Below are 57,671 nucleotides of genomic sequence, written 5' to 3' on the forward strand. Positions count from 1 at the left end.
GTACACACGGTTCTGGTTTATTCACACGTGGACAAACACAAGCATTAAGTATTTGTACATTAGGTGCATTAGGCGATGTGCAAATTTTAGATGGTCTTGGTGTAGAAGAATCAAAACGCTTTATGCACCATTACAATTTCCCATCATTTAGTGTTGGTGAAACAAGACCAATGCGTGGGCCAGGTCGTCGTGAAATCGGTCACGGTGCACTAGGAGAACGTGCTCTTGAGCCTGTAATTCCATCTGAAAAAGATTTCCCATATACAGTACGTCTTGTATCTGAAGTTTTAGAATCAAATGGTTCGACTTCACAAGCAAGTATTTGTGGTAGTACTTTAGCAATGATGGATGCTGGTGTTCCACTTAAAGCTCCAGTTGCAGGTATTGCAATGGGTCTAGTTAAATCAGGTGAGCATTACACAATTTTATCTGATATTCAAGGTATGGAAGATCATTTAGGTGATATGGACTTTAAAGTAGCAGGTACAGCACAAGGTGTAACTGCACTACAAATGGACATTAAAATCGATGGTCTATCTCGTGAAATTTTAGAAGAGGCATTACAACAAGCGAAAGTTGGTCGTGTGCACATTCTAAATCATATGTTATCTGTTATTGCAGAGCCACGTACTGAATTATCAGCATACGCTCCAAAGATTATTACAATGACAATTAACCCAGATAAAATCCGTGACGTTATCGGACCAAGCGGTAAACAAATCAATAAAATTATTGAAGAAACTGGCGTTAAAATTGATATCGAGCAAGATGGTACAGTATTCATTTCTTCAATAAATCAAGAAATGAACGACAAAGCTAAGAAAATTATCGAAGATATCGTTCGTGAAGTACAAGTAGGTGAAATCTACGAAGGAAAAGTGAAACGTGTTGAGAAATTCGGTGCTTTCGTTGAATTATTCAGCGGAAAAGATGGATTAGTTCACATTTCTGAACTTGCACTTGAGCGTGTAGGTAAAGTAGAAGACGTTGTGAAAATCGGTGATGTAATTACAGTTAAAGTTATCGAGATTGACAAGCAAGGTCGTGTGAATCTATCTAGAAAAGTATTGCTAAAAGAAGAGCAAGAAAAAGAAGCTGCTAAAGAAGAAAACAAACAAGAGCAGCAATAAGTAAAAGCCAGTTTAACTGGCTTTTTTTGTTATGTAAAAATATGATTTATATATATTTTTATGTCAGCATAGGTATAGTTTTCATTATAACGCTCAAATTAACAAAGATAAGAAGAAAAATGTTTTTTATATAGTTAATGGGAGGGTTTATATGAAAGCTCGTATATTGGCATACATGTGTATATTCTTTTTATATGTCAGTGTAGGCTCTTATTCCGTTTTTGCACAGGATAACTTATATGAAGAAATTCAAAAGCATGCAAAACAATATGAGATTGCACCTCAAAATGCGATGATTGATAAGATCTGGAAAGCAACACCAGGATATAATGGAAGACAAGTTGATCTAGAAGCATCCTATAACAATATGAAGAAGCTAAAGAAATTTGATCAAAAACATCTTGAATTCAAAGAAGTATCACCGAGTGTCCACTTAGAAGATTTATCACCAGCTCCAATTTATAGGGGGCATCCGAATAAAAAGATGGTGGGATTAACAATAAATGTGGCATGGGGAAATGAGTATTTGCCTCGTATATTAGAAATATTGAAAAAACACGATGTGAAGGCGACTTTCTTTTTAGAAGGACGTTGGGTGAAAGAAAATTTACGATTTGCAAAAATGATTGTCGATGCAAATCAAGAAGTTGGAAATCATTCATACACTCATCCTAATATGAAAACGCTATCGTCTGATGAAATACGAGAGCAGTTACAAAAAACAAATCGAATGATTGAAGCAGCTACGAATCAAAAGGTGAGATGGTTTGCACCGCCGAGCGGAAGTTTTCGGGATGAAGTCGTGAAAATTGCAGATGATTTCCAAATGGGAACGATCATGTGGACTGTCGATACAATTGATTGGAAGCGACCTGAGCCAGATGTGCTATTGCAGAGAGTAATGAGAAAAATACACCCTGGTGCTATCGTATTAATGCATCCTACGTCATCTACATCAGAAGCATTAGATACAATGATTACAAAATTGAAGGAACAAGGATATAAAGTAGGGAATATAACAGAATTACTGGATGAAAAACGCGTGGATTAAATACATTTGCATGACATTCATCCTTAAACTTGTTATCATTAAATAATAGCACTTATTTAGAGAAACTGGCAGTAGGAGGAAAGTTTTTGATTAAAAAATATACTTGTAAAAATGGTGTAAGAATAGTTATGGAGAATATACCAACTGTAAGATCAGTTGCGATTGGTATTTGGATTCATGCAGGATCAAGAAATGAAAATGAAAAAAATAACGGGATTTCTCACTTTTTAGAGCATATGTTCTTTAAAGGGACGGAAACACGTAGTGCACGCGAAATCGCAGAATCATTTGATAGCATTGGTGGGCAAGTGAATGCTTTTACTTCAAAAGAATACACTTGTTACTATGCAAAAGTGCTAGATGAGCATGCTAAATACGCTTTAGATGTATTAGCAGACATGTTCTTTAATTCAACATTTGATGAAGAAGAATTGAAAAAAGAGAAGAATGTCGTATGTGAAGAAATTAAAATGTACGAAGATGCTCCAGATGATATTGTGCATGATATGTTAACGAAAGCAACATATGAAACGCATCCGCTTGGATATCCTATTTTAGGAACAGAAGAAACGCTTAATACGTTTACAGGTGATACGCTACGCCAATATATTAAGGATCATTACACACCTGAAAATGTAGTTGTTTCAGTTGCAGGAAATATTGATGAAGCCTTCTTACAAACGGTAGAGCAATATTTCGGTAGTTATGAAGGAACGACAAACCGTGAACAAGTACATAGCCCAATCTTCCATTTTAATAAGGTAGCACGTAAAAAGGAAACAGAACAAGCTCATTTATGTCTAGGATATAAAGGCTTACAAATGGGGCACGAAGATATTTATAACTTAATCGTATTAAATAACGTTTTAGGCGGTAGTATGAGTAGCCGTTTATTCCAAGAAGTACGTGAGCAACGTGGGTTAGCATACTCAGTATTTTCTTACCATTCTTCTTATGAAGATACAGGTATGTTAACACTGTATGGTGGAACAGGTAGTCAACAATTAGATACACTGTATGAAACAATGCAAGAAACATTAGAAACATTGAAAAATACAGGTATTACAGAAAAAGAGCTTATTAATAGTAAAGAGCAATTAAAAGGAAACTTAATGTTAAGTTTAGAAAGTACGAATAGCCGTATGAGCCGTAATGGTAAAAATGAATTGCTACTTCGTAAGCACCGTTCACTTGATGAAATTATTGAAAGTGTAAACACTGTAACAAAAGAAAATGTAGATGGGTTAATTCGTAACATGTTTACAGATGAATTCTCTGCAGCATTAATTAGTCCAGATGGAAAACTTCCAAAAGGAATAAAACTATAATTGCTTTATCCCGCTATTCGCCGGGCAGTAAGACTCCCACCTCAAAATTCGGCTGGAGCAAAGAAGTTAGGTGAGAGCTGATAATCAGTGGGGGGATGAACATCCCCCCACTGATTAAAGTTTCACTTTATATGAAGTATGTAAAAATAACCGTATCTCTTTTAAATGAGATACGGTTATTTTTTTTGGATATACAGAATAGGTACTAATTATGGATAACTTACATTCATAATTTCGATAGGGGGAGAGCATATGCGATTAAGTGAATTAAGCGGTAAAGAGATCGTAAATTTAGAAAGAGCCGAAAAAATGGGTGTTTTAGGATATGTGGATTTAGAGATTGATGAGAAGGATGGCCAAATACAGGCTCTTATCATACCAGCTGGGAAATGGGGAGGTTTTAAAAAGGAACCACAAGAAGTAAGAGTTACGTGGAGCCAAATTAAAAAAGTAGGGCATGATATGATCCTTTGTGATATTACAGATCGTCCAAATTCGAAGTGAAAGATGGCCATTTTGGTCATCTTTTTTTATGCATTACCCGCAGAGTATTAGCTCACATGAATCGAGCTTCTACGGGCAATCAATTTCCTACATAATGTCCTCTCATATGCGGAAATTTGAGGGGGGGTTTTTTTGCATACAAAGAGCGAGATCAATCATGTGTGCTTTTTGTTTTTCAATCACCTAAAACTCGTACATTACATATGATGTGGAGGAAAAAGAAAAAGTAGGCACTTTTCTTATAAATGACAGAAAAAGAAGGTGAATTAGGGAATGTTGACTGAGATGCATATTGCTGTCATAGGAGGAGATGCAAGACAGCTAGAAGTAATTCGCAAGCTAGTTGAATTGGATGCGAAACTTTCATTGATAGGGTTTGATCAGTTAGATCATGGCTTCACAGGGGCAGCAAAAGAAAGTATACAAAATTTAGATTTCACTTCTGTAGATGCAATTATTTTGCCAGTTGCAGGTACAAATGCCAAGGGAGAAGTAGATACTATTTTTTCAAACGAAAAAGTTTCTATAACGAAAGAACAAATTGAAAATACACCAGAACATTTTACTATATATTCAGGTATTGGTACGCCTTACTTGGAAAATCTCGTATCTACTACAAACCGTAAACTAATTAAATTATTTGATCGTGATGATGTGGCAATCTACAATTCTATACCAACTGTAGAAGGTACATTAATGATGGTAATTCAACATACCGACTATACGATTCATGGTTCTAATGTAATGGTTTTAGGATTTGGTAGAACAGGGATGAGCGTTGCCAGAGCATTTCAATCATTAGGAGCCCATGTCAAAGTTGGAGCAAGACGATCGGAACATATTGCACGTATTACAGAGATGATGTTTTCTCCTTTTCATATGCAGAACATTGAGAAAGAAGTAGGGAATATCGATATTGTCATTAATACAATTCCACATCTCGTTGTGACAGCGAATGTCATTTCAAAAATGCCGGCCCATACGTTAGTAATTGATTTAGCTTCTAAACCAGGCGGTACCGACTTTAGATATGCGGAAAAAAGAGGAGTTAAAGCGCTGTTAGCACCTGGATTACCAGGTATTGTTGCTCCAAAAACAGCAGGACAAATTTTAGCGAACGTTCTTTCTCAGTTATTAGCAGAAGATGTAATCGCAAGAAAGGAGAATGGAGAATGAATTTAAAAGGGAAGAGGATAGGGTTTGGTTTTACTGGTTCACATTGTACGTACGAAGAAGTAATGCCTCATTTAGAAAAATTGATTGCTGAGGGAGCAGAAGTACGTCCCGTTGTTTCTTATACTGTTCAATCAACAAATACGAGATTTGGAGAAGGGGCAGAGTGGATTAAAAAGATTGAAGAAGTAACAGGCTTTAAAGCAATTAATTCCATCGTTGGCGCAGAACCACTAGGACCTAAAATTCCACTAGATTGTATGGTAATTGCACCACTAACAGGAAATTCTATGAGTAAATTTGCAAATGCAATGACAGACTCTCCAGTATTAATGGCAGCGAAAGCGACGCTAAGAAATGGTAAGCCTGTCGTATTGGCTGTTTCGACGAATGATGCTCTAGGGCTTAATGGGGTAAATCTCATGCGCCTAATGGCCACAAAAAACATCTACTTCGTCCCATTCGGCCAAGATGCACCAGAGAAAAAACCGAATTCAATGGTAGCTCGTATGGAGTTATTGGAGGATACAGTACTAGAAGCGTTGCAAGGAAAGCAATTGCAGCCGGTTGTCGTGGAAAAATTCAGATATATGAATTAAAAAACGAATAATTTTGATGAAACCGTCATTATTACAGTAGATTATGATAAAATTCACGCTATTAAGATTAGAAGGGGTATTGTATACTCCTTCTGATTCTAAGTTATAGAAGGATTGGTATCTAGAAAGGGGCATAGTGATGGAAAAGCAAAAAACTTTTCATGTCTTCAATAATTTGTTGCTCCTCTAACTTCCGTACTTGCTCAGTTACTGACGGGAAGATAAGTGAACAGCTTCTGCTAAATTTCCCGTTGGAATTTTTGCATTTGACGGCAATAATCCCACGATTTTTTGTCGATTTAATCCATAAATCATCCAACCTTTTTTTGAAAAATAAAATAAACAAAATTCTTTATATAATAAAGTCAAACAACTAAATATCCTTATTGAACTTATTTATCAATATTCTATATTTGTATAAAATAAGGACATCAGGAAGCGATTTACGATGAAAAAGATTTTATTATTATTAGCTGATGAATTTGAAGCAGTAGAAGCTAGTGTGTTTATAGATATAAATAGAAGAAAAAAGACATATTTATATTGTCATCACCCTGATGGCGTCAACCTGATGCGCCTAAAGTCTACAAAAACATCTACTTTGTCCAGTTCGGCCAAGATGCACCAGAGAAAAAACCGAATTCAATGGTAGCTCGTATGGAGTTATTGGAAGATACAGAACTAGAAGCATTGCAAGGAAAGCAATTGCAACCGGTTGTCGTAGAAAAATTCAGATATATGAATTAAAAAACGAAAAAAAAAGGACAATTTTTGATGAAACCATCATTCTTACTGTAGAATATGATAAAATTAACGTTATTAAGATTAGAAGGGGTATTGTATACTCCTTCTGATTCTAAGTTATAGAAGGATTGGTATCTAGAAAGGGGCATAGTGATGGAAAAGCAAAAAACTTTTCATGTCGCTGTAGTTGGAGCAACCGGCGCAGTTGGTGAACAAATGTTAAATACTTTAGAGAAACGAGAATTTCCAATCGGGAAATTAACGTTACTTTCATCTAAACGATCTGCAGGTAAGAAACTTGTATTTAAAGGCGAAGAATTTACAGTTCAAGAGGCAACTCCTGAAAGTTTTGAAGGAGTAGATATCGCACTATTTAGTGCTGGTGGATCTGTATCAAAACAATTAGCGCCAGAAGCAGCAAAGCGCGGTGCGATTGTTGTTGATAATACAAGTGCATTCCGTATGACAGAAAACGTGCCACTTGTTGTACCTGAAGTAAATGAAAATGACTTAAAAGAACATAATGGTATTATCGCAAATCCAAACTGTTCTACAATTCAAATGGTAGTAGCTCTTGAGCCAGTTCGTCAGCAATATGGTTTAAAACGAGTAATCGTTTCCACATATCAAGCTGTATCAGGTGCTGGTGCGGCAGCGATTGAAGAACTTCATGAACAATCACAAGCAATCTTAAATGGTGAAGAAGTGAAGGCGAATGTTTTACCTGTATCAGGTGATAAGAAACATTTCCCAATCGCTTTCAACGCGATTCCACAGATTGATAAGTTCCAAGATAATGGATTTACATTTGAAGAAATGAAAATGATTAATGAAACGAAAAAAATTATGCATATGCCTGAATTAGAAGTAGCAGCAACATGTGTACGTTTACCAGTTGTATCAGGTCACTCTGAGTCTGTTTACATCGAAGTAGAAAAAGAAGGCGTAACAGTAGAAGAATTAAAGAACTTACTTGCAAATGCGGAAGGTATCGTTCTGCAAGATAACCCAGAAGAGCAATTATATCCAATGCCAGCTACTGCAGTAGGTAAAAACGAAGTATTCGTTGGAAGAATCCGTAAAGATTTAAATAACGATAAAGGATTCCATCTTTGGGTCGTATCTGATAACTTATTAAAAGGCGCTGCATGGAATTCTGTTCAAATTGCAGAGCGCTTAGTAAAATTACAATTAGTGTAAACGGCTAAGAGAAGGTGCAAAATATGAAAATTATTGTTCAAAAATTTGGTGGCACATCTGTACGTGATGAAAATGGACGTAAGCATGCGCTTCATCATATAAAAAAATCGCTAGATGCGGGTTATAAAGTAGTTACTGTCGTATCTGCTATGGGTCGTAAAGGTGAACCGTATGCAACGGATACGTTGCTAAGTCTTGTAAATCAAGAGGAATCTCACATTTCTAATCGTGAGCAAGATTTGTTATTATCATGCGGAGAATTAATCTCAGCAATCGTTTTCTCTAACATGTTAAATGAGAACGGTATAAAAGCAGCGGCATTAAATGGTGCACAAGCTGGTTTTTTAACAAATGATGATTTTACAAATGCTAAGATTATTGAAATGAATTGCGATCGTATACATGAAGAGCTAGAAAATGTAGATGTAATCGTCGTTACAGGATTCCAAGGGCAAACGAAAAAAGGTGATACGACAACACTTGGACGCGGGGGTAGCGATACTTCAGCTTCAGCGTTAGGTGTTGCGCTTCATGCTGAATTTATTGATATCTTCACAGATGTAGAAGGTGTTATGACTGCGGATCCTCGCATTGTAAAAGATGCACGTCATCTTCAAACTGTAACGTATAACGAAATTTGTAACATGGCTTACCAAGGTGCAAAAGTCGTTCATCCACGTGCAGTTGAAATTGCGATGCATGCGAAAGTGCCACTTCGTGTACGTTCTACGTATTCTGATAGTGAAGGTACGCTTATTTCAGCATCTGACGGTGCGACAAAAGGTCGTGATGTAGAAGAACGTCCTGTTACAGGTATCGCACATGTATCAAATGTGACGCAAATTAAAGTGCTTGCAAAAGAAACAGCATATGATTTGCAGCAGCATGTGTTTAAAGAAATGGCGAATGAAGGAATCAGTGTCGATTTAATTAACATTTCACCTACTGGGGTAGCTTATACGGTAAGTGATAATGTTGCAAATCGTGCAGTTGAATTATTACAAAACCTTGGATACGAGCCAATTGTGACAGAACATTGTGCAAAAGTATCTATTGTAGGAGCTGGAATGGCAGGATACCCAGGGGTTACTGCGAAAATCGTTACAGCTTTAGCTGAAAAAGGTATTCAAATTCTGCAATCAGCAGATAGTCATACGACAATTTGGGTTCTTGTAAAAGAAACGGATTTAGTGGAGGCTGTAAATGCATTACATAGTGCGTTTGAGCTTTCAAAAGAAAAGCAACTGGAACAATAAGGAGTGAGACCATGATAGATTTTGGGACAATTGCAACCGCGATGGTAACTCCGTTTGATAAAAACGGAAATATCGATTTTGCAAAGACAACGAAATTGGTAAATTATTTAATAGATAACGGTACAACAGCAATCGTGGTAGGAGGAACGACAGGAGAATCTCCTACATTAACTTCAGAAGAAAAAGTAGCGTTATATCGCCATGTCGTATCTGTTGTCGATAAAAGGGTGCCCGTAATCGCTGGAACAGGTAGCAATAATACGCATGCTTCTATTGACTTAACTAAAAAGGCGACAGAAGCTGGTGTTGATGCAGTAATGCTAGTAGCACCGTATTATAACAAACCGAGTCAAGAAGGAATGTATCAGCACTTTAAAGCAATTGCTGAAAGCACGCCACTTCCGGTTATGCTATATAACGTTCCAGGACGATCTATTGTACAAATCTCCGTTGATACAGTTGTTCGTTTATCAGAAATAGAAAACATTGTTGCGATTAAAGATGCAGGCGGCGATGTGTTAACAATGACAGAAATCATTGAAAAAACAGCGGACGACTTTGCAGTATACAGCGGTGATGACGGTTTAACGTTACCAGCTATGGCAGTTGGAGCGAAAGGTATCGTTTCTGTAGCATCTCATGTTATCGGAAATGAAATGCAAGAAATGATTGCAGCATTCCAAGCAGGTGAATTTAAGAAGGCGCAAAAATTACATCAATTACTTGTAAGAGTAACGGATTCATTGTTTATGGCGCCAAGCCCAACACCAGTAAAAACAGCGTTACAAATGGTTGGATTAGATGTAGGTTCTGTACGTTTACCACTTCTTCCATTAACAGAAGAAGAAAGAGTAACGTTACAATCTGTTATGCAATCTATCCCTCGTTAATAAAAAATGACCTAGTGTAGAACTAGGTCATTTTTTTATAGGATGAAAGTCTTTTCTCACCTATATGTGTTCTTATTTAGATCATTAACTGTTTCTTCATTATGAATTGCAACATGTATAAGAAAATAATCGTCCTCTTGAAATGAAGCAAAAACGAAAGTGATTATAGAATAAACATTTGTACAAATGTAATAAACCACCGCTTCTATTTTTTTAGAAAAATCCCCTCAAATGTGACGTAATTCATAAAAAAACTCCATTTTGTAAGTATTTTTGTTCAATTCTAGGAAAATAAGTCTTGAAAACACATAGTATGAAATTAATTTAGTGTAATTATGGCTATTTCTTCAAAATAATATGGAGTATAAAATCGAAGCAAATATAAAGGAAATACGTTCAATACTTTTGTTATAATTCCGTTCTTTTACCTATTCTTTCGCACGATTTAACTTGTGTTCTATTTCTTGTATCAGGTATAATATGGCTAAGTAGCTTAGTACGGGTATGCTTAGCAAAATTGGTAAAAATTATAATTTGATTACATTTTCATATCATATCGAATAAGATATTTGATTTATATAATGAAAGAGAGGTGAAACCTGGTTTAAAAAATAAACAAGGACATGATATCGCATAACGGTAAGGACATTCGTCTTGGACGGTGAATATATGGTGGTTGTAGAGTTTCCCCTGGTGTCTCTACAATTTTAGTGAAATCAGTGTTTGAAAGATTTTTAAACCAGGCAACAACATGAAGAGAAAAGAGAATGAGTCTGTTAAAGTATTTGCTCTTGGTGGAGTAGGTGAAATCGGGAAAAATATGTACTGTGTTGAAATTGATTCTGAAATCTTTATTGTGGATGCAGGGTTAATGTTCCCAGGAGATGAGATGTTTGGAATTGATATCGTTATTCCTGATATTACATATTTAGTGGAAAACCAAGAGCGAGTTAAAGGTTTATTTATTACTCACGGTCATGAAGATCATATTGGTGGTATTGTTTACGTACTTCGTAAATTATCTATTCCAGTGTATGCAACGAAATTAACAGTAGGACTTATACAAGAAAAACTTGGCGAAGCGGGTATGTTAGGCCGTGTAGACTTAAAAACAATCGATTCAAATTCAACAGTAGAGTTTAATACTACAACGGTGTCATTCTTTGGAACGACACATAGTATTCCAGATTCTGTTGGTGTTTGTTTCCATACATCAAAAGGTGCGATCGTATATACAGGAGACTTTAAATTCGATCAAACCCCAATTGGAAATAGTGGGGCAGACCTTGGGAAAATGGCTCAAATCGGAAATGAAGGTGTATTATGTTTATTATCTGATAGTACAAATGCTGAGCGTCCAGGTTATACAGGTTCTGAAAAAGAAGTTGGTGTAGAAATTTCTAAAGTGTTCTACGGCGCAGAAGGACGTATTATCGTTGCTTCATTTGCATCGAATGTACATCGCATTCAACAAGTATTTGATGCAGCTGCAGAAACAGGACGAAAAGTAGCGGTTGTAGGACGTAGTATGGTGAAGGTAGTAGATATCGCAAGACGTCTTGGTTATTTAGATGTTCCAGAAGGTATGGTTATTTCACTACAAGAAGTAGACAATTTCCCAGAGAAAAAAGTAGCTATTTTAACGACAGGTAGTCAAGGTGAACCGATGGCGGCCCTTTCTAGAATGGCGAAGCAAGCTCATAAACAAATTTCAATTCGTAAAGGTGATACGGTTATTATCGCGGCATCTCCAATTCCAGGTAATGAAATATCTGTATCGAAAATTATTGATTTGTTATTTAGAGCGGGAGCTGAAGTTGTTTATTACGGTGAAAGAAAAGTTCACGTTTCAGGTCACGGTAGCCAAGAAGAATTAAAATTAATGTTAAATTTAATGAAACCGAAATATTTTGTACCCGTACATGGTGAGTTCCGTATGCAAAAAGCACATGCATACTTAGCTGAAGATGTAGGTATTGCAAGAGAAAATATCTTTATCGTAGAAAAAGGCGATGTAATTGGTTTTGGTGACGATGAAGCGAACTTAGTTGGCAAAGTGCAAGCTGGCAATGTGTTAATTGATGGATTAGGTGTAGGTGACGTTGGTAATATCGTTCTTCGAGATAGAAAAATGTTATCTCAAGATGGAATATTAGTAGTTGTTGTAACACTTGGTAAAGATGAAAAGAAAATTATTTCTGGTCCAGAAATCATTTCACGTGGATTTGTATATGTACGTGAATCAGAAGCGTTAATTGACCGCTCTACAGAGATTGTACGTATGATTGTTGAGCAATCAATTAAAGAATATTCAATTGAATGGTCTATGTTAAAACAAAATATTCGTGAATTATTAGGACAGTTCTTGTACGAAGAGACAAAGAGAAAACCTATGATTTTACCGATTATTATGGAAGTATAAAAAAGATCACCTTTACGGGTGATCTTTTTTCTTTTTAAACTCTATCGAATGAAATTTATAACTTAAGAAATAATAGTGATATACGAGTGAAAGGGGATGCGATATGACAGAACGTGATCGTTATACAAATGAAGAGAAAGAGGCTGAACCGAAAGAAACTGGAAAAGAAGCTTCAATAGTGGAAAAAATTCAACAGCTTGGACAAACGAATGTACCACAAATGAATGAATCACGTATTCATTGTTTAACAATTGTTGGACAGGTGGAAGGTCATGTTCAGTTGCCACCGCAAAATAAAACAACGAAATATGAGCATATTATTCCGCAAATTGTTGCGATTGAACAAAATCCGAAAATTGAAGGCTTGCTTTTAGTGTTAAATACAGTTGGAGGTGACGTTGAAGCTGGGCTAGCAATTTCTGAGATGGTCGCTTCACTTTCAAAACCAACAGTATCTTTAGTTTTAGGTGGAGGGCATTCTATTGGTGTACCAATTGCCGTTTCTACGGACTATTCATTTATTGCGGAAACTGCGACGATGACAATTCATCCGATTCGTCTAACAGGTCTTGTTATAGGTGTGCCGCAAACATTTGAGTATTTAGATAAAATGCAAGAAAGAGTCATTCGATTTGTGACGAAGCATTCGAAAGTAACGGAAGATCGTTTTAAAGAGCTTATGTTTGCGAAAGGGAATTTAACGCGAGATATTGGTACGAATGTAATTGGTGGAGATGCAGTGAAGTATGGCCTTATAGATGATGTTGGTGGTATCGGAAATGCGATTCGAAAATTAAACGAATTAATAGATGGTCGCACGGATGATAGTGCAGAAGGGAAAATGTTACAATGATTTTATATACAATTATGCCAGAGCAACTCGTGTATCCAGCCGATTATTCGCAATGTGAAAGTCAAAAAGTCGTAAATATAAATGGTGTTGAATTAATGGTTTCAGAAGAAGAACATGGGTATTATTCGATTGTGCGTGTACTAAGTACGGATCCGTTTCACTACTTAGAGTTTGAGCCTGGACAGAAAATAACCTTTTAGCAAAAAGAAGGATTTTGTTTAGAAGCTATGGTATAATATAAAAAACAAGACGGTTGAGCAGCCATGAGAGGGCTGCTTTCTTCTGTTTATTTAACATTTTACAAGAAGTGTAAAAATAGAAGATATAGAGACCTGAAAAAATAGAGAAAACAGACATATAAGTAGAGTTTTTAGGAGGCTTTACATATATGTAGAACACGAGGTGAAGAAATGGCAAAACAAAAGCAAAGAGGGACGAAGGCAAAGGCAAGACGTACGATAAAGCCAACTTTGTATTATGAAATCGTCGGTTTAACTCTTTTTGCACTTTCAATCATTACGATTTTACAGCTAGGTGTTGTAGGAAAATCGTTTGTGTTATTTTTTCGCTTCTTCTTTGGTGAGTGGTACATAATTGGTGTGTTAGGTGTAATAGCTTTATCAGTTTCATTCGTTATAAAACGTGGATGGCCGAACCTTTTAAATAAACGGCTAATCGGTTTTTATTTAATAGTATTGGCGATATTAATGTTTAGTCATATTACATTATTTAACCTTCTTACGAAAGATGGAGCAGTGCAAAATACTTCTGTTATTGTGAGTACAAAAGATAATTTCTTTCTTGAAATGAAAAAAGGACCAGATAGTGTTCATTTAGGTGGTGGCATGTTTGGTGCGCTTATGTTCGCGACTTGTTACTTCTTATTTGACGAAGTAGGAGCTTATATTATTGGTATTATTTTAGTTATTCTCGGTATACTATGTATAACAAATAAGCATATTGGAGAAGTATTAGCTCCAGTTGGTAGAATCCTTAGAAGTCAATTTCAAGTGATGCAAGGGGACTATAAAGACTGGAGAGCGAAAAGAACGGCTGAACAAACAGAAAAGAAAAAAACAACGAGAAGCACAAGGAGTAAACGTGCTGCAGAACAAGAAGAAATTGTTGAGCCGATGGAAGAAATCTCAATTGATCCTCCGATTATTTCAAATTTCACTGAAAATTATCCGGTAAATGAAGAAGAGGATAAACGAATTGAAGTAGAGGAAGAAGAGTTAATCACTTCACCATTTGTCGAAGAAGCTCCGCCAATTGAAGAGCCGAAGAAAAAGCGTGGAGAAAAAATCGTTGAATCGCTAGAGGGAGAAACACAAGCTCCTCCTATGCAATTTTCAAATGTAGAAAATAAAGATTATAAGCTACCTGCACTTGATATATTGAAATTTCCAAAGAATAAGCAAGTTACAAATGAAAACGCGGAAATTTATGAGAATGCTCGTAAATTAGAACGTACTTTCCAAAGCTTTGGAGTGAAAGCGAAAGTAACAAAAGTACATAGAGGTCCTGCAGTTACAAAATATGAAGTGTATCCTGATATGGGAGTAAAGGTAAGTAAAATCGTCGGTTTAAGTGATGATTTAGCGCTTGCTTTAGCTGCGAAAGACATTCGTATTGAAGCACCTATTCCCGGGAAATCAGCTGTAGGAATTGAAGTTCCGAACTCAGAAGTCTCTATGGTAACGCTTAGAGAAGTTCTTGATTCTAAAGCTAATAATCATCCAGAAGAGAAGTTGTTAATTGGTCTTGGACGAGATATTACAGGTGAAGCTGTATTAGCCCGCTTAAATAAAATGCCTCATTTACTAGTGGCCGGTGCGACAGGTAGCGGGAAAAGTGTATGTATTAACGGTATTATCGTTAGTATTTTAATGCGTGCAAAACCACATGAAGTAAAATTAATGATGATTGATCCGAAAATGGTAGAGTTAAATGTATATAACGGTGTGCCTCATTTATTAACACCAGTTGTAACGGATCCGAAAAAGGCATCACAAGCATTGAAAAAAGTTGTGAGTGAAATGGAGCGCCGTTATGAGTTATTTGCTCATAGTGGTACGCGAAATATTGAAGGATATAATGACTATATAAAAGAGCATAATAATCAATCAGAAGCGAAACAACCGGAATTACCTTATATTGTCGTAATTGTGGACGAGTTAGCAGATTTAATGATGGTTGCTTCATCGGATGTAGAGGATGCGATTATGCGTCTAGCGCAAATGGCTCGTGCGGCTGGTATTCATTTAATTATCGCAACGCAGCGTCCATCAGTTGATGTTATTACGGGAGTTATTAAAGCGAATATTCCATCGCGTATTGCATTCGCTGTATCTTCTCAAACAGATTCTCGTACAATTCTTGACGGTGGTGGTGCAGAGAAACTACTAGGTCGTGGAGATATGCTGTTTATACCAATTGGTGCATCAAAGCCTGTACGTGTACAAGGTGCGTTTTTATCAGATGATGAAGTTGAGAGAGTTGTAGAATATGTTATTGGTCAGCAAAAAGCGCAATATCAAGAAGATATGATTCCGCAAGATGTTCCTGATACGAAGCAAGAAGTAGAAGATGAATTATATGATGAAGCAGTTCAGCTCGTAGTGGAAATGCAAACAGCATCTGTTTCTATGTTGCAACGTAGGTTTAGAGTTGGTTATACGCGAGCTGCCCGTTTAATTGATGCAATGGAAATGAATGGTGTAGTAGGTCCGTATGAAGGTAGTAAACCACGAGAAGTGCTCATTAATGATGTACAAGAAAAAAGTTCATAAAAAAAAGCCTAATTGTTTTTACAATTAGGCTTTTTTATATGCTGGTTTTGTTATATACTATATTCACCGGAAAAGAAAGGGCTTACATTTAAAGTGGTTCTTTAGAATACGAATACTTTGGTATAGTTTTTTATAAATGTTCGATATTCAATGTAGAAAAATGTTAAATTTTGTTGACACGTATGGGAGCAAGTGGTAAGATTACTTCGAAAAGAATCACTGCCTCATATAATCTTGGAGATAAGGTCCATAAGTTTCTACCCGGCAACCATGAATTGCTGGACTATGAGGGGAAAAGTGTGTAACAAAGGATGTAAGAGATCTTTGTGCCGAACTTTTTCTCGAAATGAGGAATGTTTATGGTGCAAAGTTTTTTTTATGCAGTAAAGAGTGAAAATTTCATCTTAAAAAATTATTAATATTTATTCGACAATTGCGCTTATTTTTAGTGTTTAGTAATTTTTGCTATGTTGTAAGTTGAAAAAAGAGAAAAGAAGTCTTACATCAGAGGTCGAATAATTGAAATGCGGGGGAGTCTTATGTCAGTAAAATCCGATAGTCGTCACCTATATTTACGGGTGATTGATCACATCAAAGAAAAAATTAAAGATGGAGCTTACAAAGAAAGACAAAAGTTACCATCAGAGTTTGATTTAGCGAAAGAACTTGGCGTAAGTAGAGCGACTTTAAGGGAAGCGCTACGTATTTTAGAAGAAGAAAATGTTGTCATTCGTAGACATGGTGTAGGGACGTTTGTAAATGCTAAGCCGTTATTCTCTTCTGGAATTGAACAACTTTCTAGTATTACAGATATGATTTCTAGTGTGGGGAAAACACCAGGAACTATCTTTCTATCATCATCTACAACAAGTCTAACAGAAGAAGAAAAAGAGAAGTTTAATAGTGAAGATGGTTTTAATGCAGTGATGATCGAGCGTGTGCGTACAGCAGATGGGGAACCTGTTGTATATTGTATCGATAAACTTGCAAAAGAAATCTTGCCGGATTTATCGGGATACAATGAAGAATCGTTACTAACGGTGATACATAATAACACGCATAAGCGCATAACATATGCGGTTGCTCATATTGAGCCAATTGGCTATCATCCGAAAATCTCACCGATTTTAGAATGTGAACCAGAAACGGCACTGCTAGTATTAAAACAAATGCACTATGATCAAAATGATGAGCCAATCTTATATTCTATCAATTATTTTAGAGCTGATAAGTTTAGCTTCCACGTACTAAGAAAACGTATGTAGGTGAGTTCCTTTTTAGGGAGGTGACAGCAAGAAGTTAGGGACAGCAGCGTGTAAAAAAATAGACAATTCATTTCAGGAGGGGTTTCTAGTATGAAGAAAAAAACAGGTCTTTTATTATCATTAACATTAGCAGCGAGTGCGGTTTTAGGTGCATGTGGTAACTCGGATAAGGCGAGTAGCGACAAAAAAGAAGGTAAAGACTTCAAGGTTGGTATGGTAACGGATGTTGGGGGCGTAGATGACAAATCATTCAACCAATCTTCTTGGGAAGGTTTGAAAAAGTTTGGTAAAGATAATGGATTAAAGGAAAAGACAAATTATCGTTACCTACAGTCTGAAAAAGAAGCAGATTATATTCCAAACTTAAAGAAATTTTCAAAAGATAAGTATGATTTATCTTTCGGAATCGGTTATAAATTAGAAGGTGCAATGAAAGAAGTTGCAAAAGAATCTCCAAAACAACAATTCGCAATCGTTGATACGGTTGTAGATGCACCGAACGTAACAAGTATTACGTTTAAAGATCATGAAGGATCATTCCTTGTAGGCGCGGTAGCAGCTATGTCAACAAAATCGAATAAAGTAGGATTTGTTGGCGGAATGAAGAGTGATTTAATTAGTAAATTCGAAAATGGATTTAAAGCTGGTGCAAAGGCAGTAAATCCAAACATTGAAATCGTATCTGAATATGCAGAAGCATTTGATAAACCTGAAAAAGGTACAGTTCTTGCATCAGCAATGTATGGTCAAGGTGTAGATGTAATTTATCATGCTGCTGGTGGTACAGGTAACGGCGTGTTCACTGAAGCGAAAAACCGTAAGAAAAAAGGTGAGAATGTTTGGGTAATCGGTGTTGACCGTGACCAAAACCAAGAAGGCATGCCTGAAAACGTAACATTAACTTCAATGGTAAAACGTGTAGATATCGCTGTTGAAAAAGTAGCACAAGAAGCGAAAGATGGTAAATTAAAAGGCGGTAAAGTAGAAGCGTTTGGATTAAAAGATGACGGTGTTGGTATTGCAAAAACAACTGATAACGTGAAAAAAGTTAACCCTGAAATTTTAACAAAAGTAGAAGAGTTTGAAAAGAAAATTACAGATGGTGAAATTAAAGTACCTGCTACAGATAAAGAGTATAAAGAATATGAAGCTTCTCTAAAAAAATAAATAGAGAAATAGCAAAGGTTAGTTCATAGAACTAACCTTTGTATGTATAAAACTTCCGAATTGCTTAATAAGTTAATAGTGTAATAGGGAAATGTTCCCTGTTAAAAGGAGGAACACAATGGAATACGTAATTGAGATGAACAACATTACGAAAGTATTCCCAGGCATTGTAGCGAATGATAATATTACGCTGCAAGTAAAGCAGGGAGAAATACATGCTTTACTTGGAGAAAATGGTGCAGGGAAATCCACATTGATGAATGTACTATTTGGTTTGTACCAACCAGAACAAGGTGAAATTAAAATTAAAGGAAAGCCTGTAAGCATTACCAATCCAAATGTGGCAAATGACCTTGGTATTGGAATGGTTCATCAGCACTTTATGCTTGTTCATAATTTTACAGTTACAGAGAATATTATTCTCGGAAATGAACCGAAGAAAAAAGGGAAAATCGCTGTTGAGGAAGCTGCTAAAGAAATTCAAAAACTGTCTGAACAATACGGATTAGCTGTAGATCCATATGCGAAAATACAGGATATTTCAGTTGGTATGCAACAGCGTGTTGAGATTTTAAAAACACTTTACCGTGGGGCGGAAATTTTAATATTTGATGAACCAACAGCTGTGTTAACACCGCAAGAAATTCATGAGCTCATTCAAATTATGAAAAAGCTTGTGCGAGAAGGAAAATCGATTGTTCTTATTACACATAAGTTGAAAGAAATTATGGAAGTTTGCGATCGTTGTACAATTATTCGTAAAGGAAAAGGGATTGGAACGGTTGACGTTGCAAATACGGATGAAAATAAACTTGCAGAATTAATGGTCGGACGTCAAGTGAATTTTAAAACAGAAAAAATAGACGCGAAGCCAAAAGAAGAGGTACTTTCAATTGCGAACCTTGTTGTGCACGATGCACGTCAACTACCTGCTGTAAAAGGCCTTGACTTAACTGTTCGTGCGGGGGAAATTGTTGGAATTGCAGGGATTGATGGAAACGGACAAAGTGAATTAATAGAAGCAATTACTGGTTTACGAAAAGTTGAGTCAGGTTCTATTGCAATTAAAGGAAAAGAAATAACAAATTGGCCTGTTAGAAAGATAACAGAAGAAGGAATTGGTCATATTCCAGAAGACCGTCATAAACACGGCCTTGTTCTTGATTTTTCTGTTAAAGATAATATCGTTCTGCAAACTTACTATAAAAATCCATTTTCAAAGAAAGGGATTTTAAATTTCAGTAAAATTACAGAAAAAGCAAAGGCACTTATTGAACAGTTTGATGTACGTACACCTAGTGAGCAAACGTTAGCGCGCGCTTTATCTGGGGGGAATCAACAAAAAGCAATTATTGCACGTGAAGTAGACCGTGATCCAGATTTATTAATCGCGGCACAGCCAACACGTGGTTTAGATGTAGGAGCAATTGAATTTATTCATAAGAGATTAATAGAGCAAAGGGATAAAGGAAAAGGTGTATTACTTTTATCACTAGAGTTAGATGAAATCTTAAATGTTAGTGATCGAATTGCTGTTATTTATGAAGGGAAAATTGTAGCAATTGTTGACGCGAAAGAAACGAATGAACAACAGCTTGGATTGTTAATGGCTGGAGGAACAAAGAAGGAGCAGGTGGGTACAAATGGCTAAAAAACTTTTAACAGAACGAACGATAAATATTTTAGTCCCAGTACTATCCGTTATTTTCGGCTTACTTGTCGGAGCAATTGTAATGCTAGTTAGTGGTTATGATCCAATTGTTGGTTATAGTGCACTTTGGACAGGAATGTTCGGTAGCGCAAGTGCGATTGGTGAAACGCTTCGTACAATGATACCGCTTATTCTTGCCGGCTTATCAGTCGCATTTGCATTTCGTACAGGTCTATTTAATATCGGGGTAGAGGGTCAATTACTAGTTGGCTGGCTTGCAGCAGTTTGGTTTGGTTATGCAGTCTCACTACCAGCTTTCATTCATATTCCATTATCTATTTTATTTGCAGCATTGGTAGGTGGAATTTGGGGTTTCATCCCTGGATATTTAAAGGGGAAATTTCAAGTTAATGAAGTTATTGTAACAATTATGATGAACTATATTGCGTTATACGTAACATATGACATTATTAAGCGTTTCTTACATGAGGGTAATGATAAAACTTATGACATTAAAGAGAGTGCGTCATTATCTTCAGACTGGCTTGCTACCATTACTGACGGTTCACGCCTTCACTGGGGAATTATTGTAGCAATTTTAATCGCTATTTTAATGTGGTTCTTATTAGATCGAACAACTTTAGGTTATGAATTAAAGTCGGTAGGATTTAATCAACATGCTTCCCAATACGCAGGTATGAAAGTTTCTCGCAATGTAGTATTCTCTATGACAATTGCTGGTGCATTTGCGGGGATTGGTGGAGCGATGGAAGGGCTAGGGACATTCCAAAGTATGACAGCGATGTCTTCGTTTACTGGAGTAGGATTTGACGGGATTGCCGTAGCCTTACTTGGAGGGAACAATCCGTTTGGTATTATCCTTTCAGCTTTATTATTTGGTGGTTTGAAAAGTGCTTCCCCTCAAATGAACTTTGAGGCAGATGTACCATCAGAGCTTATTAATGTAATTATTGCATGTATCATCTTCTTTGTTGCATGTAGTTATGTGTTAAGATGGGCGCTTACACGCATGAGCAAGGAGGGGAAATAAATGAGCTTTTTAGATATATTAGCCATTCTTGTGACGGGTACGTTATATACATCGGCACCTATAATTTTTACAGCACTAGGTGGTGTATTTAGTGAACGATCGGGTGTTGTAAATATCGGATTAGAAGGACTAATGCTATTTGGTGCATTTATTGGAGTTGTTACAAACTTATTAATGGGTGATACTTGGGGAACGATGACTCCGTGGATTGCGTTATTATTTGCGGCAATTGGTAGTGGTTTATTTGCATTACTTCATGCGGTAGCATCTATTACATTCCGAGCGGATCAAGTTGTAAGTGGTGTAGCGATTAACTTCTTATCTCTTGGATTAACGGTATTTGCAATTAAGAAGATTTTTGATAAAGGACAGACTGACTTTATTCAGTACCGTATTGAAAAGATTGACATTCCAGGCCTTTCGGATATTCCGGTTTTAGGGAAAATATTCTTCTCTAACGTACCAATAACGTCGTATATTGCAATTATTTTAGCATTCGTTGTTTGGTATGTTATTTATAAAACACCGTTCGGTCTTCGTCTTCGTGCGGTTGGTGAGCATCCAATGGCAGCGGATACGATGGGGATTAACGTATATAAAATGCGCTATATTGGCGTTTGTATATCAGGGGTGTTTGCTGGAATTGGTGGAGCAATTTTTGCAATGTCAATTTCTAATAACTTCTCAGGGGCAACTATTACTGGACAAGGTTTCTTAGCATTAGCTGCTATGATCTTTGGGAAGTGGAATCCACTAGGTGCATTAGGTGCAGCGCTATTCTTCGGTTTTGCACAATCGTTAAGTGTAACAGGTGGAACAATTCCTGTATTAGATCAAATTCCGAGTGTTTTATTAACGATATTACCGTATGTATTCACAATATTAGCGCTTGTTGGTTTTGTAGGTCGTTCTGAAGCTCCGAAAGCATTAGGAACTCCTTATGAAAAAGGAAAACGATAAGTATAAAAAAAGCTCGCACATTAGTGCGGGCTTTTTTACATAGACTATATTTAATACGGAATTTTACTATGTTCCTTACATATTCAAGTTTTTAGAAAGAGCCTAATGTAAGTATAGTAAGGAAGAAAAGTTGATTTTTTATTTCTAAAAACTGTATATTGAAGAGGAATATTCCTACATACGTAAAGGAGGGCTATAAATGAAACTAATGGAACAACAGTTACATGAGTTAGGTGGTTTGCGAGTACATATTATTCCAACTGATAAATATAAAACAAATACTTTTGTATTTCGTTTTAAGGCACCTTTAAATGAGGAGACGGTGACAGAGCGTGCCCTATTGCCATACGTATTGCAAAGTGCGACAGAAAAGCTTCCTTCTGTAATTCGTCTTCGTCAATATTTAGAAGAATTATATGGATCTTCTTTAGCGGTAGATGTAAGTAAAAAAGGAGAAGACCATATTATCTCTATTTATGTAGATATTGCAAATGAAGTTTATTTACATGATGCACCACCGCTGTTTGAAAAAGCACTTTCTATGTTATCGGATATCGTTTTGCACCCAGCAACAGAGGGGAATGGTTTTCTACCTTCTATCGTAGAAAGTGAAAAGAGAGCGCTCTTGCAACGAATTGAAGCTACGTACGATGATAAAATGCGCTATGCAAACGAGCGTTTAATTGAAGAAATGTGTAAAGTAGAACCGTATCGTTTAAGTGCAAATGGGAAAAAAGAGAGTGTTTCTTCTATTACAAATGAAAGTTTGTATCAATATTATCAAAAAGTGTTAGCAGAGGATGAAATGGATCTATACATTATTGGTGATATTTCAGAAAACGCAGTAGATCTTGTAAGTAAGTATTTTTCTATTTCAGCGCGTCCTGCGAGAGAAAGAAATGTACTTCTTCATAAGAGAAATAATGAAGAAAAAGAAGTAGTTGAACAACAAGAATTAAAACAAAGTAAATTACACATCGGTTATCGTACGTTTATTACGTATAAAGATGAAGATTATTTTGCACTGCAATTGTTCAATGGATTATTTGGAGGGTTTTCTCATTCGAAGTTATTCGTTAACGTTCGTGAAAAAAATAGTTTAGCGTACTATGCAGCATCTCGCTTTGAAAGTCATAAAGGCTTATTGTTTGTCATGTCAGGGATCGAAGCGAAAAATTATGAAAAAGCTGTTGAGATTATTAAAGAACAAATGCTAGCGATGCAAAATGGTGATTTTTCTGAAGAAGAGATGCATCAAACGAAAAGTGTTATTCAAAATCAAATATTAGAGGCGATTGATACACCACGCGGATTTGTGGAAATGCTGTATCATGGTATTATTTCAGATCGTACGCGTCCGGTTGAAGAATGGCTTACAGGTATTGAAAGTGTGACAAAAGAAGAGATTGTGAAAGTTGCTAAAAATATTGAACTAGATACAATTTACTTTTTACAAGGAACGGAGGGAGAATAAATGGAGAAAATTGTTTATGAGCAATTAAAAGAGACGCTCTATTATGAAAAACTTCCTAATGGATTAGATGTATATATTTTACCGAAGCAAGGATTTAATAAAACATTTGCAACGTTTACGACAAAATATGGTTCTATGGATAATACATTCGTACCACTAGGCAAAGAAGAAATGATTCGTGTGCCTGATGGAATTGCTCATTTTCTTGAGCATAAATTATTTGAAAAGGAAGATCACGATGCCTTCCAATTGTTTAGTAAACAAGGAGCATCGGCAAATGCTTTCACATCGTTCACAAGAACAGCTTACCTTTTTTCATGTACATCAAATGTAGAACAAAATTTAAATACATTGTTAAACTTCGTACAAGAGCCTTACTTCTCTGAAAAAACAGTTGAAAAAGAGAAGGGGATTATCGGGCAAGAAATTCAAATGTATCAAGATAATCCGGATTGGCGCTTATACTTTGGGTTAATTGATAGCTTGTTTGTAAAGCACCCAATTAAAATTGATATTGCAGGGACAATTGAGTCGATTAGTAAAATTACGAAAGACTTATTATATGAATGTTATGAAACGTTTTATCATCCGAGCAATATGTTACTATTTGTTGTGGGTGCAATCGATCCAGAGGAAACAATGGATTTAGTACGTGAAAATCAAGCGAAAAAAGATTATAAAAATCAGTCGGAAATTGTACGTTCATTTGAAGAAGAACCAGATGAGGTAAATGAAAAGAAGAAGATTATTTCAATGCCTGTACAAACACCGAAATGTTTAGTTGGTATTAAAGCGACAAACTTAAAAGAAAAAGGGAAAGCCCTTTTAAAACAAGAAATTGCGCTTACGTTACTTTTAGATTATTTATTTGGGAAGAGCTCCGTTCATTACGAATCTTTATATAATGAAGGACTTATTGATGATTCGTTCTCGTATGATTATACGGAAGAGAATAACTTCGGTTTTGCAATGGTAGGCGGCGATACGAAGCAACCTGATGAGCTGGAAGAGCGTTTGAAAGGGATTTTATTAAATACAAATTATGATCAATTAGATGAGGCGGCATTAGAACGAGTAAAGAAAAAGAAAATAGGTGGCTTTTTACGCTCCTTGAATTCACCTGAATATATTGCAAATCAATTTACACGATATGCGTTTAATGAATCTAGTCTGTTTGATGCATTGACTGTATTAGAAAGTCTAACGGTTCAAGATTTACAAGAAGTAGCCAAATTATTATTATCAGAAGAGAAAATGAGTGTTTGTCAAGTTTTACCGAAAAAATAAAAGGTTTCACAATAATACCTTCATCTTATCATTGATAAATTGTAAGATGAGGGTATTATTTATTTGTAGGAGAAAGATTTTATTGAGATAAGAGAGGAATTGTATGAAAAAGTATGCATTAGTAACTGGGGGAAGCGGAGGAATTGGCTCTGCTATTTCAAAACAATTAATTCAAGATGGATATACAGTATATATTCATTATAATAACAGTGTAGAAAAAGTGAATGAGTTGCAGAAAGAATGGGATGAAGTGATTCCTGTTCAAGCCAATTTAGCTTCTGCTGATGGAGCAGAGCAATTGTGGGACCAAATTGAACATCCTCTTGATGTTATCGTATATGCGGCTGGGAAGAGTATATTTGGACTCGTAACAGATGTAACGAACGATGAATTGAATTACATGGTAGAACTTCAAGTTAAGAGTATATATAAAGTATTATCAATGGCACTGCCTTCAATGATTCAGCGGAGAAGCGGTAATATTGTACTTGTTTCGTCTATATGGGGACAAATTGGTGCATCATGTGAAGTGCTGTACTCGATGGTAAAAGGTGCGCAAAATTCATATGTGAAAGCTTTAGCGAAAGAAGTTTCATTAAGTGGAATAAGAGTGAACGCGGTGGCGCCAGGTGCAATTGAAACGGAAATGTTAAATGTATTTTCAGAAGAGGATAAGAATGAAATTGCTGAAGAGATTCCGTTAGGTAGACTGGGATTGCCAGAAGAAGTAGCAAAAACAGTGTCATTTCTCGTATCACCAGGAGCATCTTATATAACGGGACAAATTATCGGAGTGAACGGCGGTTGGCATTGCTAAAAATTTCTTACATAAAAAATGAAAAACTGTACAAATTAAGCATGATTCTATTACTAAGTAGTGAGGTGCTTACACATGTCAGTTTTAGATAATTTTGATCAATGGAAGAGCTTTTTAGGAGAACGTTTAGAACAGGCGCAAGGAAAAGGTCTTGATGGTGGTGCTGTATCAGATATGGCATTTCGTGTTGGTGACTATTTAGCAAATGAAGTAGAAGCACGCAACGATCAAGAGAAACTATTGGCTGAGCTTTGGAAAGTTGCTGATGAACAAGAGCAACATACAATCGCAAACTTAATGGTAAAGTTTGTACAGCATAAGTAAAAAATAGAGAGGAGATTCTCCTCTCTATTTTTTTTGTATAATAATAACGCAGGATAGATTATACATTTAGCTTCCCTATTAAGGTGAAATCATATAATATAGTACGTAGGTGTAAAGTAAGCAAGGGGAGTGATCTTGGATGATTGAATGGTATTTTGAATATGAAATACATAAAAACCGACCTGGCTTGCTTGGTGACGTTTCTTCGTTAATCGGTATGCTCGGCATTAATATTGTCACAATTAATGGTGTAGATAATGAACGACGTGGATTACTCCTTATGTGTGATAATCAAGAGCAAATCTCTAGACTTGAATCAATTTTAAATACGATGGATAATATAACGGTAACGAAATATCGTCCGCCAAAGCTAAGAGACAAGCTAGCGGTTAGACATGGTAGGTACATACAACGAGATGCAGATGATAAGAAGACATTTCGGTTTGTGCGTGATGAATTAGGGTTACTTGTAGACTTTATGGCTGAAATAATGAAAAAAGAAGGTCATAAACTAATCGGAATACGAGGAATGCCTCGTGTGGGAAAAACAGAATCCATTGTTGCCGCAAGTGTTTGCGCAAATAAAAGATGGTTATTTGTATCATCTACTCTTATTAAGCAAACGGTTCGTAGTCAATTAATTGAAGACGAGTATAGCGACGACAATATTTTCATCTTAGATGGAATCGTGTCAACAAAGCGTGCTAACGAAAGGCATTGGCAGCTTGTTCGTGAAATTATGAGATTGCCTGCAACGAAAGTTGTGGAACATCCTGATGTATTTGTGAGTCAGTCAGAATACACATTGGATGATTTTGATTATATTATCGAGTTGCGTAACGATTATGATGAAGAAATTCAATATAATTTAGTAGATGAAATTGAGCAAGGTACGCAAAATAATTTCTCTATGTTTGACTTTTAAAGAAATATTGAGGTGTTAGTAGTGACAGAATTAGGACAAAAGCTGAAAGAAGCAAGAGGAACGAAAGGCTTGTCTATTGATCAGCTGCATGAGATTACAAAAATTCAAAAACGCCATTTAGTAGCGATTGAAGAAGGCAATTATGATGTATTGCCAGGAGCTTTTTATGCGCGTGCATTCATTAAACAATACGCAGATGCGGTTGGATTAAATGGAGAGGAACTGCTTGTAGAATATCAGAGTACGATACCACAATCTGAAAAACGTGACGTTCCACCAGTATCAACAGGACAAAAAACGCAAGAAACAATGCAAAAATCTTCATCATGGCCAATTGCAGATCACATGCCGAAAATTTTAGTTGCGCTGTTAGTAATCGCAATTGGAGTGGTAATTTGGTTTGTTTTCCAAGCGTTAACTGGAAAAGATGATGAGAAAGTTCCGAATACTCAAAGTGAGAAAATTGAAGTTAAAAAAGCGGAAAACTCTCCGTTAGATGCGAAGAAAGATGAAGTGAAAGCGGAAGAGCCGAAAAAAGAAGAACCGAAAAAAGAAGAGCCAAAGAAAGAAGAGCAACCAGCGCAACCAACGGGACAAGAAGAAGTGAAAGTAGTTGGGACAACTGGTAAAGTATCTACTTTGGAAATTCATAATAATAAAACATTAGAACTGGAAATATCGGGTAAAGGTACGAGTTATGTAGATGTTAAAGATGATGCGGGGAATGAGATTCTAAACACTACATTACAAGAGGGTCAAATAGAAAAACATAATGTATCAACATTAAAAGAAGTACGACTTAATATTGGAAATGCAACGAATGTTGAAGTTAAACTGAATGGCCAAGTGGTTGCTTATCCATTGGATCCAGAAAAAGAACTTCACCAAAGATTGGTGATAAAAAACCAAGGGGTAGAGCAACCTGCACAATAACAGTCATCGCTTCGATGACTTTTTTCAATGAACAAATGTTTTTGATATGATGGAGGAATAGCTGTGAATTTACCAAATAAAATTACAATATCTAGAATCTTCTTAATTCCAATTTTTATGGTAATTATGTTAGCACCCTTTGATTGGGGTTCATACACAATTGGTGATGTTGATTTACCAATTCAACACTTAGTAGGAGCACTTATCTTTATTGTTGCTTCGGCTACAGATTGGATTGATGGACATTACGCAAGAAAATATAATCTTGTAACAAATTTAGGGAAGTTCCTTGACCCATTAGCTGATAAATTACTTGTTTCAGCTGCGCTTATCACGCTAGTGGAGATGCAATACGTACCAGCTTGGATCGTTATTATCATTATAAGCCGTGAGTTTGCGGTAACTGGCCTACGTCTAGTACTTGCTGGAACAGGAGAAGTAGTTGCAGCAAATCAGCTAGGTAAGATTAAGACATGGACACAAATTATCGCGATTGCAGCATATTTATTACACGATGTACCTTTAAATTTAATCCATATTCCGGTAGCAGACATCTTTATATGGATTGCATTAATTTTTACTGTTATTTCAGGATGGGATTATTTCTGGAAAAATAGAGCTGCTTTTGTAAACTCAAAATAGAAGTTTATGGGGGAATTGGGATGAATGCGGAGATTATTGCGGTTGGAACGGAATTATTACTTGGACAAATTGCAAATACAAATGCCCAGTTTTTATCTGAAAAGTTAGCTTCAATCGGCATTAATGTGTACTACCATACTGTAGTCGGGGATAATAACACACGATTACAGCAGGCGATTGAAGTTGCGGAAAAACGTGCGGACATGCTTATTTTTACAGGTGGATTAGGCCCGACAAAAGATGATTTGACGAAAGAAACGATATCTTCTAGTTTGGGTGGAGAGCTAGTGTATGATGAACAGGCATTAGCATCAATAAGCGATTACTTTAAGCGTACAGGTCGCGAGTTCACGGAGAATAATAAAAAGCAGGCGCTCGTTTTGGATGGAGCGACTGTATTTGCGAATGATCATGGTATGGCACCTGGTATGGGGTTAAATAAGAACGGAAAAGTTTATATTTTATTACCAGGGCCACCGAAAGAAATGAAGCCGATGTATGTAAGTTATGTAGAGCCTTTTTTACGTAACTTTACAACAGGAGAAAACATTTATTCTCGTGTGCTGCGCTTCTTCGGGATTGGGGAATCTCAATTAGAAGTGAAAGTTCAAGATTTAATTGATGGACAAACGAATCCGACAATCGCCCCTCTTGCAAATGATGGAGAAGTGACATTACGTTTAACTGCCAAGCATCAAAAGGCTGATGAAGCGGCGAAGCTCATTCAGCATACAGAAGATTTGATTTTAGAAAGAGTAGGAGAATTTTTCTACGGATATGACCAAGAGTTTCTGCATAATAAGGCGATAGAGTTATTGAAGAAAAAAGAATTAACTTTAGCATGTGCAGAAAGTTTAACAGGTGGTCTCTTCGGTAATCAAGTAACAGAAAGTGCTGGTGTGTCTTCAATATTTAAAGGCGGTGTCATTTGTTATCATAATGATGTGAAGCAACATGTTTTACATGTACCTGAGGAAGTGTTGTCTACTGACGGTGCTGTTAGTAAAGAGTGTGCTCGTTATCTTGCTGAAAATGTTAAAGAATTATTAAAAGCGGATATCGGGATTAGTTTCACTGGGGTAGCAGGACCAGATGCTTCAGAACATAAAGAGCCAGGAACAGTATTTGTTGGATTGGCGATTAAAGATGAACCAACTGTAGTCTTTCCTCTTAATTTAAGCGGAAGTCGTCAACAAATTAGGGAACGCTCAGTAAAATATGGTTTTTATCATTTGTATAAAAAGCTAGAAGAGATATAAGTCTCTTTTAGCTTTTTTTATGTTTAAATACAGTTTTATTTAATGGAAAATAAAAAAATCGAATAAATGTTCGATTTTTGTTGGCAAATTGAATTGAAAATAGGTATAATAAGATTAGCAATTCAGTTAAGGAGGAATTTTGAATGAGTGATCGTCAAGCAGCGTTAGATATGGCGTTAAAACAAATAGAGAAGCAATTCGGTAAAGGTTCAATTATGAAATTAGGAGAACAAGCGGAGCGTAGAGTTTCTACAGTTTCTAGTGGTTCTTTAGCACTTGATGTGGCACTAGGGGTAGGCGGATACCCGCGCGGCCGTATTATCGAAATTTACGGACCTGAAAGTTCAGGTAAAACAACAGTTTCATTACATGCAATTGCAGAAGTACAACGTCAAGGTGGACAAGCAGCGTTCATTGATGCAGAGCATGCAATGGATCCTGTATATGCACAAAAATTAGGTGTTAACATCGATGAATTACTACTATCACAACCTGATACAGGGGAGCAAGGTTTAGAAATTGCAGAAGCACTTGTACGAAGTGGTGCGGTTGATATTATCGTAATTGACTCTGTAGCAGCTCTTGTACCGAAAGCTGAGATCGAAGGAGACATGGGTGACTCACACGTAGGTCTACAAGCTCGTTTAATGTCTCAAGCACTTCGTAAGTTATCAGGTGCAATTAATAAATCAAAAACAATCGCAATCTTTATTAACCAAATTCGTGAAAAAGTTGGGGTTATGTTCGGAAATCAACTACAAGTTGCTTAATCGTAAAGATTAAGGAGTTTACCATGGGTTTCCCTTGCTAGTGATAGCATGTTAAAAAACCTTGTGAACCTTATTGCCTAAGGGTGTAACTATTCATATAGTTGCTAACGGTGAAGCCCACCATTATTTAGGGTAATACCGTGCCAAGCTCCATATTTATATGGGGAAGGTGTAGAGACTACCGAAAAGGACTTTTTGTTAACTGAGTAGGGTACGGCAGATGATAGGCTACTGCTGGAAGTGCAAGGCTCTCTGTAAAGAGATGAAGAGATAGTCCGGACTATAGAGATGGAAAATCTATAGATAGTGCCAGAAACAACTCCAGGTGGTCGTGCGTTGAAATTCTATTCAACTGTTCGTCTTGAAGTGCGTCGTGCGGAGCAATTAAAGCAAGGTAACGACATCGTTGGTAATAAAACAAAAGTAAAAGTAGTTAAAAATAAAGTGGCACCACCATTCCGTGTTGCTGAAGTTGATATTATGTACGGAGAAGGTATTTCAAGAGAAGGCGAAATCTTAGATATGGCTTCTGAACTTGATATCGTTCAAAAGAGTGGTGCTTGGTACTCTTATAATGAAGAACGCTTAGGACAAGGTCGTGAAAATTCGAAGCAGTTCTTAAAAGAAAATACGGATTTAAGAGAAGAAATTGCCTTCTTTATTCGTGAGCATCACGGAATTAGCGAAGATTCTGGTGCTGAAGGTATGGAAGATCCAAGTCTTCTTGATTAAAAATAAAAGACACGGCTTCGTGTCTTTTATTTTTATATCATTATGAAAGCGTTGTATATCGTTGGAGATAAAATATTTAATCTACCTAAAAGATTATGTATAAAGAAGGATATATGCATGTTTTACATGAATAAACTGGAATTTACTAAGGTTTTCCAGGATAATATGCTGTCTGCTTTTTAAATTCATATATGAATTAGGGCTGAAGGTAAAGAAAGTAAAAGTAGACAACGCTTGACAATGAAAATTGCGATAGATACAATGAGAATGTATATTTTTTCTTATATACGAAACACTCTTCTCAAGAAGAGAAGTAATATTCGGAGTAAGACTTAAATCTTGCCGAAATAATAATATGACATTTTAATTGTGAAATGAAGAAAGTCCCTTAAAAAAGCGGGACGACGGTCTTTGCTGTATGTTGGTATTCAATGTACATGCCGACAGTCTTTTTTCATTCATAGCAAGGGGAGGTGAAATCATGAGTAGTACAGTTTGGATACTCATCTCCATTTTGCTTGCAACAGTCGGTGCAGTTGTTGGCTTTTTTGTTCGAAAGTCTATTGCTGAAGCGAAGATTAATGGTGCAGCCAATGAAGCGAAACGTATTCTAGACGAAGCGAATCGTGAGGCTGAAGCACTTAAGAAAGAAGCGCTTTTAGAAGCAAAGGATGAAATTCATACACTTCGTACAGAAGCTGAATTAGAAATTCGTGACCGTAGAAGCGAATTACAAAAACAAGAAAATCGTTTAATGCAAAAAGAAGAGAACCTTGATCGTAAAGACGAAACGCTCGATAAACGCGAGCAACAGTTAGAAAAGAAAGAGGATTCTCTTGTAGCGAGACAACAACAGATTGAAGAGTTGGAAAGCAAAGTGGGAGAGTTAGTTCAAAAGCAACAAACAGAATTAGAGCGCATTTCCAATCTGACACGCGAACAAGCGAAAGCAATTATTCTTGGTAAAGTAGAAAGTGAAGTTTCTCATGAAATTGCCGTAATGGTAAAAGAAAGTGAAGTTCGTGCGAAAGAAGAAGCAGATAAGAAAGCAAAAGAGATTTTATCTCTTGCAATGCAGAGATGTGCAGCTGATCATGTTGCTGAAACAACCGTTTCGGTTGTAAATCTTCCAAATGACGAAATGAAGGGACGTATTATCGGACGTGAAGGTCGAAATATTCGTACGTTAGAAACGTTAACAGGTATTGACTTAATTATCGATGATACACCAGAAGCGGTTATCCTATCTGGATTCGACCCAATTCGTCGTGAAACAGCTCGTATCGCTCTTGATAAACTAGTACAGGACGGACGTATTCACCCAGCGCGTATTGAAGAGATGGTCGAAAAATCAAGACGTGAAGTGGACGAGTATATTCGCGAAGTCGGAGAGCAAACAACGTTTGAAGTGGGTGTTCACGGATTACATCCAGATTTAATTAAGATTTTAGGTCGTTTGAAATACCGTACAAGTTATGGGCAAAACGTCTTAAAACACTCTATGGAAGTGGCATATTTAACTGGACTTATGGCAGCAGAGCTTGGTGAGGATGAAAAACTAGCAAGACGTGCTGGTCTATTACATGATATCGGTAAAGCGATTGACCATGAAGTAGAAGGTAGCCACGTTGAAATTGGTGTTGAACTCGCAACGAAATATAAAGAGCATCCTGTAGTTATAAACAGTATTGCATCTCACCACGGAGACACAGAACCAACTTCTATCATTGCAGTTTTAGTTGCAGCGGCAGATGCATTATCAGCTGCAAGACCTGGAGCTCGTAGTGAAACACTTGAGAACTATATTCGTCGTCTTGAAAAGTTAGAAGAAATTTCAGAGTCTTATGAAGGCGTAGAAAAATCATTTGCAATTCAAGCAGGACGAGAAGTTCGTATTCTGGTAAAACCAGATACAATTGATGATTTAGAAGCTCATCGTTTAGCTCGTGATATTCGAAAACGTATTGAAAATGAACTGGATTACCCAGGACATATTAAAGTAACTGTTATTCGTGAAACACGTGCAGTGGAATACGCAAAATAAAGTGGTGAAACACCACTTTATTTTTTTGTGTTGGAATTGGTTAAAATAAAGGTAATTAGTAATACCTAGCATACAGGTGAAACATACTTATAATAAATATATTGTAAGGAAATCACTTGAAGCTATAGTAATAAAAAATGTAGTACATAGGAAGGGTAAGACATATGAGAATATTATTTGTTGGGGATGTAGTAGGATCTCCTGGTAGAGGTATGATTCAACAATACGTACCGGCATTAAAGAAGAAATATACACCTACAGTAACCATTATTAATGGAGAAAATGCAGCAGGTGGACGTGGAATTACGGAAAAAATATATAGAAACTTTTTAGAATGCGGGGCACAAGCGGTGACACTTGGAAACCATGCTTGGGATAACCGTGAAGTATTTGAATTTATTGATGATGCAAAATATCTTGCAAGACCAGCTAATTTCCCAGAAGGAACTCCAGGAAAAGGGCTTATCTTTGTGAACTGTAATGGAACAGAAGTTGCAGTAATTAATTTACAAGGACGTACATTCCTTCCTCCGATCGATTGTCCATTCCGTAAAGTGGATGAGTTAATTAACATTGCGAAAAAACGTACGAATATTATCTTTGTTGATTTCCATGCGGAAACTACAAGTGAAAAACAAGCTTTAGGTTGGTATGTAGATGGTCGTGCTACAGCGGTAGTAGGTACACATACGCATGTTCCTACAGCAGATAATCGTATTTTACCAAGCGGAACGGCATATATTACAGATGTTGGTATGACGGGACCGTACGATGGAATTTTAGGTATGGACCGTGAAGCGGTATTGAAGAAGTTTTTAACAAACTTACCAGTACGATTTGAGGTAACAAATGGTAGAACACAATTAAGTGCAGTGCTAATTGATGTGGATCCTAATACAGGAAAAGCTAAGAAAATTCAGCGTATCTTAATTAATGATGATCAGCCATTTTTTGAGTGATTTTTGACTAAAATTTAGATAAGTTATTATTTTTTAATTTTTTAGAAAAATTACAGGAATTTAGCAGGAATACGCGTCATTCCTCGTGAATATAAGTTAAAGTGAAATAATTGCTAATACTTTTTAGAGAAACGAGGAGGAAACGCGGAATGGAAATATTAAAAGTTAAAGCAACGTCGGTCCCTAATTCTGTAGCTGGTGCACTTGCAGGTGTTATTCGCGAACGCGGAACAGCAGAAATTCAAGCCATTGGTGCAGGTGCATTGAACCAAGCGGTAAAGGCAGTAGCAATTGCAAGAGGATTTGTAGCGCCTAGTGGTTTGGACCTGATTTGTATCCCAGCGTTTACGGATATTATGATTGATGGGGAAGAACGTACAGCAATAAAATTAATTGTAGAACCTCGTTAAGTTTAAACAACCTGTTTGCAGTATGCAAACAGGTTGTTTTTATAATGGAGGAATGAAAATGAAAATTTTTGATGCTCATTGTGATGTGCTTCTTCAGTTATGGAGTGCACAAGGGAGAAAGGATTTTAAACATGATTCGCAATTACATATTACATTTGAACAGTTAAAGAACAGAAAAGGAAGTATACAATGTTTTGCTATATATGTGCCAGAAACAGTGGCATATGAAAACCGATTTGAAGTAGCATTGCAAATGGTAGATATTTTTTATAATGAAATTTTATCCCTACCAGGTGTGAAGTTTATTCAGACAAAAGATGATATTAACATGTTAAAACAGGACGAGATTGGAGCGATATTAACACTAGAAGGATGCGAAGCAATTGGAAAAGATACAATGAAATTACGGTTGTTGTATCGCCTAGGAGTACGTTCTTTTGGACTAACATGGAATTATGCCAATCTATTAGCTGATGGTGCGCTAGAGACACGTGGGGCAGGTTTAACGACTTCTGGTAAACATGTTGTACAAGAACTGAATGCGTTACATGTATGGACTGATGTGTCTCATTTGAATGAAAGAAGTTTTTGGGATGTGATAGAAATTGCAAAAAATCCTATTGCTTCCCACTCAAATTGTATGAAACTTTGCCAGCACCCACGTAATTTAAACGATAAACAACTTAAAGCTCTTATAAAGCGAAACGGCATGATCGGTGTCACTTTTGTACCGCAGTTTCTAACAAATGAAAAACAAGCGAATGTAGCAGATATAGTAAGACATATCGAATATATTTGTTCATTAGGTGGAGAGAACAATATAGGGTTTGGTTCGGATTTTGATGGGATAGTAGAAACAGTTGTAAATGTATCAGCGTATCGAGATTATGAAAATGTAATGAATGAGCTTTGTAAACACTATGCTGCATCTACTGTAGAGCGATTTTTATATGATAATTTTGTTGAACGAATAAGCTTTTAAGATTTTTGTTTTAAAAATCCAGAAAAATTAGAATTAATTCATTTGATATTATTGCTTTTTTTAAGACCTAATACTAGAATGAAAAACAAAATAGCTTTATACTAAAGATTCAGGGAAATCAGAAGAGGCATAATTTGCGTCCGTTGTAGTTTATTTGTATAAAAAATGCTAAACTATTACTGTAAAAAAATACACTACAATGAATGCAGCCAAAAGGGGTGTAGGAGATGATTAGTCAACTTTCATGGAAAGTTGGAGGCCAACAAGGTGAAGGAATTGAAAGTACAGGAGAAATCTTCTGTATTGCATTAAACCGATTAGGATATTACCTATACGGTTACCGCCACTTCTCATCACGTATTAAAGGCGGCCATACAAATAATAAAATTCGTGTAAGTACAACAGAAGTACGCGCGATCTCAGATGATTTAGATATTTTAATTGCTTTTGATCAAGAAACAATTGATTTTAACTTCCACGAACTACGTCCGGGCGGGATTGTAGTTGCAGATGCGAAATTTAATCCAACGATACCTGATAATACAGATGTAAATCTATATGTGATACCGTTTACAGACATTGCTTCAGAATTAGGCACATCATTAATGAAAAACATGGTTGCTGTTGGGGCGTCAAGTGCGGTATTAGGATTAGATGAAACAGCTTATTTAGATGTTGTTGAAGAGATCTTTGGTCGTAAAGGAGAACAAGTCGTTCAAAAGAATATGGACGCGATTAAGCGCGGCTCTCAATATATGAAAGAGTTGCTAGGTGAGAAAGTAAACATGATGCAGCTTGAAAAAGCTGATGGTAAAAAACGTATGTTTATGATTGGGAACGATGCAATTGCATTTGGTGCGGTAGCTGGTGGTGCTCGCTTTATGTCTGCATATCCAATTACACCTGCATCTGAAATTATGGAATACTTAATTAAAAAATTGCCGAAAGTTGGCGGAACAGTAATCCAAACTGAGGATGAAATCGCAGCTTGTACAATGGCAATCGGTGCAAACTATGCTGGTGTTCGTACATTAACTGCATCTGCTGGTCCGGGTCTATCTTTAATGATGGAAGCGATCGGTTTAGCAGGTATTACAGAAACGCCATTAGTAATTGTTGATACACAACGTGGTGGTCCAAGTACAGGATTACCAACGAAACAAGAGCAGTCTGATTTAATGGCGATGATTTACGGTACGCACGGTGAAATTCCAAAAATCGTAATGGCGCCAAGTACTGTTGAAGAAGCTTTCTATGATATTGTAGAAGCGTTTAATTTATCTGAAGAATATCAAGTACCTGTTATTTTCTTAACAGATTTACAGCTTTCTTTAGGAAAACAAACGGTAGAACCACTTAAGTTAGATAAGGTGGAAATTCGTCGCGGTAAGCTTGATTTAGAAGCTGAATTACCAGAACGTGAAAATAAAGCATACTTCAAGCGTTATGAAGTAACAGAAGATGGCGTTTCACCACGTGTTTTACCTGGTATGAAAAATGGTGTTCACCATGTTACAGGTGTAGAGCATGATGAAACTGGTAAACCATCTGAATCAGCAATAAACCGTAAAGATCAAATGGACAAACGTTTCCGTAAAATGGAGAACTTGAAGTTTAATACCCCTGTTTATAAAAATGTTAAGCATGAAGAAGCAGACGTATTGCTTGTTGGATTTAACTCAACACGTGGTGCGATCGAAGAAGCAATGGAGCGCTTAGAACAAGAGGGTATGAAAGTAAACCATGCTCATGTGCGTTTAATTCACCCGTTCCCAACAGCTGAAATCGATCCACTTGTGAAAAATGCGAAGCGTGTTGTAGTGGTAGAAAACAATGCAACAGGTCAACTTGCTAACATTATGAAAATGAATCTTGGTAACGGCGAGAAAATTTCTAGTCTTTTAAAATATGATGGGAACCCATTCTTGCCGAAAGAGATTTACAACGAATGCAAAAAAGGGGTTGTATTAAATGGCAACATTTAAGGACTTTCGTAACAGTGTAAAACCAAACTGGTGCCCAGGTTGCGGAGACTTCTCGGTGCAAGCTGCAATTCAACGTGCGGCAGCTAACGTTGGCTTAAATCCAGATGAACTTGCTGTTATTTCTGGTATCGGCTGTTCAGGTCGTATTTCAGGTTATATTAATTCATATGGTGTGCATAGTATTCATGGTCGTGCCCTTCCAATTGCACAAGGTGTAAAAATGGCAAACCGTGATTTAACAGTTATCGCATCAGGTGGTGACGGTGATGGATTTGCGATCGGTATGGGACATACAATCCATTCTATTCGTCGTAACATCGACATTACGTACATCGTAATGGATAACCAAATTTACGGATTAACAAAAGGGCAAACTTCACCACGTAGTGAAGCTGGATTTAAAACGAAAAGTACACCACAAGGTTCAATTGAACCGTCACTAAATGTTATGGAAATGGCTTTAACAGCTGGTGCAACATTTGTGGCGCAAAGCTTTTCAAGTGATTTAAAAGAATTAACACAAATTATTGAAGCTGGTATTAACCATAAAGGATTTTCATTAATTAACGTATTTAGCCCATGTGTTACTTACAATAAAGTAAATACTTACGATTGGTTTAAAGAGAATTTAACAAAACTAAGTACAGTAGAGGGATATGATCCGTCTAATCGCATGATGGCTATGCAAACGTTAATGGAAAATAACGGATTAGTAACAGGTTTAATTTATCAAAATACAGCGCAACCTTCATACCAAGAACTTGTAAAAGGCTATAGTGAGAAGCCTTTAGTTCAATCTGATTTAAATATGGATCAGAAAATGTTTGATGAACTTGTTGCTGAATTTATGTAATGTAAGAAGAGAAGGTTGCCATGTGGCAACCTTTTTTTATGAGTAAATATAAGGTAGTTATATTTACTTGGAAAATTCAGAATGGTAAAATAATATATAAATCGTTGTATGAAAATGGCAAGTTCATTGCTAATAAAATGTAAGATAAGACAGCGCCAATTTTTTGTTAAAATTGGCGAAACGCTTCATACTATGGTAATGTTTATAGGGATAAAGCAATATGCTTTTTAGTAGGACAAAAAAGAAATACGAAAAGGGAATGTCTATTTGTGTGGGGAAGACTTCATTCTTATAGATGATTAGATTGGTTACTCAAAGTTTCAAAGGACAAGTTATCTCTCAAGCTATCTAACCATTTTTGAGGTGGGTCTAAGCGCATTAAAATGGACTATAGAGTGTGTATAGTTAAGGGTGAAAGGAGATTACCGATGAACGAGCAACAACGATTAGCAAGTCAACAAGCAAATTCCTCTGTGAAAAAAGAAGAGAAAGATTATAGTAAATACTTTGAAAGTGTATACCAACCACCTTCCTTAAAGGACGCGAAAAAACGAGGGAAAGAAGAAGTTAAAATTGAACGGGATTTTGGCTTACCTGAAGAGTTTCGCAATTTTGGTACAGGAAGAAAGTTTTATATTCGTACATATGGTTGTCAAATGAATGAGCATGATACAGAAGTGATGGCTGGTATTTTCACTGCACTTGGATATGAACCAACTTTTTCAACTGAAGATGCAGATGTAGTATTATTGAATACTTGTGCCATTCGTGAAAATGCTGAAAATAAAGTGTTCGGTGAACTAGGTCATTTAAAATCACTAAAACGAAGAAATCCGGACCTTTTAATTGGTGTATGTGGTTGTATGTCTCAAGAAGAATCTGTTGTAAATAAAATTATGCAAAAAAATCAGCATGTAGATATGGTGTTTGGAACACATAATATTCATAGATTACCGTACATTCTAAAAGATGCAATGTTCTCGAAGGAGACGGTAGTTGAAGTTTGGTCAAAAGAAGGAGACGTAATTGAAAATCTTCCGAAAGTACGCCGTGGCGATATTAAAGCTTGGGTAAATATTATGTATGGCTGTGATAAGTTCTGTACATATTGTATTGTACCGTATACACGCGGAAAAGAGCGAAGCAGACGTCCAGAAGATATTATCCAAGAGATTCGTCATTTAGCTGCGAATGGTTATAAAGAAATTACGTTACTTGGGCAGAACGTAAATGCATACGGTAAAGACTTTGAAGATATAGAATATGGTCTTGGCGATTTAATGGACGAACTCCGTAAGGTTGATATCGCCCGTATCCGTTTTACAACGAGCCATCCACGCGATTTCGATGATCACTTAATTAAAGTACTTGGAAAAGGTGGGAATTTAGTAGAACACATTCACTTACCGGTTCAATCTGGAAGCACAGAGATGTTAAAAATTATGGCGCGTAAATATTCGCGTGAGCATTATTTAGAGCTTGTACGAAAAATTAAAGAAGCAATTCCAAACGCGGTATTAACAACTGATATTATCGTCGGTTTCCCAAATGAAACAGACGAGCAATTTGAAGAAACGATGTCGTTATATCGTGAAGTAGGATTTGATACTGCCTTTACCTTTATTTATTCTCCGCGTGAAGGTACACCAGCTGCAAAAATGAAAGACAATGTACCGATGGATGTGAAGAAAGAACGTCTGCAACGCTTAAATGCATTAGTGAATAAATTGGCAATTGAAAAGAACAATCTTTACAAAGGTCAAATTGTAGAAGTGTTAGTTGATGGGGAAAGTAAAAATAACGCGGAAGTACTTGCAGGTTATACTCGTACGAATAAACTTGTAAACTTTGTTGCTCCAAAATCTTTAATTGGTCAGCTTGTGAAAGTAAAAGTAACGGACGCAAAAACTTGGTCTCTTAACGGAGAATTAGTTGAAGAGCCGATTGAGGTGGAATAGTAGATGAAAGCATATACGAAAGATGAAATTGTTGAGCAAGCGAAAGAATTAGCAAAAATGATCTCTGAAACAGAAGAAGTTGATTTCTTTAAGAAAGCAGAGGCGCAAATTCATAAAAATGAAAATGTAAAGCGTGCAATCGATGAAATTAAAGCATTGCAAAAACAAGCAGTAAACTTGCAGCATTACGGGAAATGGGAAGCTTTGAAAAAAGTAGAAGCTGAAATTGATGCATTGCAAGATAAGTTAGATAGTATCCCAGTTGTACAAGAATTTAAATCTTCACAAACATATGTAAATGATTTACTACAGCTAGTTGCAAGTACGATTTCTAACAACGTAACAGATGAAATATTAATTTCAACGAATGGCGATGTATTGAAGGGTGAAACGGGCGCAGCGGTAGAAAGTAAAAAAGGAAATTGTGGTTGTTAAAGAGATGTCGAATTGACATCTCTTTTTTTAGTGGATTAAACGTAAATTCTTCTCAAAAAAAGAATGACACATTCCGCTATTGTCACGCATATGATTAAGTGAATAGTGATTGAGGAGGGTTACGAATGTCCGAATTTAGAGAGATTATTACAAAAGCAGTGGTTGGAAAAGGACGTAAGTATACAAAGTCAACGCATACATGTGAATCGAATAATGAGCCAACGAGTATTTTAGGGTGCTGGGTAATTAACCACTCGTATGAAGCAAGAAAGAGTGGAAAGCATGTGGAAATTGAAGGTTTCTATGATGTGAACACTTGGTATTCATTTGATGGTAATACAAAGACAGAAGTTGTAACAGAGCGTGTAAACTACACGGATGAAGTGAGCATTGGGTATCGTGATAAAAACTTTTCTGGTGATGATTTAGAAATTATTGCTCGCGTCATTCAGCCACCAAATTGTTTAGAAGCTCTTGTATCACCAAATGGTAATAAAATTGTTGTAACTGTAGAACGTGAATTTGTAACAGAAGTAGTTGGCGAAACGAAAATTTGTGTAAGTGTAAATCCTGAAGGTTGCGTAGAGTCAGACGATGCCTTCCAAATTGACGATGATGAGTTTGAAGAATTAGATCCGAACTTTATCGTTGATGCAGAAGAAGAGTAATAGAAAGCTAGGGAGAAGTTCTTCCTAGCTTTTTACTTTACATAAGTGGTACTTGAATGAACATGATTCCTAATGAAATGTGCTATAATGAAGAAAGACTCCTGAAATAGGAGATATGGATGTCCGTGAAGTGTGACATATATGAATATAGATTATTATGTAAGAATTATGGAGGATAAGTATGACGCAATATACGCCTATGATACAGCAATATTTAAAAGTGAAGGCAGACTATCAAGATGCCTTTTTATTTTTCCGCTTAGGTGATTTTTATGAAATGTTCTTTGAGGATGCGGTTAAAGCAGCCCACGAACTTGAAATTACATTAACGAGCCGCGACGGTGGTAGTAGTGAACGTATACCGATGTGCGGTGTACCGTATCATGCGGCTAAAAACTATATTGAACAACTTGTTGAAAAAGGATATAAAGTAGCGGTTTGTGAGCAAGTAGAAGACCCAAAAACGGCTAAAGGTGTAGTGCGCCGTGAAGTCGTACAATTAATTACGCCAGGAACGATGATGGAAGGGCGTACGATTGATGAGAAAGAAAATAACTTCTTAGCCGCGTTAACACATTTTGAAGATGGATCATATGCATTAGCTTGTAATGATTTAACGACTGGACAAAATACAGTAACGTTATTGACTGGTTCAGTAGAAGATATTTTATTAGAAGTGTATGCAACTGGTTCGAAAGAAATTGTTGTAGATTCTTCCTTTTCTAAAGATGAACTAAACAAGTTAACTGAAACGTTAAAAATGACGATTTCATATGAAGATGCAACAGCAATCCCTGAAGGATTAGAACACCTTGTGAAAAATGTTTCACAAGCAAAGTTAATTAAAGCAGTTGGACGCTTATTTAACTATGTAATAAGAACGCAAAAACGTTCATTAGATCATTTGCAACCAGTGGAAATTTACTATACGAATCAATTTATGAAAATTGATGTGCATTCAAAGCGAAATTTAGAGCTGACAGAAACACTTCGAACGAAAGAAAAAACAGGATCATTATTATGGCTACTAGATAAGACGAAAACAGCTATGGGTGGTCGGATGTTAAAACAGTGGATGGAGCGTCCGCTTATACAGAAAGAGCGAATTGAAGAGCGTTTGGAAATGGTTGAAATGTTTGTAAATGATTACTTCTTACGCGAAGATTTAAAAGAAAAATTAAAAGAAGTATATGATTTAGAACGTTTAGCAGGGAAAGTTGCATTTGGTAATGTCAATGCACGGGACTTATTACAGTTAAGACGCTCGTTACTTCAAGTGCCAGCTATTTTAGAAGCGATTAGTTTGTTAGATAACGCGTATGCAGCGAGATTAATTCAAGGCGCAGATCCATGTGAGAGCTTAACAGAATTACTAGGAAGAAGTATTCAAGAAAACCCACCGCTTTCTATTAAAGATGGAGATATTATTAAAGACGGTTACAATGACAAGCTTGATCAATATCGTTACGTTAGTAAAAACGGAAAAACATGGATTGCTGAGCTTGAAAAACGAGAGCGCGATATTACAGGAATTAAATCGTTAAAAATCGGATACAACCGTATTTTCGGTTACTATATTGAAGTAACGAAAGCGAACCTCACAGCATTACCAGAAGGACGCTATGAGCGTAAACAAACGCTTGCTAATGCGGAGCGTTTCATTACAGATGAACTAAAAGAAAAAGAAACATTAATCTTAGAAGCAGAAGAAAAAATTGTACAACTAGAATACGATTTATTTACAGCACTTCGTGAAGAAGTAAAAGTATTTATTCCGAAATTACAGCATTTAGCGAAAGTAATTAGTGAATTAGACGTACTGCAAAGTTTTGCGACAGTTAGTGAAGAAGAACAGTTTGTAAAACCTGTACTAACAACAAAGCGCGAAATCTTTATTAAAGATGGTCGTCATCCTGTCGTAGAAAAAGTATTGAACGGGAAATTGTATGTACCGAATGATTGTATTATGCCAGAGAATATGGATGTCTTTTTAATTACAGGACCGAACATGTCTGGTAAAAGTACGTATATGAGACAATTAGCACTTGTAACGGTTATGTCGCAAATCGGTTGTTTCGTACCGGCAACAGAAGCAGTATTACCTGTATTTGACCAAATCTTTACGAGAATTGGCGCAGCAGATGATTTAATTTCAGGTCAAAGTACATTTATGGTCGAAATGTTAGAAGCGAAAAATGCAATTGCAAATGCATCAGAAAGAAGCTTAATTTTATTTGATGAAATTGGACGCGGTACATCTACGTATGATGGTATGGCACTTGCACAAGCAATCATTGAACATATTCATGACCAAATTGGGGCGAAAACGTTATTCTCTACGCATTATCATGAATTGACGGTGTTAGAAGAAAGTTTAGATCAACTGAAAAATGTACACGTTTCAGCTATTGAAGAGAACGGAAAAGTAGTATTCCTTCACAAAATTCAAGATGGGGCAGCAGATAAAAGTTACGGAATTCACGTTGCGCAACTTGCGGAGCTTCCAGATAGCTTAATTGCTCGTGCGAAAGAAGTGTTAGCACAATTAGAAGGACAAGAAGAAATTATTATTCCAAAGCGTGTAGAAGTGAAAGCGCAAGAGCAAGAAGTAATTTCAGAACCTGTAGTTGTAAAAGAAGATCCAGTAGAAATAGAAGAAACGAAGGTAGAGAATGAAGAAGAATCACAACTATCATTCTTTGGTGGAGAACAGTCCTCGAAAAAACAAGACAAGCCAGTTCTAGATGCAAAAGAAACGGCAGTACTTGCGCAAATTAAAAAAATTGATTTACTTGATATGACACCTTTAGAAGCGATGAATGAACTGTATCGCTTACAGAAAAAGTTAAAGAAAGGATGAGTAAGTAGATGGGGAAAATTCGCAAACTCGATGACCAACTCTCAAACTTAATTGCGGCAGGGGAAGTAGTAGAGCGCCCTGCCTCAGTCGTAAAAGAACTTGTGGAAAATTCTATCGATGCGAATAGTACATCTATTGAAATCCACTTAGAAGAAGCTGGTTTATCGAAAATTCGCATCATTGATAATGGAGATGGCATTGCAGAAGAAGATTGTATCGTCGCTTTTGAACGACATGCGACGAGCAAAATTAAAGATGAAAACGATCTGTTTCGCATAAGAACACTCGGTTTCCGCGGCGAGGCATTGCCGAGTATTGCCTCAGTTAGTGAATTAGAATTAATCACTAGCACAGGTGATGCACCTGGTACGCACCTTATTATTAAAGGTGGAGACATTATAAAGCAGGAGAAAACAGCGAGCCGAAAAGGAACAGATATTACAGTACAAAACTTATTCTTTAATACACCAGCGCGTCTTAAATATATGAAAACCATTCATACAGAGCTTGGTAATATTACAGATATCGTGTATCGTATTGCAATGTCACATCCAGAAGTATCATTAAAGCTATTTCATAATGAAAAGAAATTGCTTCATACATCAGGAAATGGTGATGTAAGACAAGTACTTGCATCGATTTATAGCATTCAAGTTGCAAAGAAGCTTGTTCCAATTGAAGCTGAATCTTTAGATTTCACAATTAAAGGTTATGTAACATTACCAGAAGTAACGAGAGCATCTCGTAATTATATGTCAACGATCGTAAATGGCCGTTACGTACGAAATTTCGTATTAATGAAAGCCATTCAACAAGGATACCATACATTACTGCCAGTCGGACGGTATCCAATCGGCTTCTTATCGATTGAAATGGATCCAATGCTTGTTGACGTTAACGTACATCCTGCGAAATTAGAAGTTCGTTTTAGTAAAGAACAAGAATTGCTAAAGCTTATCGAAGAAACATTGCAAGCAGCATTTAAAAAAATACAGCTCATCCCAGATGCAGGTGTAACAACGAAGAAAAAAGAAAAAGATGAAAGTGTGCAAGAACAGTTCCAGTTTGAGCATGCGAAGCCGAAAGAGCCATCTATGCCGGAAATCATTTTACCGACAGGCATGGATGAAAAACGAGAAGAACCACTTGCTGTGAAACAGCCAGCTCAACTGTGGCAACCACCGAAACAAGAATGGCAACCACCAGAGTCGCTCGTAAGAGAAGAACAAAGTTGGCAACCATCTAGTAAACCGATAATAGAAGAACCGATTCAAGAAGAGAAATCGTGGAACAGTAACGATGAAGACTTTGAATTAGAGGAATTGGAAGAAGACGTTCAGGAAATAGAAGAGATCGAAATGAACGGTAATGACTTACCACCGCTTTATCCAATTGGACAAATGCATGGAACATATATTTTCGCTCAAAATGATAAAGGCTTATATATGATTGACCAACATGCCGCGCAGGAACGTATTAATTATGAATACTTCCGTGATAAAGTAGGAAGAGTAGCGCAAGAAGTACAAGAGCTACTTGTACCGTACCGTATTGACTTATCTCTTACTGAATTTTTACGTGTCGAAGAGCAGCTAGAAGAACTAAAAAAAGTTGGACTATTTTTGGAGCAATTCGGCCATCAATCCTTTATCGTCCGCTCCCATCCAACGTGGTTCCCGAAAGGTCAAGAAACAGAAATTATCGACGAAATGATGGAACAAGTCGTCAAACTAAAAAAAGTGGATATTAAAAAATTACGTGAAGAAGCAGCCATCATGATGAGCTGTAAAGCGTCCATTAAAGCGAATCAATATTTAACGAACGATCAAATATTTGCTTTACTGGAAGAACTACGTACAACAACAAACCCATACACATGCCCGCACGGAAGACCGATTCTTGTGCATCATTCTACTTATGAGCTTGAGAAGATGTTTAAGAGGGTTATGTAGGGATACTGTCATTTTGGAAATGGGTTAACAAAAAAGAAGCGATGAAATACATCGCTTCTTTTTCATTTTGTTAATAAATTCTTTATTTATACTAAGTGTAGAAAAATCATATGAATCCATAGAAAGAGGTTTTTAATTTACAGACTTATCAGAATTATGTAAAGTGTAGATAAAACCATAAAACGGGGTGTTCTTTATGTGTACGAGTTTGACATTACAGACAAAAAACGGTCAGCATCTTTTTGCAAGGACGATGGACTTCACGTTAGATTTGAATCAAGAAGTAATAATCATTCCTCGACATTACCAGTGGAATAATATAACTGGTGAAATCATTAATACGAAACATGGTACGGTCGGAATGGGTATTAATCATCAAGGAAGGATCATTATGGCGGACGGAGTAAATGAAGCGGGTATGACATGTGCGACACTCTATTTTCCAGGATTCGCTACTTATAGTCAAAGCGTAGATGACAATAAAACGAATTTGGCTCCATTTGATTTTGTGACTTGGAGTCTGACACAATTCAACTCTGTCAAAGAGTTAAAGGAATCTGTAGATAGCCTTACCTTTTTGGATATACCATTACCGGATTTAGGACTTACGCCACCACTACATTGGATTTTAGCGGATAAATGGGGAGATTGCATTGTACTGGAGCCGACAAATGAAGGATTAAAAATGTATGACAACCCACTAGGAGTGATGACGAATAGTCCGGAGTTTAATTGGCATTTACAAAATTTAAGACAATATATAGGCCTTAAATCGCAGCCATTCGCGCCAACAGAGTGGAGTAACTTATCATTAAGTGCTTTTGGTCAGGGATCGGGCTCAATGGGACTTCCAGGAGATTTCACCCCGCCATCAAGGTTTGTACGGGCGGCATATGGCAAACAAAACATTCAAGGTATAGATAGCGAAGAAGAGGGAGTAACGGCCCTTTTTCATATTTTATCAAATTGTGAGGTTCCTAAAGGCGGAGTAATAACAGAAGAAGGGGCATTAGATAATACTATATATACAAGCGTAATGTGTATAGAGTCCGGAACATATTATTATCATACCTACGATTGTAGACAAATTATAGCTATTCATTTATTTCATGAAAATTTAGATACAGATGAGATTAAAGCTTATCCGTTCCAACGAAAACAAAAAATATTTTATGAAAACTAAGTAGCTTTGAAACAATGTTTGGTGAATTTCTGAATATATATAATAGAGCAAATGACATATATAATTCTTGGGTGCTTCTTTAACTTTGTGATTTATCATAAAGTTACTCCTTTTTTCAATGACTCCAACGAGTTAAAATATGCTAGTAGGAACATTGGCTAAGAAACTTATTTTTAATTAAACTAGTTTTCATTTTTTTTAGAAGTACCATTAAATTGCTACTAGGTGAAATAAAAATGGACGTATGCCATTTATAAATAGTAAATAACAAAAAAGGTATGGAAACTATCCATGCCTTTTTTGTTATTCTATTATTTATGTATAAAAAAGCGCTGTATATCAGCACTTTTTAAAAGTACATGAGTTGTATAAGAAAGATTTATTTATTACCCATAACTGTGCAAGGTCTAATATTAGATACTTATTTGATTAATTGTTATAAGGCCTATCAGGTTATTTGTTTTTATTATTATTAATTTTTTCCGTATATAACACCTGTTCTTTATAGTGTTTTTTAATTGGGAAAGTATGTGTACCAGAGCCGTTTTTGAAATTTTTATTGATGGGGTTTTTTAGGGGGATTGTTGTAGTTTCAGTAAATTCATATGGGTAGTTTATTTTAGATTTATCTTCAAACATGAAAATGCCTCCTTTTAGGATTTCCTGGATTCTTTACTATAACATGATATGCATATAGATTTTTTTTGGACTAGTTATTTATAGAGGTTAATGGAATTTAATTACCTAACTACTGAAATATTTCAAAGGAAAAGAATGTGAGAAATATATGATAATGAATTTTTCATTTATCCCGTTTTAATGGGCAGTAAGACCCCCACCTCAAAATTCAGCGAAAGCAAAGAAGTTAGGTGGGGGGCGGGCTACCCATAAAAGTCCGATTGGTGAGGGCTGATTAAAGTTTCACTTTATTAGGGAAGGGAGTTTTGTATATATATTCGTTATAAATTGTTTTTATAATATGGTTTATATAGCTTTTTTTTGATAATGTAATACAGGCAATTATAGTGTTATTAGGTTATTAGGAACATTTAATGCTGTTTCATAACTGAAAGGGAATTGAAAAAAAACTGAAACTTTTCTCATAAAAATTCAATCTTACTTAAAAAATGAAAGGAAAATGAAATTTTCCAAAAGATATTCTTTGTTAAGATAAAAAGCATACATACAAAAAGTATTGACATATCTTAAAAATGTATTTTCAAGATATAGTGGGGGAAAAGATGAGAGTAGAAAAACAATTAATAAAAAAGATGTATTATGAAACATTCCTAATGGAGAATGAAACAAAACCACCGCTTGACGTGCTTGGAGAAGTTTATGTAAACGAAGAACGAAATGAGATTTCTGATGGATCTTATATTCGTTTTGCACAAGGTGAATTTTATTATCGCCATCAAGATTTTGAAGCAGCTATTTTTAAATGGGAGAAAGTTAATAATGAATTAATACCATGGGCACAAAAAAATATTGCGGATGCTTATTTCGAGCTTAATCAGTTACCAGTTGCTGAAAATGTTTATACTTCCATTACTACTGATAATATAATATTGATGACAGAAATTAGACTACAATTACTTTCTCTTTACATAGAGCAAAATAATTTTGACTCCGCTTTCGCTGTTATTAAAGAAGCAGTTGCTTTAAATCCGGATTATCCAAATGTCACAAAAATTGCCCGTTCTTTTTATGAGGAGCAGCAAGATTTTGATAGTGCAGTAGAGCTTGCTGTGAATGAGTTAATCCGAACAGAATCTTATCCGTGGTTTGAGGTTTTAAAAGGATATATCGATAAAAGATTTACTAAACATATTTCACCAGATTATTTCTATGAAGTATTAGTTACGTTAAATAATGTAGATCAAGTACAATTTACGCAAATGGTTTCATCACTTTGGAATAGTTATAAAAATGAACAAAACTATTTATTGTGGCTTAACACAATAAATGAATTTTTCTTACATATTGAAATAGAGTCGTCCGATATATGGGACAAAATTTCTTCTCTTTACGAAGAAACGTATTTTGAATTAATTCAAGGTCAATATATGCTCAAACAATTGCATGATATCATTCCAAACTTGTTAACCAATTGGTTAAAGGTAGTCAATCCATCTTATGCTGTATTTCCATCTGCTGCTGTATTGGCATGGGATGAAATCTTCCCATCCAAAATAGATTCAGTAAATATAAAACATGCGGAAAGCCTGTTGTTATATTCTATTAATCATGTGAATGGCTTAGAGTATAGTTTGCATCTTTTTGAATCTATTACAGAGTGGGCGCAAAATCATAATATAGAAATGGGTCACCGATTTAGATGGTTAGTTGGCGAGCTCGCAGATTTAAGCACAAATCGCATTTTAGTAACGGGAACTTCAGGGAACGGAAAAACTACATTTATTAACTCGATATTAGGAGAAAATATAGTAGAAAAATCAATTTCAAACGTAGTAGTTTTAAAAAATGATAGTCATACAAAAATTAACGCCATAACAGATTCTGCAATTACAACAACGGAAGATGTCTCTGATTACTATAATATGATGTCTCAACACCATCAATCATATAGAGAGAGAGCATGTGTTGAATTTAAATTACCATGCAAATTTTTAAGTGAAAATAAACTTACATTTGTAGTTACACCTGGCTTTAATAGGAATAATGACACTAGAGATGAGATATTCGAATATTTAAACTCTGTAGACGAATTACTATTTGTATTGAATGCGGATTCACCTTTTACTGACAAAGAACGTGACATTCTATTAAGCATTCAAGAACATACACCAAATTTACAAATTCATTTCTTATTAAATAAAATCGATAACATATATAGTGAAGCAGAAGTGAAAAGAGTATTATATGATACGCAAGAGAGAATAAATACATATTTCCCGCAAGCGAGAATTTTCCCTTACTCTTCGCTATATACAAGTAGTCAACAATTAAATGAGTTAACGGAGTTTATTCATTTAAACTGTAATCATAAAGATATCGAGGTAGAACGTACTGAAAAGCTATTGTTTTTCATTCGTAAAACAATTACATATCTTTTGGATAAACGAGTGGAGAAAGAAAATAATTTAGTGGATGCGATTAATTGGAATGAAGATATGCTAGTGAAACTAAATGGTAGTATTAATAATCTTACTGCTTTTGAGAAGGAAAAAATTCATTTCATTACACAATCATATCGTACAATGAAAACGGAAATTACGAACGACCTTACTGAAAATATTCCGAAGATATTACAGAGTTGTTCGGATTTAATTAGTGAAGAAAGCGATTTCGGTCACATGGATACGGAACTAAATAAAGCAATGAATGAAAGAGTACACAAATATTTAGAACAAACGGTATTACCTAAACTTGCTCTTTCTATGCAAAATTGGATTGAAACTTCTAATCATGAGCTTCTTCAAAGTCAATCATATCTTGAAGAACTTAGTGAAGGACTTAATTCTCTATTTGGAGAAAATCGAATACAGTTAGCATGTGATTTTAAAGTACTTGATGACTGGCGCAGAGATTCTGATAGAATGACGACTAGAATACAAATGGATGAAGTAAATATTTTACGTCGATTTACACCAGCACAATTTTTACTGAAAAGTGCCGGGAAATTATTTGGAGTTCTTCCTAAAAACAAAGGTATGCTATATAACAAATATAAACAGTATGTAGAAAATGAAGATTATACAGAGGTAACAACTTCTATTATGAAGAAATTTTTCTTGCAATTTGAGCTATTTGAGAACACGCAAGAGAGGGATATTCATATTTTCTTTAGGAATCCATTTAATTCCTTGAAACAAGCTGTAGAAAACGCTCATTTAGAAATACAAGAAAAACAAGAGATGTTACATAAAATGAAATCAAATCCTGAAGTCTATCATGATTCTATCATGCTCTTTGAATTGAGATTACGTCAATGTGAAGTAATTTTAAATATAGGTGATGATCATACCAATATAGATCCAACTTTAGAAACAAGCGAAAAGTAAAATATACGAGTTTTTTATATGACATTGCATCATATGTTATAAGAGAGCAAAAGGGAGCAACTGTAATAAGTTGCTCCCTTTTTATATTTACATTATTTTTCAGTCTCTTTAATTTTAGTTTGTACTTCACCAGTTTTTATTTTATTACTGTGTGAGAAACGTAATAAGTCGCCTTCAATGATTTTATCAGACATTCGTAATTCCTTTTGTGCACGGTTAATGAGTGCTTGTGCTTCTTTTTTTGGTAAATCTACAATTTCACCTGTTATGCGATCATAGAAAGTATTGTTTGTGTACGCATATTTGTCTGTAATAAAGCTACCGTCACGTAACACGACAAAACCGGTATATTCATCTGAAAACATATCATGACCAAAACGGATATCGTTCGTAGTATCAATCCCTAATAAATTTAGAATCGTAGGTTTCATATCGATTTGTCCCGTAGGTTTTGAAATTGTTTGGCCTTCTGTTTGTCCAGGCATATGAATATATAAAGGTGTGCGTTGTAAATTTAAAGTATCAAATTCTGTTATTTGATCTTTTTCTAAAAACTGTGCCATTGCACGATTATGTTTTTCAGAAATACCATAATGATCACCGTACAACACAATAATAGAATCATCATACATTCCTTCGGCTTTTAAACGCTCAATAAACTTTTTAATTGATTCGTCTAAGTAACGTGCTGTTACGATATAACGATCAAATACGCCATTACCAGAGTTATATGGTTCAATGAATTTTGTATCTTCATCATACGTAAATGGATAATGGTTCGTTAACGTAAGGAAACGAGCGTAAAATGGTTGATCAATAGTTTTTAATATATCTACTGATTGGTCAAAGTATTCGATATCTTTTAATCCCCAATTTAAATTTGTTTCGGGTGTAATTTTGTAATCAAGTTCGTTATAGTAACGATCATAACCAAGAGCAGAGTACATGATATTACGATTCCAAAATGTTGCGTTATTCGCATGGAATACAGAAGTGAAATAGCCTTGCTGACGTAAAATTTCTGGAGTCGCAGTATAATCATTGTTACCGTGTGTGAAAAATACAGCTCCTCGATTTAATGGATATAACGATGTATCGATTAGAAATTCAGAATCGGACGTTTTTCCTTGCCCAGTTTGGTGGAAAAAGTTATCGAAGTAATAGCTTTCATTTATGAATTCATTCAAGAATGGTGTAACTTCTTGCCCATTAACTGATGCACCTATTAAGAAGGTTTGCAAGGATTCAAGAGTAACGACAATTACGTTTTTCCCTTTCGCTGCACCAAACATATTAGGATTCGGCTCACTTTGGTTTGCCTTTACGTAGTTTTCAGTTTCTTGTAATTTACTACTATCAGCAAGTGCTTTTTGTGAACCTGATTTTACTTGTAGTGTTAAATCATATACTTGATGAGTGTATAGTCCTAAATTTTTAACAAGCATGACTCGGTCGAATGATCTCGTTAATAGTTCAGGTCGTTCTTTTTCTGCAAGATGTAAATTCACAAAAAATACACCAATTGTTAAGAGAAAATATCCCAAGCGTGCCGGATGAGTTACACGTCCTGTTTGGAAGACGAGTGCCTTCTTCTTTAACAAAATAAAGAAGAAAATAATGTCTACGAACGCGAGAATCATTTTGTAGTTCAATATTTCTATAATACTGCCGCCTAGTTGGCCAAAGTTTGATGTTTGTCCAAGTACTGGTAGCGTAACGAAATCGCTATAAAAATCATAGAACATGACATTCCCAACGAGTACGATTGTTAATAAGAAATTTATACATAGCGCTATATAATTTCTCTTTTCACCGGTTGCAAATAATGCTAATCCGACAAATGCTAATGATGCAGCGAGTGGGCTAATAAATAAAATAAGCTCTTGTGTAGAAGACTCAATTTTTAAATCAAAACTGAATCTTGTAATAAGATATGTTTTTAACCATACTGCTAAAGCAATTATTAAAACAAAGCTTATATTTTGCATTTGTAAATTGATTTTATTTTTCATTGTTACACCTTCTTTATACATTTTATTTAACCTCTGTTATATATTATATTTTTATAACTATTGGAGTGTGATGAACCATTTAGCTTATGTTTTCTAAAGGTAATAATATGAAGTATTCATATACGTACAATGGGGAATTTTAAAGAGTAAATCTATTTTTTAGAAACAGAACAGAAAAAGTCATAGTTATCGTGAAAAATACTTATAGACATCCTAACATATTAAACACTATGATGATGTTACAAAATATCGAACAAATGAAAGGGAAAATGAATAGGGGCTTTTAAAACTGTTGACATTCAATTTGTTGGAATTGAATGTCAATAGTTTTGAATACACAGCTATATGAAATATGTACCTCGTAAAATTCCGATTCCTGGTAGGGGAATCATTAGTAAGTTATTACTATGGAAGTTAAATATTTCCCTTCAGATTTTCCTAAACCGCCAAATCCAAAATATTTATCACATGTAGTACAAGTACACACTTTTCCTTCGTCTAAAGGACAATGACGATCTTCTAGTGCTTTACCTTTATCAAGAAGTAAAACCTTTTTGTTACTTTTAGCTAGTGAATAAGCCATAAAAATGCTACTTACTCCAGCGCCGATAATTGTAACATCATACATATTCTTTCACCTGCTAACGAATAGTTTGTTTTTTATTTCTTTAGTGTATAACAATTTTATGAAGTTAAGAAATAGCTTGTATTAATAAAGAGGGAGTTTTTGAACTCGATGCTTCTTTAATTTTTCGGAGTGATGAAGTAAATACAAATGTCTTTATTTAAAAGAAGAAATAGTTTTCAAAGATTACTATGTCACATGATAAATAAATTCTTACATATAAAAAAACAGACCTTTTAAGTGAGAAGGTCTGTTTTTTTTATATGTTATTTAGCAAAGACGTGGTTACCGATTACTGCTACTGTTTGACGTGTCGTAATCCATCTGTCTGTTGATGTTTTCGGATTATAGAAATAAAGCCAGTCGGAATGTATTCCATTTGTGGAGATAGCCTCTTCTACTGCCATTTTTGCTTCTGGGCTTGCAGGATGATTAATTCTTCCATCTGTAACAGGAGTAAATGCATAGCCGTGTTTAATAGGTTCATAAATAACACCTGTTATTGTATTTGGAAAACCTTTTGCGTTTACACGATTTAGTATAACCTTTGCTACAGCTACTTTACCTTTATAGGATTCGCCACCTGCTTCAGCGGTAACTAAGCGTGCCATTAAGTCTTTTTCTTTTTCTGAAATGCTTGAGTTAATTTTTAAATGTTGTCCTGTATAAAGTTTGTTTCCGATTGTATTGTTAATTTGTTTTATAGATTGAACGGTAACGTTGTAACGCTTTGCTATCGTTTCTAATGAATCTCCCTGTTGTACTTGATAAATAATTTGTCCAGAAATGTTCGCAGATTGGGCGTTTTGACGAACGATGATTTCCTTTGAATTCGTGGACCCTGGAATATGTAACTGTTCACCAATAAAAGTTTGATCGTTTCCTTTATTGTTAGCCTGTTTAATGGATTGTATTGAAACCCCGTATTGTTTACTAATGCCCCAAAGTGTATCATTCTTTTTTACTGTATGAATGGTAGACGCTTCAGCTGTACTTTGATGACATACGAATGTAATTACAGCTGCAGATAAAGGGAGTATATGTTTTATTTTTAATAATTTCATTATAAATCCTCCTAGGAATAATAAGGTGAAACTGTTAAGTAATGTAGTTCAGAACTTATATACGTAATATCTTAATGTAAGTATATTAACACATAAGAAACAAACAATCATCATAAGTTTCTTATTTATGTAGTGTAGAGTCCGAATATGAAATATTGCATATGAAAATACGTTGAAGTTCATATTGCTGATTACTATAATCTATTTAGTAGAAAGGGAATATGTTATATAAATAAAATCATTATAGATTAATATAATGATTAAATATTGTTAATAAGAGGAGTGATGTAATGAATATATTTAAAAGAATATCTGTTTCAGCTGTAATCATTTCAACATTTTTAGGAATAGGGGAAACTGTCAATATTGTAAATGCTGATTCTATAGAACAACAGAGTAAATTAGGGATAGAACAAGAAACAGATAAGCAAATCATTGTAAAATTCAGAGCAGATTTGAAATTGCCATATGAAGATGGTATTGAAAAACAAATACAATCTCAAACGAACGATAAAGTACTAGAAGATTTTTTTGCAGAATATCCAGATGTAACATTTAATCGTTTATTCACATCTGTAACCCCGGAACAAATACAAAACCTTGAAGTGAAAGCACCTAATAATGTATCTACAAGTTTATCAAACTACTATATTCTTCAAACTCAAAATGGTGAGCAGGAAGAAGAACTAGTAAATAAGTTAAAGACATCTTCTTTAATAGAAGATGTGTATGTGAAGAAACAAGAAAAAATAACGCCACCGGAAGTACAACCATTAAGTGTATCTTTTAATCCTAATAACAATCCTAGATATAAAAAACAAGGTTACCTTGATGCGGCACCATACGGTATTAATGCGCCTTTTGCCTGGGGAGTCCAAGGTGGGAATGGAAGTGATATAACCTTTGTTGATATGGAATATGGATGGCTATTAAATCATGAGGATTTAGTACATCAAAATATTGAATTAATGTCTGGAAGAAATATAGATCAGCATGTTGGACATGGAACGTCTGTACTAGGGATTGTATCCTCTGAGGATAATGAGGTTGGGAATATTGGGATTGCGCCAAAAGCGAAAACGAAAGTGATTTCTCAAATAAGAGATAACGGACAGTATAATACAGCTGATGCAATATTAAGTGCTGTAAATCAGTTAGAAGCTGGGGATGTTTTATTATTAGAGGCACAAGCTTCCTTTGATGGATATGGTGATAAATATTTACCTGTTGAAATACAACCAGATATCTTTGATGCGATTCGTGCTGGTACAGATAAAGGTGTTGTCATTATAGAAGCTGGAGCAAATGGGTGGAATGATTTAGATCAATTTAAAGATAGAAATGGTAAACAAGTCTTAAATCGTAATAGTAAAGATTTTAAAGATTCAGGTGCAATTATGGTAGGAGCGGGCTCTTCATCTTTCCCTCATGAGCGTATGTGGTTTTCAAATTATGGAAGCCGGATTGATGTGTACGGGTGGGGAGAAAATGTAGATACAACTACAGCCGAGCAAAGTCGAAGTGCTGTAAATCTTTATACCTCAAGCTTTAGTGGAACATCTAGTGCTTCACCCATTATCGCAGGAGCAGCGACTTTAGTACAAAGCATTGCTAAAGAAAATTTAGGACAACCATATAGACCAAGTGAATTAAGAGTAATATTAAGCAACCATAACACAGGAACGAAATCTAAAGATCCATATTCAGATAAAATTGGTGTTTTACCAGATTTGAAGTCTATACTAGTAGATTTAGGGTATGGACAAAGAGAACCGAACGGTGGGAATGAGTTACAAGTAACAGAAAATGAACCAAATAATGAACCCAGACAGGCAAATAAAGTCTCCTTTCATACACCAATGAAAGGAAAACTAGATAATCGTGATAAGGTAGATGTATTTACTTTCCAAAATGACTCACCAGAAAATATGAATATTTCTCTACTAAATGAACAAAACATTGGAATGACATGGGTACTTTATCATGAATCCGACTTAAACAACTATGTAGCATATGGTGAAAATGAAGGGAGGGTAGTTAAAGGAACTTATCATGCAAAGCCAGGTAAATATTATTTATATGTCTATAAGTATGAGAATAAAGATGGTTCATATGTATTGAACATAAAATAAACGAAAGGAACTTCAGATGAAGTTCCTTTAAATATTTTTAGTATATGTGAATGCTTTTTTAACTTTACTTCTATGCAATATTTCATATTAATAAAATGTTATTTATTTTTTATGAACTAACTTATATTATATTCAATAAGTTTGATGTAAAACAGAAAAAGGAGGAATAGTAGTGAGCAATAATAATTTTATTTTAAAATTATTCATATGCATTATGATATTTAGCACATCTGTATTTGCTTCACATGATAAGCAGGTCGTTGCAGCTAGCTCTGTTAATGAGCTTGAAAATTGGTCAAAATGGATGCAACCTGTACCTGATAAC

44 protein-coding genes, 6 pseudogenes and 1 riboswitch (2 of these 51 running past the window's edge) are annotated in these 57,671 nt (G+C 35.6%); of the genes and pseudogenes, 45 read left to right on the top strand and 5 right to left on the bottom strand.

All coding sequences use genetic code 11. From position 1 onward, the window contains the following. The 6 genes from pnp to dpaB all read left to right on the top strand — a co-directional run. Window positions 1-1,130: the 3' portion of a polyribonucleotide nucleotidyltransferase gene (gene pnp / locus ACZ76X_RS13735; RefSeq protein ID WP_098667744.1), read on the top strand. The gene continues 1,009 nt to the left of window position 1, outside the view; only the last 1,130 of its 2,139 coding nucleotides appear in the window; its start codon lies off the left edge, out of view; it ends in the stop codon at window positions 1,128-1,130. Between the two features lie 151 nt (window positions 1,131-1,281). Beyond that, window positions 1,282-2,181, top strand: coding sequence for a polysaccharide deacetylase family protein (locus ACZ76X_RS13740; protein WP_479850691.1), 900 nt, complete (start codon window positions 1,282-1,284; stop codon window positions 2,179-2,181). Between the two features lie 86 nt (window positions 2,182-2,267). After that, window positions 2,268-3,509, top strand: coding sequence for a M16 family metallopeptidase (locus ACZ76X_RS13745; protein WP_098667746.1), 1,242 nt, complete (start codon window positions 2,268-2,270; stop codon window positions 3,507-3,509). Between the two features lie 252 nt (window positions 3,510-3,761). Further along, a complete protein-coding gene (locus ACZ76X_RS13750; protein ID WP_060631972.1) occupies window positions 3,762-4,013 on the top strand; it encodes a YlmC/YmxH family sporulation protein in 252 nt (83 codons plus the stop codon). A 273-nt stretch (window positions 4,014-4,286) separates the two neighbouring features. Next, on the top strand, window positions 4,287-5,189 hold the full coding sequence (gene dpaA, locus ACZ76X_RS13755) for a dipicolinic acid synthetase subunit A (RefSeq protein ID WP_087996537.1): 903 nt from the start codon (window positions 4,287-4,289) through the stop codon (window positions 5,187-5,189). After that, window positions 5,186-5,785: a dipicolinate synthase subunit B gene (gene dpaB / locus ACZ76X_RS13760; protein ID WP_001049480.1), complete on the top strand. Its 600-nt coding sequence runs from the start codon at window positions 5,186-5,188 to the stop codon at window positions 5,783-5,785. The genes dpaA and dpaB overlap by 4 nt, the downstream gene beginning before the upstream one ends. A gap of 166 nt (window positions 5,786-5,951) precedes the next feature. Here dpaB and ACZ76X_RS13765 read toward each other — a convergent pair. After that, window positions 5,952-6,100, bottom strand: a pseudogene (locus ACZ76X_RS13765) (winged helix-turn-helix transcriptional regulator); the annotation flags it as partial. A 133-nt stretch (window positions 6,101-6,233) separates the two neighbouring features. Between ACZ76X_RS13765 and ACZ76X_RS13770 the strand changes: the two are divergent. The 36 genes and pseudogenes from ACZ76X_RS13770 to ACZ76X_RS13945 form a co-directional block, all read left to right on the top strand. Then, window positions 6,234-6,302: pseudogene (locus ACZ76X_RS13770) on the top strand (DJ-1/PfpI family protein); the annotation flags it as partial. A gap of 39 nt (window positions 6,303-6,341) precedes the next feature. Further along, window positions 6,342-6,532 (top strand): annotated as a pseudogene (spoVFB, locus tag ACZ76X_RS13775) (dipicolinate synthase subunit B); the annotation flags it as partial. Between the two features lie 150 nt (window positions 6,533-6,682). After that, on the top strand, window positions 6,683-7,729 hold the full coding sequence (asd, locus tag ACZ76X_RS13780; RefSeq protein WP_000414848.1) for an aspartate-semialdehyde dehydrogenase: 1,047 nt from the start codon (window positions 6,683-6,685) through the stop codon (window positions 7,727-7,729). Between the two features lie 23 nt (window positions 7,730-7,752). Continuing rightward, window positions 7,753-8,985, top strand: a complete 1,233-nt coding sequence (gene dapG / locus ACZ76X_RS13785) for an aspartate kinase (protein ID WP_479850692.1) — start codon at window positions 7,753-7,755, stop codon at window positions 8,983-8,985. Window positions 8,986-8,996: 11 nt separating this feature from the next. Continuing rightward, a complete protein-coding gene (gene dapA, locus ACZ76X_RS13790; protein WP_048530473.1) occupies window positions 8,997-9,875 on the top strand; it encodes a 4-hydroxy-tetrahydrodipicolinate synthase in 879 nt (292 codons plus the stop codon). A gap of 751 nt (window positions 9,876-10,626) precedes the next feature. After that, a complete protein-coding gene (locus ACZ76X_RS13795; protein ID WP_000823085.1) occupies window positions 10,627-12,297 on the top strand; it encodes a ribonuclease J in 1,671 nt (556 codons plus the stop codon). Between the two features lie 103 nt (window positions 12,298-12,400). Then, window positions 12,401-13,150: a translocation-enhancing protein TepA gene (gene tepA, locus ACZ76X_RS13800; protein WP_479850693.1), complete on the top strand. Its 750-nt coding sequence runs from the start codon at window positions 12,401-12,403 to the stop codon at window positions 13,148-13,150. Next, window positions 13,147-13,350, top strand: coding sequence for a YlzJ-like family protein (locus ACZ76X_RS13805; RefSeq protein WP_000605026.1), 204 nt, complete (start codon window positions 13,147-13,149; stop codon window positions 13,348-13,350). Before tepA ends, ACZ76X_RS13805 begins: the two co-directional genes overlap by 4 nt. Window positions 13,351-13,560: 210 nt before the next feature. Beyond that, the gene (locus ACZ76X_RS13810; RefSeq protein WP_342715431.1) at window positions 13,561-15,942 is read left to right on the top strand and encodes a DNA translocase FtsK; all 2,382 of its coding nucleotides are present in this window, start codon (window positions 13,561-13,563) and stop codon (window positions 15,940-15,942) included. 204 nt (window positions 15,943-16,146) lie between these two features. Next, window positions 16,147-16,248, top strand: a riboswitch (purine riboswitch). A 233-nt stretch (window positions 16,249-16,481) separates the two neighbouring features. Beyond that, the gene (locus ACZ76X_RS13815) at window positions 16,482-17,207 is read left to right on the top strand and encodes a GntR family transcriptional regulator (RefSeq protein WP_000114176.1); all 726 of its coding nucleotides are present in this window, start codon (window positions 16,482-16,484) and stop codon (window positions 17,205-17,207) included. Between the two features lie 90 nt (window positions 17,208-17,297). Continuing rightward, complete coding sequence (locus tag ACZ76X_RS13820) at window positions 17,298-18,374, top strand: BMP family lipoprotein (protein ID WP_479850694.1); 1,077 nt, start codon at window positions 17,298-17,300, stop codon at window positions 18,372-18,374. A gap of 118 nt (window positions 18,375-18,492) precedes the next feature. Continuing rightward, the gene (locus tag ACZ76X_RS13825; RefSeq protein ID WP_479850695.1) at window positions 18,493-20,025 is read left to right on the top strand and encodes an ABC transporter ATP-binding protein; all 1,533 of its coding nucleotides are present in this window, start codon (window positions 18,493-18,495) and stop codon (window positions 20,023-20,025) included. Then, window positions 20,018-21,076 (top strand): ABC transporter permease, encoded by a 1,059-nt coding sequence (locus tag ACZ76X_RS13830; protein ID WP_479850696.1) that lies wholly within the window; start codon window positions 20,018-20,020, stop codon window positions 21,074-21,076. The genes ACZ76X_RS13825 and ACZ76X_RS13830 overlap by 8 nt, the downstream gene beginning before the upstream one ends. Beyond that, complete coding sequence (locus ACZ76X_RS13835) at window positions 21,077-22,036, top strand: ABC transporter permease (RefSeq protein WP_000008857.1); 960 nt, start codon at window positions 21,077-21,079, stop codon at window positions 22,034-22,036. A gap of 199 nt (window positions 22,037-22,235) precedes the next feature. Beyond that, entirely contained in the window at window positions 22,236-23,510 is a 1,275-nt protein-coding gene (gene yfmF, locus ACZ76X_RS13840; RefSeq protein WP_098670307.1) for an EF-P 5-aminopentanol modification-associated protein YfmF, read from the top strand. Further along, window positions 23,511-24,797: an EF-P 5-aminopentanol modification-associated protein YfmH gene (gene yfmH, locus ACZ76X_RS13845; RefSeq protein WP_306188176.1), complete on the top strand. Its 1,287-nt coding sequence runs from the start codon at window positions 23,511-23,513 to the stop codon at window positions 24,795-24,797. Window positions 24,798-24,900: 103 nt separating this feature from the next. Beyond that, window positions 24,901-25,614, top strand: coding sequence for an elongation factor P 5-aminopentanone reductase (gene ymfI / locus ACZ76X_RS13850; RefSeq protein WP_098670305.1), 714 nt, complete (start codon window positions 24,901-24,903; stop codon window positions 25,612-25,614). 75 nt (window positions 25,615-25,689) lie between these two features. Beyond that, window positions 25,690-25,938 (top strand): DUF3243 domain-containing protein, encoded by a 249-nt coding sequence (locus tag ACZ76X_RS13855; protein ID WP_000114454.1) that lies wholly within the window; start codon window positions 25,690-25,692, stop codon window positions 25,936-25,938. Between the two features lie 139 nt (window positions 25,939-26,077). After that, window positions 26,078-26,863, top strand: a complete 786-nt coding sequence (locus ACZ76X_RS13860; protein ID WP_098670304.1) for a DUF3388 domain-containing protein — start codon at window positions 26,078-26,080, stop codon at window positions 26,861-26,863. Between the two features lie 21 nt (window positions 26,864-26,884). Next, the gene (locus ACZ76X_RS13865; protein WP_479850697.1) at window positions 26,885-27,796 is read left to right on the top strand and encodes a helix-turn-helix domain-containing protein; all 912 of its coding nucleotides are present in this window, start codon (window positions 26,885-26,887) and stop codon (window positions 27,794-27,796) included. Between the two features lie 63 nt (window positions 27,797-27,859). Beyond that, on the top strand, window positions 27,860-28,438 hold the full coding sequence (pgsA, locus tag ACZ76X_RS13870) for a CDP-diacylglycerol--glycerol-3-phosphate 3-phosphatidyltransferase (protein WP_001052973.1): 579 nt from the start codon (window positions 27,860-27,862) through the stop codon (window positions 28,436-28,438). Between the two features lie 20 nt (window positions 28,439-28,458). Continuing rightward, window positions 28,459-29,697, top strand: a complete 1,239-nt coding sequence (gene cinA, locus ACZ76X_RS13875) for a competence/damage-inducible protein CinA (RefSeq protein WP_479850698.1) — start codon at window positions 28,459-28,461, stop codon at window positions 29,695-29,697. Between the two features lie 143 nt (window positions 29,698-29,840). Next, window positions 29,841-30,449 (top strand): annotated as a pseudogene (recA, locus tag ACZ76X_RS13880) (recombinase RecA); the annotation flags it as partial. Between the two features lie 327 nt (window positions 30,450-30,776). After that, window positions 30,777-31,199 (top strand): annotated as a pseudogene (locus tag ACZ76X_RS13885) (recombinase RecA family protein); the annotation flags it as partial. A gap of 481 nt (window positions 31,200-31,680) precedes the next feature. Further along, the gene (rny, locus tag ACZ76X_RS13890) at window positions 31,681-33,243 is read left to right on the top strand and encodes a ribonuclease Y (protein ID WP_000099774.1); all 1,563 of its coding nucleotides are present in this window, start codon (window positions 31,681-31,683) and stop codon (window positions 33,241-33,243) included. Between the two features lie 164 nt (window positions 33,244-33,407). Continuing rightward, window positions 33,408-34,202, top strand: a complete 795-nt coding sequence (locus tag ACZ76X_RS13895) for a TIGR00282 family metallophosphoesterase (RefSeq protein ID WP_144614469.1) — start codon at window positions 33,408-33,410, stop codon at window positions 34,200-34,202. 149 nt (window positions 34,203-34,351) lie between these two features. Further along, window positions 34,352-34,612: a stage V sporulation protein SpoVS gene (spoVS, locus tag ACZ76X_RS13900; protein ID WP_000404341.1), complete on the top strand. Its 261-nt coding sequence runs from the start codon at window positions 34,352-34,354 to the stop codon at window positions 34,610-34,612. 58 nt (window positions 34,613-34,670) lie between these two features. Further along, window positions 34,671-35,594 (top strand): dipeptidase, encoded by a 924-nt coding sequence (locus ACZ76X_RS13905; protein ID WP_479850699.1) that lies wholly within the window; start codon window positions 34,671-34,673, stop codon window positions 35,592-35,594. A gap of 227 nt (window positions 35,595-35,821) precedes the next feature. Next, entirely contained in the window at window positions 35,822-37,579 is a 1,758-nt protein-coding gene (locus ACZ76X_RS13910) for a 2-oxoacid:acceptor oxidoreductase subunit alpha (RefSeq protein WP_087958638.1), read from the top strand. After that, a complete protein-coding gene (locus ACZ76X_RS13915) occupies window positions 37,566-38,432 on the top strand; it encodes a 2-oxoacid:ferredoxin oxidoreductase subunit beta (protein ID WP_000190154.1) in 867 nt (288 codons plus the stop codon). The genes ACZ76X_RS13910 and ACZ76X_RS13915 overlap by 14 nt, the downstream gene beginning before the upstream one ends. A 428-nt stretch (window positions 38,433-38,860) precedes the next feature. Beyond that, window positions 38,861-40,390, top strand: a complete 1,530-nt coding sequence (gene miaB / locus ACZ76X_RS13920) for a tRNA (N6-isopentenyl adenosine(37)-C2)-methylthiotransferase MiaB (RefSeq protein ID WP_479850700.1) — start codon at window positions 38,861-38,863, stop codon at window positions 40,388-40,390. 3 nt (window positions 40,391-40,393) lie between these two features. After that, window positions 40,394-40,825: a YlbF/YmcA family competence regulator gene (locus tag ACZ76X_RS13925; RefSeq protein WP_060631942.1), complete on the top strand. Its 432-nt coding sequence runs from the start codon at window positions 40,394-40,396 to the stop codon at window positions 40,823-40,825. A 125-nt stretch (window positions 40,826-40,950) separates the two neighbouring features. Next, a complete protein-coding gene (gene cotE, locus ACZ76X_RS13930; protein ID WP_098670298.1) occupies window positions 40,951-41,493 on the top strand; it encodes an outer spore coat protein CotE in 543 nt (180 codons plus the stop codon). Window positions 41,494-41,674: 181 nt separating this feature from the next. Then, a complete protein-coding gene (mutS, locus tag ACZ76X_RS13935; protein WP_479850701.1) occupies window positions 41,675-44,353 on the top strand; it encodes a DNA mismatch repair protein MutS in 2,679 nt (892 codons plus the stop codon). An 8-nt stretch (window positions 44,354-44,361) separates the two neighbouring features. Next, window positions 44,362-46,305, top strand: coding sequence for a DNA mismatch repair endonuclease MutL (gene mutL / locus ACZ76X_RS13940; protein ID WP_479850702.1), 1,944 nt, complete (start codon window positions 44,362-44,364; stop codon window positions 46,303-46,305). A 196-nt stretch (window positions 46,306-46,501) separates the two neighbouring features. After that, the gene (locus ACZ76X_RS13945) at window positions 46,502-47,488 is read left to right on the top strand and encodes a choloylglycine hydrolase family protein (protein WP_479850703.1); all 987 of its coding nucleotides are present in this window, start codon (window positions 46,502-46,504) and stop codon (window positions 47,486-47,488) included. Between the two features lie 453 nt (window positions 47,489-47,941). On the opposite strand, the gene ACZ76X_RS13950 is transcribed toward ACZ76X_RS13945, so the two are convergent. Beyond that, window positions 47,942-48,127 (bottom strand): hypothetical protein, encoded by a 186-nt coding sequence (locus tag ACZ76X_RS13950; RefSeq protein ID WP_000461128.1) that lies wholly within the window; start codon window positions 48,125-48,127, stop codon window positions 47,942-47,944. Window positions 48,128-48,729: 602 nt separating this feature from the next. On the opposite strand from ACZ76X_RS13950, the gene ACZ76X_RS13955 reads away from it, so the two are divergent. After that, window positions 48,730-51,513: a dynamin family protein gene (locus tag ACZ76X_RS13955; protein WP_479850704.1), complete on the top strand. Its 2,784-nt coding sequence runs from the start codon at window positions 48,730-48,732 to the stop codon at window positions 51,511-51,513. Between the two features lie 92 nt (window positions 51,514-51,605). On the opposite strand, the gene ACZ76X_RS13960 is transcribed toward ACZ76X_RS13955, so the two are convergent. From ACZ76X_RS13960 to ACZ76X_RS13970, 3 genes and pseudogenes are all read right to left on the bottom strand, one after another. Continuing rightward, window positions 51,606-53,525: an LTA synthase family protein gene (locus ACZ76X_RS13960; protein ID WP_479850705.1), complete on the bottom strand. Its 1,920-nt coding sequence runs from the start codon at window positions 53,523-53,525 to the stop codon at window positions 51,606-51,608. A gap of 418 nt (window positions 53,526-53,943) precedes the next feature. Continuing rightward, window positions 53,944-54,153: pseudogene (locus ACZ76X_RS13965) on the bottom strand (NAD(P)-binding protein); the annotation flags it as partial. Window positions 54,154-54,416: 263 nt separating this feature from the next. Next, a complete protein-coding gene (locus tag ACZ76X_RS13970; RefSeq protein WP_479850706.1) occupies window positions 54,417-55,214 on the bottom strand; it encodes a cell wall hydrolase in 798 nt (265 codons plus the stop codon). Between the two features lie 290 nt (window positions 55,215-55,504). Between ACZ76X_RS13970 and ACZ76X_RS13975 the strand changes: the two genes are divergently transcribed. Continuing rightward, a complete protein-coding gene (locus ACZ76X_RS13975) occupies window positions 55,505-57,346 on the top strand; it encodes a S8 family peptidase (protein WP_479850707.1) in 1,842 nt (613 codons plus the stop codon). Window positions 57,347-57,518: 172 nt separating this feature from the next. Continuing rightward, a protein-coding gene (locus ACZ76X_RS13980; protein ID WP_479850708.1) for a phosphatidylinositol-specific phospholipase C crosses the window boundary here: on the top strand, window positions 57,519-57,671 show its 5' end (the start). The gene runs 834 nt beyond the window's last position; only the first 153 of its 987 coding nucleotides appear in the window; the start codon lies at window positions 57,519-57,521; its stop codon lies beyond the right edge, outside the window.

Source organism: Bacillus sp. BC05(2025) (assembly GCF_056725905.1).

Coding starts and splice junctions, on each gene's coding strand:
- ACZ76X_RS13740 (WP_479850691.1), top strand. CDS start 1,282: ATGAAAGCTCGTATATTGGCATACATGTGTATATTCTTTTTATATGTC.
- ACZ76X_RS13750 (WP_060631972.1), top strand. CDS start 3,762: ATGCGATTAAGTGAATTAAGCGGTAAAGAGATCGTAAATTTAGAAAGA.
- dpaA (WP_087996537.1), top strand. CDS start 4,287: ATGTTGACTGAGATGCATATTGCTGTCATAGGAGGAGATGCAAGACAG.
- dpaB (WP_001049480.1), top strand. CDS start 5,186: ATGAATTTAAAAGGGAAGAGGATAGGGTTTGGTTTTACTGGTTCACAT.
- asd (WP_000414848.1), top strand. CDS start 6,683: ATGGAAAAGCAAAAAACTTTTCATGTCGCTGTAGTTGGAGCAACCGGC.
- dapG (WP_479850692.1), top strand. CDS start 7,753: ATGAAAATTATTGTTCAAAAATTTGGTGGCACATCTGTACGTGATGAA.
- dapA (WP_048530473.1), top strand. CDS start 8,997: ATGATAGATTTTGGGACAATTGCAACCGCGATGGTAACTCCGTTTGAT.
- ACZ76X_RS13795 (WP_000823085.1), top strand. CDS start 10,627: ATGAAGAGAAAAGAGAATGAGTCTGTTAAAGTATTTGCTCTTGGTGGA.
- tepA (WP_479850693.1), top strand. CDS start 12,401: ATGACAGAACGTGATCGTTATACAAATGAAGAGAAAGAGGCTGAACCG.
- ACZ76X_RS13805 (WP_000605026.1), top strand. CDS start 13,147: ATGATTTTATATACAATTATGCCAGAGCAACTCGTGTATCCAGCCGAT.
- ACZ76X_RS13810 (WP_342715431.1), top strand. CDS start 13,561: ATGGCAAAACAAAAGCAAAGAGGGACGAAGGCAAAGGCAAGACGTACG.
- ACZ76X_RS13815 (WP_000114176.1), top strand. CDS start 16,482: ATGTCAGTAAAATCCGATAGTCGTCACCTATATTTACGGGTGATTGAT.
- ACZ76X_RS13820 (WP_479850694.1), top strand. CDS start 17,298: ATGAAGAAAAAAACAGGTCTTTTATTATCATTAACATTAGCAGCGAGT.
- ACZ76X_RS13825 (WP_479850695.1), top strand. CDS start 18,493: ATGGAATACGTAATTGAGATGAACAACATTACGAAAGTATTCCCAGGC.
- ACZ76X_RS13830 (WP_479850696.1), top strand. CDS start 20,018: ATGGCTAAAAAACTTTTAACAGAACGAACGATAAATATTTTAGTCCCA.
- ACZ76X_RS13835 (WP_000008857.1), top strand. CDS start 21,077: ATGAGCTTTTTAGATATATTAGCCATTCTTGTGACGGGTACGTTATAT.
- yfmF (WP_098670307.1), top strand. CDS start 22,236: ATGAAACTAATGGAACAACAGTTACATGAGTTAGGTGGTTTGCGAGTA.
- yfmH (WP_306188176.1), top strand. CDS start 23,511: ATGGAGAAAATTGTTTATGAGCAATTAAAAGAGACGCTCTATTATGAA.
- ymfI (WP_098670305.1), top strand. CDS start 24,901: ATGAAAAAGTATGCATTAGTAACTGGGGGAAGCGGAGGAATTGGCTCT.
- ACZ76X_RS13855 (WP_000114454.1), top strand. CDS start 25,690: ATGTCAGTTTTAGATAATTTTGATCAATGGAAGAGCTTTTTAGGAGAA.
- ACZ76X_RS13860 (WP_098670304.1), top strand. CDS start 26,078: ATGATTGAATGGTATTTTGAATATGAAATACATAAAAACCGACCTGGC.
- cinA (WP_479850698.1), top strand. CDS start 28,459: ATGAATGCGGAGATTATTGCGGTTGGAACGGAATTATTACTTGGACAA.
- rny (WP_000099774.1), top strand. CDS start 31,681: ATGAGTAGTACAGTTTGGATACTCATCTCCATTTTGCTTGCAACAGTC.
- ACZ76X_RS13895 (WP_144614469.1), top strand. CDS start 33,408: ATGAGAATATTATTTGTTGGGGATGTAGTAGGATCTCCTGGTAGAGGT.
- spoVS (WP_000404341.1), top strand. CDS start 34,352: ATGGAAATATTAAAAGTTAAAGCAACGTCGGTCCCTAATTCTGTAGCT.
- ACZ76X_RS13905 (WP_479850699.1), top strand. CDS start 34,671: ATGAAAATTTTTGATGCTCATTGTGATGTGCTTCTTCAGTTATGGAGT.
- ACZ76X_RS13910 (WP_087958638.1), top strand. CDS start 35,822: ATGATTAGTCAACTTTCATGGAAAGTTGGAGGCCAACAAGGTGAAGGA.
- ACZ76X_RS13915 (WP_000190154.1), top strand. CDS start 37,566: ATGGCAACATTTAAGGACTTTCGTAACAGTGTAAAACCAAACTGGTGC.
- miaB (WP_479850700.1), top strand. CDS start 38,861: ATGAACGAGCAACAACGATTAGCAAGTCAACAAGCAAATTCCTCTGTG.
- ACZ76X_RS13925 (WP_060631942.1), top strand. CDS start 40,394: ATGAAAGCATATACGAAAGATGAAATTGTTGAGCAAGCGAAAGAATTA.
- cotE (WP_098670298.1), top strand. CDS start 40,951: ATGTCCGAATTTAGAGAGATTATTACAAAAGCAGTGGTTGGAAAAGGA.
- mutS (WP_479850701.1), top strand. CDS start 41,675: ATGACGCAATATACGCCTATGATACAGCAATATTTAAAAGTGAAGGCA.
- mutL (WP_479850702.1), top strand. CDS start 44,362: ATGGGGAAAATTCGCAAACTCGATGACCAACTCTCAAACTTAATTGCG.
- ACZ76X_RS13945 (WP_479850703.1), top strand. CDS start 46,502: ATGTGTACGAGTTTGACATTACAGACAAAAAACGGTCAGCATCTTTTT.
- ACZ76X_RS13950 (WP_000461128.1), bottom strand. CDS start 48,127: ATGTTTGAAGATAAATCTAAAATAAACTACCCATATGAATTTACTGAA.
- ACZ76X_RS13955 (WP_479850704.1), top strand. CDS start 48,730: ATGAGAGTAGAAAAACAATTAATAAAAAAGATGTATTATGAAACATTC.
- ACZ76X_RS13960 (WP_479850705.1), bottom strand. CDS start 53,525: ATGAAAAATAAAATCAATTTACAAATGCAAAATATAAGCTTTGTTTTA.
- ACZ76X_RS13970 (WP_479850706.1), bottom strand. CDS start 55,214: ATGAAATTATTAAAAATAAAACATATACTCCCTTTATCTGCAGCTGTA.
- ACZ76X_RS13975 (WP_479850707.1), top strand. CDS start 55,505: ATGAATATATTTAAAAGAATATCTGTTTCAGCTGTAATCATTTCAACA.